At 71.4% G+C, this 56,611-nt stretch carries 50 protein-coding genes and 2 pseudogenes (1 of these 52 running past the window's edge); 25 read left to right on the top strand and 27 right to left on the bottom strand.

The window, feature by feature from the left end; all coding sequences use genetic code 11:
• Nucleotides 1–147: sigma-70 family RNA polymerase sigma factor (locus AB0J66_RS31350; RefSeq protein ID WP_364668276.1), on the top strand; the 147-nt coding region annotated here is incomplete at its 5' end.
• Between the two features lie 63 nt (nt 148–210).
• Here AB0J66_RS31350 and AB0J66_RS31345 read toward each other — a convergent pair.
• Nucleotides 211–1,794 carry a glycoside hydrolase domain-containing protein gene (locus AB0J66_RS31345; RefSeq protein ID WP_364668244.1) on the bottom strand — a complete coding sequence of 528 codons (1,584 nt, stop codon included), beginning with the start codon at nt 1,792–1,794 and terminating at the stop codon, nt 211–213.
• Between the two features lie 146 nt (nt 1,795–1,940).
• Between AB0J66_RS31345 and AB0J66_RS31340 the strand changes: the two genes are divergently transcribed.
• From AB0J66_RS31340 to AB0J66_RS31330, 3 genes are all read left to right on the top strand, one after another.
• Nucleotides 1,941–2,600, top strand: a complete 660-nt coding sequence (locus AB0J66_RS31340) for a DedA family protein (protein WP_364668241.1) — start codon at nt 1,941–1,943, stop codon at nt 2,598–2,600.
• Nucleotides 2,601–2,699: 99 nt separating this feature from the next.
• Complete coding sequence (locus tag AB0J66_RS31335) at nt 2,700–3,494, top strand: hypothetical protein (protein WP_364668238.1); 795 nt, start codon at nt 2,700–2,702, stop codon at nt 3,492–3,494.
• A gap of 332 nt (nt 3,495–3,826) precedes the next feature.
• Complete coding sequence (locus tag AB0J66_RS31330; protein ID WP_364668235.1) at nt 3,827–4,603, top strand: LamG-like jellyroll fold domain-containing protein; 777 nt, start codon at nt 3,827–3,829, stop codon at nt 4,601–4,603.
• Here the strand turns inward: AB0J66_RS31330 and AB0J66_RS31325 are convergent.
• Nucleotides 4,604–5,719 (bottom strand): annotated as a pseudogene (locus AB0J66_RS31325) (glycoside hydrolase family 18 protein); the annotation flags it as partial.
• Between the two features lie 205 nt (nt 5,720–5,924).
• Between AB0J66_RS31325 and AB0J66_RS31320 the strand changes: the two are divergent.
• Nucleotides 5,925–8,039: an alkaline phosphatase family protein gene (locus AB0J66_RS31320; protein ID WP_364668232.1), complete on the top strand. Its 2,115-nt coding sequence runs from the start codon at nt 5,925–5,927 to the stop codon at nt 8,037–8,039.
• 7 nt (nt 8,040–8,046) lie between these two features.
• The gene (locus AB0J66_RS31315; RefSeq protein ID WP_364668229.1) at nt 8,047–9,141 is read left to right on the top strand and encodes a hypothetical protein; all 1,095 of its coding nucleotides are present in this window, start codon (nt 8,047–8,049) and stop codon (nt 9,139–9,141) included.
• On the opposite strand, the gene AB0J66_RS31310 is transcribed toward AB0J66_RS31315, so the two are convergent.
• Nucleotides 9,138–9,980: an SDR family NAD(P)-dependent oxidoreductase gene (locus tag AB0J66_RS31310; protein ID WP_364668226.1), complete on the bottom strand. Its 843-nt coding sequence runs from the start codon at nt 9,978–9,980 to the stop codon at nt 9,138–9,140. The two genes, AB0J66_RS31315 and AB0J66_RS31310, sit on opposite strands and share 4 nt — an antisense overlap.
• 39 nt (nt 9,981–10,019) lie before the next feature.
• Here AB0J66_RS31310 and AB0J66_RS31305 point away from each other — a divergent pair, with 39 nt between their 5' ends.
• Nucleotides 10,020–10,985 (top strand): Dyp-type peroxidase, encoded by a 966-nt coding sequence (locus AB0J66_RS31305; protein WP_364668223.1) that lies wholly within the window; start codon nt 10,020–10,022, stop codon nt 10,983–10,985.
• Here the strand turns inward: AB0J66_RS31305 and AB0J66_RS31300 are convergent.
• Nucleotides 10,968–11,594: an HAD-IA family hydrolase gene (locus AB0J66_RS31300; RefSeq protein ID WP_364668220.1), complete on the bottom strand. Its 627-nt coding sequence runs from the start codon at nt 11,592–11,594 to the stop codon at nt 10,968–10,970. The two genes, AB0J66_RS31305 and AB0J66_RS31300, sit on opposite strands and share 18 nt — an antisense overlap.
• Before the next feature lie 82 nt (nt 11,595–11,676).
• Between AB0J66_RS31300 and AB0J66_RS31295 the strand changes: the two genes are divergently transcribed.
• Complete coding sequence (locus tag AB0J66_RS31295) at nt 11,677–12,408, top strand: hypothetical protein (protein ID WP_364668217.1); 732 nt, start codon at nt 11,677–11,679, stop codon at nt 12,406–12,408.
• Here the strand turns inward: AB0J66_RS31295 and AB0J66_RS31290 are convergent.
• Nucleotides 12,401–12,931, bottom strand: coding sequence for a hypothetical protein (locus AB0J66_RS31290; RefSeq protein WP_364668214.1), 531 nt, complete (start codon nt 12,929–12,931; stop codon nt 12,401–12,403). The two genes, AB0J66_RS31295 and AB0J66_RS31290, sit on opposite strands and share 8 nt — an antisense overlap.
• A gap of 149 nt (nt 12,932–13,080) precedes the next feature.
• On the opposite strand from AB0J66_RS31290, the gene AB0J66_RS31285 reads away from it, so the two are divergent.
• Entirely contained in the window at nt 13,081–14,904 is a 1,824-nt protein-coding gene (locus AB0J66_RS31285) for an MFS transporter (RefSeq protein ID WP_364668211.1), read from the top strand.
• A 46-nt stretch (nt 14,905–14,950) separates the two neighbouring features.
• Here AB0J66_RS31285 and AB0J66_RS31280 read toward each other — a convergent pair whose 3' ends face one another.
• On the bottom strand, nt 14,951–15,535 hold the full coding sequence (locus AB0J66_RS31280; protein WP_364668209.1) for a TetR/AcrR family transcriptional regulator: 585 nt from the start codon (nt 15,533–15,535) through the stop codon (nt 14,951–14,953).
• 84 nt (nt 15,536–15,619) lie between these two features.
• Between AB0J66_RS31280 and AB0J66_RS31275 the strand changes: the two genes are divergently transcribed.
• The 6 genes from AB0J66_RS31275 (at nt 15,620) to AB0J66_RS31250 (ending at nt 22,205) form a co-directional block, all read left to right on the top strand.
• Complete coding sequence (locus AB0J66_RS31275; protein ID WP_364668206.1) at nt 15,620–16,849, top strand: MFS transporter; 1,230 nt, start codon at nt 15,620–15,622, stop codon at nt 16,847–16,849.
• Nucleotides 16,850–16,939: 90 nt separating this feature from the next.
• Nucleotides 16,940–18,535 carry an alpha/beta hydrolase gene (locus AB0J66_RS31270; RefSeq protein WP_364668203.1) on the top strand — a complete coding sequence of 532 codons (1,596 nt, stop codon included), beginning with the start codon at nt 16,940–16,942 and terminating at the stop codon, nt 18,533–18,535.
• A 228-nt stretch (nt 18,536–18,763) separates the two neighbouring features.
• On the top strand, nt 18,764–19,351 hold the full coding sequence (locus AB0J66_RS31265) for a TMEM165/GDT1 family protein (RefSeq protein WP_364668200.1): 588 nt from the start codon (nt 18,764–18,766) through the stop codon (nt 19,349–19,351).
• Between the two features lie 10 nt (nt 19,352–19,361).
• Entirely contained in the window at nt 19,362–20,306 is a 945-nt protein-coding gene (locus tag AB0J66_RS31260) for a cyclase family protein (protein ID WP_364668197.1), read from the top strand.
• The gene (locus AB0J66_RS31255) at nt 20,303–21,541 is read left to right on the top strand and encodes a tetratricopeptide repeat protein (RefSeq protein WP_364668194.1); all 1,239 of its coding nucleotides are present in this window, start codon (nt 20,303–20,305) and stop codon (nt 21,539–21,541) included. Before AB0J66_RS31260 ends, AB0J66_RS31255 begins: the two co-directional genes overlap by 4 nt.
• Nucleotides 21,542–21,560: 19 nt before the next feature.
• Entirely contained in the window at nt 21,561–22,205 is a 645-nt protein-coding gene (locus AB0J66_RS31250) for a tetratricopeptide repeat protein (RefSeq protein ID WP_364668192.1), read from the top strand.
• Here the strand turns inward: AB0J66_RS31250 and AB0J66_RS31245 are convergent.
• Both AB0J66_RS31245 and AB0J66_RS31240 read right to left on the bottom strand, forming a co-directional pair.
• Entirely contained in the window at nt 22,202–23,386 is a 1,185-nt protein-coding gene (locus AB0J66_RS31245) for a hypothetical protein (protein WP_364668189.1), read from the bottom strand. The two genes, AB0J66_RS31250 and AB0J66_RS31245, sit on opposite strands and share 4 nt — an antisense overlap.
• A complete protein-coding gene (locus tag AB0J66_RS31240) occupies nt 23,383–23,904 on the bottom strand; it encodes a SigE family RNA polymerase sigma factor (RefSeq protein ID WP_364668186.1) in 522 nt (173 codons plus the stop codon). The genes AB0J66_RS31245 and AB0J66_RS31240 overlap by 4 nt, the downstream gene beginning before the upstream one ends.
• Before the next feature lie 313 nt (nt 23,905–24,217).
• On the opposite strand from AB0J66_RS31240, the gene AB0J66_RS31235 reads away from it, so the two are divergent.
• Nucleotides 24,218–25,498: an NAD(P)/FAD-dependent oxidoreductase gene (locus AB0J66_RS31235; RefSeq protein WP_364668183.1), complete on the top strand. Its 1,281-nt coding sequence runs from the start codon at nt 24,218–24,220 to the stop codon at nt 25,496–25,498.
• Between the two features lie 106 nt (nt 25,499–25,604).
• Nucleotides 25,605–25,847 (top strand): winged helix-turn-helix domain-containing protein, encoded by a 243-nt coding sequence (locus AB0J66_RS31230; protein ID WP_364668181.1) that lies wholly within the window; start codon nt 25,605–25,607, stop codon nt 25,845–25,847.
• Between the two features lie 24 nt (nt 25,848–25,871).
• Here AB0J66_RS31230 and AB0J66_RS31225 read toward each other — a convergent pair whose 3' ends face one another.
• The 9 genes and pseudogenes from AB0J66_RS31225 to AB0J66_RS31185 all read right to left on the bottom strand — a co-directional run bounded on the left by AB0J66_RS31225 (nt 25,872) and on the right by AB0J66_RS31185 (nt 35,136).
• A complete protein-coding gene (locus AB0J66_RS31225) occupies nt 25,872–27,797 on the bottom strand; it encodes a hypothetical protein (RefSeq protein ID WP_364668178.1) in 1,926 nt (641 codons plus the stop codon).
• Nucleotides 27,798–27,898: 101 nt separating this feature from the next.
• A complete protein-coding gene (locus tag AB0J66_RS31220; protein WP_364668175.1) occupies nt 27,899–28,204 on the bottom strand; it encodes a hypothetical protein in 306 nt (101 codons plus the stop codon).
• Between the two features lie 56 nt (nt 28,205–28,260).
• Nucleotides 28,261–28,542, bottom strand: a pseudogene (locus tag AB0J66_RS31215) (WXG100 family type VII secretion target); the annotation flags it as partial.
• A gap of 50 nt (nt 28,543–28,592) precedes the next feature.
• A complete protein-coding gene (locus AB0J66_RS31210) occupies nt 28,593–30,179 on the bottom strand; it encodes an APC family permease (protein WP_364668172.1) in 1,587 nt (528 codons plus the stop codon).
• 93 nt (nt 30,180–30,272) lie between these two features.
• Nucleotides 30,273–31,262 (bottom strand): zinc-dependent alcohol dehydrogenase family protein, encoded by a 990-nt coding sequence (locus AB0J66_RS31205; RefSeq protein ID WP_364668169.1) that lies wholly within the window; start codon nt 31,260–31,262, stop codon nt 30,273–30,275.
• On the bottom strand, nt 31,259–32,059 hold the full coding sequence (locus AB0J66_RS31200) for a carbohydrate ABC transporter permease (protein ID WP_364668166.1): 801 nt from the start codon (nt 32,057–32,059) through the stop codon (nt 31,259–31,261). The genes AB0J66_RS31205 and AB0J66_RS31200 overlap by 4 nt, the downstream gene beginning before the upstream one ends.
• The gene (locus AB0J66_RS31195) at nt 32,056–32,976 is read right to left on the bottom strand and encodes a sugar ABC transporter permease (RefSeq protein ID WP_364668273.1); all 921 of its coding nucleotides are present in this window, start codon (nt 32,974–32,976) and stop codon (nt 32,056–32,058) included. Before AB0J66_RS31195 ends, AB0J66_RS31200 begins: the two co-directional genes overlap by 4 nt.
• An 8-nt stretch (nt 32,977–32,984) precedes the next feature.
• Nucleotides 32,985–34,334, bottom strand: coding sequence for a sugar ABC transporter substrate-binding protein (locus AB0J66_RS31190; RefSeq protein ID WP_364668163.1), 1,350 nt, complete (start codon nt 34,332–34,334; stop codon nt 32,985–32,987).
• A gap of 40 nt (nt 34,335–34,374) precedes the next feature.
• The gene (locus AB0J66_RS31185; RefSeq protein ID WP_364668160.1) at nt 34,375–35,136 is read right to left on the bottom strand and encodes a DeoR/GlpR family DNA-binding transcription regulator; all 762 of its coding nucleotides are present in this window, start codon (nt 35,134–35,136) and stop codon (nt 34,375–34,377) included.
• A gap of 231 nt (nt 35,137–35,367) precedes the next feature.
• Here AB0J66_RS31185 and AB0J66_RS31180 point away from each other — a divergent pair, with 231 nt between their 5' ends.
• Together AB0J66_RS31180 and AB0J66_RS31175 are read left to right on the top strand one after the other, a co-directional pair.
• Complete coding sequence (locus tag AB0J66_RS31180; RefSeq protein ID WP_364668157.1) at nt 35,368–37,623, top strand: EAL domain-containing protein; 2,256 nt, start codon at nt 35,368–35,370, stop codon at nt 37,621–37,623.
• Between the two features lie 15 nt (nt 37,624–37,638).
• Nucleotides 37,639–38,547, top strand: coding sequence for an aminoglycoside phosphotransferase family protein (locus tag AB0J66_RS31175; RefSeq protein ID WP_364668155.1), 909 nt, complete (start codon nt 37,639–37,641; stop codon nt 38,545–38,547).
• A 129-nt stretch (nt 38,548–38,676) separates the two neighbouring features.
• On the opposite strand, the gene AB0J66_RS31170 is transcribed toward AB0J66_RS31175, so the two are convergent.
• Both AB0J66_RS31170 and AB0J66_RS31165 read right to left on the bottom strand, forming a co-directional pair.
• Complete coding sequence (locus tag AB0J66_RS31170) at nt 38,677–38,850, bottom strand: CsbD family protein (protein WP_364668152.1); 174 nt, start codon at nt 38,848–38,850, stop codon at nt 38,677–38,679.
• Nucleotides 38,851–38,877: 27 nt separating this feature from the next.
• Nucleotides 38,878–41,148, bottom strand: a complete 2,271-nt coding sequence (locus AB0J66_RS31165) for an EAL domain-containing protein (protein WP_364668149.1) — start codon at nt 41,146–41,148, stop codon at nt 38,878–38,880.
• Nucleotides 41,149–41,245: 97 nt separating this feature from the next.
• Here AB0J66_RS31165 and AB0J66_RS31160 point away from each other — a divergent pair, with 97 nt between their 5' ends.
• The gene (locus tag AB0J66_RS31160; RefSeq protein ID WP_364668147.1) at nt 41,246–41,698 is read left to right on the top strand and encodes a GNAT family N-acetyltransferase; all 453 of its coding nucleotides are present in this window, start codon (nt 41,246–41,248) and stop codon (nt 41,696–41,698) included.
• Nucleotides 41,698–42,726 (top strand): pseudaminic acid synthase, encoded by a 1,029-nt coding sequence (gene pseI / locus AB0J66_RS31155; protein ID WP_364668144.1) that lies wholly within the window; start codon nt 41,698–41,700, stop codon nt 42,724–42,726. Before AB0J66_RS31160 ends, pseI begins: the two co-directional genes overlap by 1 nt.
• Nucleotides 42,727–42,762: 36 nt before the next feature.
• Here the strand turns inward: pseI and AB0J66_RS31150 are convergent, their stop codons facing one another.
• Nucleotides 42,763–44,601 (bottom strand): hypothetical protein, encoded by a 1,839-nt coding sequence (locus AB0J66_RS31150; RefSeq protein ID WP_364668142.1) that lies wholly within the window; start codon nt 44,599–44,601, stop codon nt 42,763–42,765.
• 656 nt (nt 44,602–45,257) lie between these two features.
• On the opposite strand from AB0J66_RS31150, the gene AB0J66_RS31145 reads away from it, so the two are divergent.
• The 4 genes from AB0J66_RS31145 to AB0J66_RS31130 are packed head-to-tail and all read left to right on the top strand — an operon-like array spanning nt 45,258 to nt 46,833.
• On the top strand, nt 45,258–45,620 hold the full coding sequence (locus AB0J66_RS31145; RefSeq protein WP_364668140.1) for a CrcB family protein: 363 nt from the start codon (nt 45,258–45,260) through the stop codon (nt 45,618–45,620).
• A complete protein-coding gene (locus AB0J66_RS31140; protein ID WP_364668137.1) occupies nt 45,617–45,814 on the top strand; it encodes a hypothetical protein in 198 nt (65 codons plus the stop codon). The genes AB0J66_RS31145 and AB0J66_RS31140 overlap by 4 nt, the downstream gene beginning before the upstream one ends.
• Entirely contained in the window at nt 45,814–46,164 is a 351-nt protein-coding gene (crcB, locus tag AB0J66_RS31135; protein WP_364668271.1) for a fluoride efflux transporter CrcB, read from the top strand. The genes AB0J66_RS31140 and crcB overlap by 1 nt, the downstream gene beginning before the upstream one ends.
• A 33-nt stretch (nt 46,165–46,197) precedes the next feature.
• The gene (locus tag AB0J66_RS31130; RefSeq protein WP_364668135.1) at nt 46,198–46,833 is read left to right on the top strand and encodes a GNAT family N-acetyltransferase; all 636 of its coding nucleotides are present in this window, start codon (nt 46,198–46,200) and stop codon (nt 46,831–46,833) included.
• Nucleotides 46,834–46,889: 56 nt separating this feature from the next.
• Here the strand turns inward: AB0J66_RS31130 and AB0J66_RS31125 are convergent, their stop codons facing one another.
• The 7 genes from AB0J66_RS31125 to AB0J66_RS31095 form a co-directional block, all read right to left on the bottom strand.
• Nucleotides 46,890–49,034 carry an MMPL family transporter gene (locus AB0J66_RS31125; RefSeq protein WP_364668132.1) on the bottom strand — a complete coding sequence of 715 codons (2,145 nt, stop codon included), beginning with the start codon at nt 49,032–49,034 and terminating at the stop codon, nt 46,890–46,892.
• Nucleotides 49,035–49,105: 71 nt separating this feature from the next.
• On the bottom strand, nt 49,106–49,750 hold the full coding sequence (locus AB0J66_RS31120; protein ID WP_364668130.1) for a response regulator transcription factor: 645 nt from the start codon (nt 49,748–49,750) through the stop codon (nt 49,106–49,108).
• A gap of 28 nt (nt 49,751–49,778) precedes the next feature.
• On the bottom strand, nt 49,779–51,080 hold the full coding sequence (locus AB0J66_RS31115; protein WP_364668127.1) for a sensor histidine kinase: 1,302 nt from the start codon (nt 51,078–51,080) through the stop codon (nt 49,779–49,781).
• Nucleotides 51,081–51,157: 77 nt separating this feature from the next.
• Entirely contained in the window at nt 51,158–53,467 is a 2,310-nt protein-coding gene (locus AB0J66_RS31110) for a hypothetical protein (RefSeq protein ID WP_364668124.1), read from the bottom strand.
• A gap of 40 nt (nt 53,468–53,507) precedes the next feature.
• A complete protein-coding gene (locus tag AB0J66_RS31105; RefSeq protein WP_364668121.1) occupies nt 53,508–54,701 on the bottom strand; it encodes an acyl-CoA reductase in 1,194 nt (397 codons plus the stop codon).
• The gene (locus AB0J66_RS31100) at nt 54,698–55,732 is read right to left on the bottom strand and encodes an acyl-protein synthetase (RefSeq protein WP_364668119.1); all 1,035 of its coding nucleotides are present in this window, start codon (nt 55,730–55,732) and stop codon (nt 54,698–54,700) included. Before AB0J66_RS31100 ends, AB0J66_RS31105 begins: the two co-directional genes overlap by 4 nt.
• Nucleotides 55,729–56,611, bottom strand: the 3' portion of a protein-coding gene (locus tag AB0J66_RS31095; protein WP_364668116.1) for an AMP-binding protein. The gene runs 347 nt beyond the window's last position; 883 of the gene's 1,230 nt are visible here — the last part of the coding sequence; the start codon falls outside the window, past its right edge; its stop codon occupies nt 55,729–55,731. Before AB0J66_RS31095 ends, AB0J66_RS31100 begins: the two co-directional genes overlap by 4 nt.

The following is a 56,611-nucleotide window of genomic DNA, read 5'->3' as shown; positions in this document are numbered from 1 at the left end:
CAGAAGATCCTGACGCTGCGCTTCTACGGCAACCTGACCCAGTCGCAGATCGCCGACCAGGTCGGCATCTCCCAGATGCACGTCTCCCGGCTGCTCACCAAGGCCCTGACCAAGCTGCGCGCGCAGCTGTCGGCCGACAGCCTCTGATTCACAGGACTTTCGTGGCCGGCCCGGTTCGGGCCGGCCACGACTGTGTCCGGGGTCGAGGGTTTAGGCCAGGGGCGCGAGGGAGCCGAAGCCGGTGCCGATCCGGATCGCCGGGCGCAGCTTGGTGCCGTTGCCGGGCAGCAGCATCAGGGCGCCGTCGGCCTTGCGGACAGCAGCCAGGTCGGGGTAGCCGTCCCGGTCGAAGTCGCCCGCGCTGATCAGGTCGCGCAGGCCGTTCGCGGTGGCTCCGAGCGCGAGCCGGGTGCCGGTGAGGCCACCCTTGCGGCCGGTCCAGAGGTAGAGGTTGCCGTCGCCGGCCACCCGGGCCGCCAGGTCGGGGAAGCCGTCGCGGTTGAAGTCGCCCGCGCCGGCCAGCTCGGTCTTGTCGGCCCAGCCACCGCCCACGAGCTTGGCCCCGCCGAGCTTGGCGCCCGCCTGCCCGGCGTACAGGTAGAGGTTGTTGCTCTTGGAGACGGCCAGCACGTCCGGGTAGCCGTCGCCGGTGAGATCGCCGATCGCGGTGATGTCCCGCAGCACCTGCCAGCCACTGCTGATCTTCTTGCGGGCGCCCAGGCCCGAGCCGGTGCCCGGGTAGAACCAGAGGTCGCCGTTGCTCTGCCGGGCGAGCACGTCCTCCCGGCCGTCGCGGTTCAGGTCGATCCGGACGAGCGCGTTCATCGCGGCCAAGCCGCTGCCGATCGTGCGCCGGTACGCGAAGTCGACGCCGCCGCCGTTACCCGGGAACATCGTGACGGCGCCGGACGACGACCGGGCGATGACGTCCGGCCAGCCGCTGACGTTGAAGTCGGCGCCGCGCGTGCGGGCCATCGGGGCGTAATCGACGTAGTTGCTGTCGACGTTGATCGTGACGCCGCCCCACGTCTCCTTGTGACCACCGCGATACTGCTTCATCCGGCGGTGGCCGGGCCACGCGCCGGACGGGATGACCGGGTCGCCGATCGTGACCACCTGGTCCCAGCGGGCGAAGTCGACGAAGTCGGGCCGGGCGTAACCGGCGGCCGAGTACGCCGCCACCTGGTCGGCCACACCCGAGCCGGCGCTGCTGTAGAAGCCACTGAAGTAGCCGCCGTCGTGCAGCCGCGACGTCCAGCCGTGCATGAAGGCAAGCACGCCGGCCCGGCAGGCGGCGTCGTTCGTGCGGTACGCCTCCATGTCGTAGATCAGCACGGAGTCCCGGGCCAGACCCAGCGCGCCGGCCTTCAGCAGCGCGTCCGCGGCGGCCGACCGGCCCTGGGCGCCCGCCTGCGCGTTGTTGATCAGGTTGCGGCCGCTGCCGACCGTGGTGCAGGAGGCCTGCGGGCCGACGTAGATCGGGAGCAGCTTCCAGCCCGCCTGCACCTGCGTCTTGACCCAGGCCGCGGTGAGCTGCGGCTGGGCGCACCCACGGTTGACGCCGCCGATGTAGATGCCGATCGCCTTGTACGGCGACGCCCGCCAGGCCTTCATCGCCGCACTGGTGGGAGCGGTGCACGCGTCGAACGCGTACCCCTTGAAGGTTCCAGGCTGGACGGTGGCGAACGCCGCGGCGTCGGCCCGGGTCAGCGCGAACGCCGACAACCCGACCACCACGGCGGCCATGACGCCGCCGGCGAGCAACTTGCGGCGCGCACGCAACAGAACCTTCACGGCGCAACAGCCAAGCAACTCGGCCCTTCTTTCGCCAGGTCCGAACGGGTCGTCTATTCAGGCCGGTCATTCACAGATGGGTCACAGGGGCACGAACCCCACTCTGTGCGCTGCGCCACCCGAACCCCGGCTACCGTAGATAAGCGATGCCTCCTTCAGCCGACCTCCCAGGATTCCTGCACGGCGTCGCTCCCTACCTCGACCGGTGGGGCTACCTCGCCGTCGCCGGTTCCATCGGAGTGGAAAGCTTCGGGATCCCCGCACCCGGCCAGACCATCATGGTGGCCGCGGCGATCTACGCCGGCGCCGGCCGGCTCAACATCTTCGGGGTGGCCGCGATCGCGTTCATCGCGGCCGTGATCGGCGACAACATCGGCTACTGGATCGGCGTCAAGGGCGGTCGCAAGGCCGCCCTCCGCTGGGGGAAGTACGTCTTCCTGACCCCCGAGCGGCTGGCCCGGGCCGAGGACTTCTTCGCCCGCCGGGGCGGCCGGATCGTCGTGGTGGCCCGCTTCATCGACGGGTTGCGCCAGTTCAACGGGGTCATCGCCGGGATGACGGCGATGCCGTGGAAGGCGTTCCTGCTCTACAACGCGATCGGCGCGGCCCTGTGGGTCGGGTTCTGGACGACCGTCGCGTTCGTCTTCGGCACCCATCTCGTCGAGATCATCGAGCACGCGATGAAGTACAAATGGTGGGCCATCAGCATCGGCGCCGTCGCGCTTGTGTCCTACATAACCCTGCACGTGCGTCACATTCGCCGCCGCCGGGCTCGCGCGGCCGAGGTGATCGAGCAATCCTCGTAACTCCGCAGACACCTTGATGTCGCTCTACGCCTATGCCGTGGCGCGAGATTGCCGCGCCGGAGCCGGGGTACGGCCAAAGGTGAGACGAAAGGAGACAGCGTGAGCAACAACCAGCTCGACCGCCGCCGCGACGCGTCCGGAGCCGCCCACGAGGCCGCGGAGCGCGCCCGGACGACCGTCACCGAGCTCGAGAACCGCCTTCGTACCAACGCCGACCTCTCCCAGCGCCAGAAGCAGGCGCTGCGCAACGCCGAGGCCGAGGCCCGCCGTCTCAAGCGCTCCCTGAAGACGCAGGAGCGCGACAAGGCCCGGCTCACCAAGGCCCACAAGAAGGCCGTCGCCAAGTCGGAGAAGGCCGCTTCCCGGGCCGCCGCGCTCGAGGAGAAGTACAGCAAGGCCGTGCTGGCCGACCTGGTCGCCCGCGAGAAGGCCCGCGACCGCGCCGCCGCCACCACGTCCCAGCCGTCGGCCGACACCGCCCCGTCGCGGCCCGCGGCCACGACCGCCCCGTCGCGGCCCGCGGCCACGACCGCCCCGTCACAGCCGACGGCCGACACCGCGCCTCAGACGGCGCCCGCCGCGGCCGCTCCGGTGGCCGAGGTCGCCGAGATCCCCGCCGCCCCAACTTCCACCCCGGCTCCGGCCGCGGCCTCCACCCCGGCCGACGAGGGCGCCGCCGAGGAGGTCGCCGCCGACGAGGGCGCTTCGACCGCCCGCGCGACGGCCGCCCGCACCACCGCCCGCAAGGCCGCGACCGCCGCGTCCACCCGGACCCCGGCCGCCTCCCGCCGGGCCGCCACGCCACGGAAGGCCGCCACCCCGGCGCCCGAGGTGCCGGTGACAGCGACAGCCCGCAAGACCGCCGCGCGCAAGACCGCCGCCCGCTCGGCCTGACCGCCCACCCGTCCAGCCCGGGCTCGCTCATCCAGCCCGGGCCGGCTCGGCCTGACCGCCCACCCGTCCAGCCCGGGCTCGCTCATCCAGCCCGGGCCGGCTCGGCCTGACCACCCGCCCGGCCCGCGGCTCGCTCGGCCCGACCATCGGTCCGGCCGGCCGGGGCCGCTCAGGCTGATCGCGAAGCCGCCCGGCCCCGGCCCCCGGTCCGCCCGGGGCCGGGCGGGCTTGTGCACCTTTCAGGTGGACTTAATCCGTTCGGCGGCTGGTTTCGCCCGGGTCGACGGGCCGAACGCGGCTGGACGAAAGCCTAGACAAGCGATAATTCGGGCATGCGATCTTGTTGGTTCGGCGCTGCCCTCGTCGCCGTGTCGACGGCGGCCGTCGCCCTCGCCGCCAATCCGCTGCCCGCGCACGCCCCGCTCGCCGCTCCCCGCCCGGCCCTCGCGGCCGAGCCCACGCCCGGCGCGGGCGGGGTGCTGGTCGCCCGGTATGCCTTCAACGGCCGGGCCGGCTCGATCATCGACGAGTCGGGGCGGGGGCACACCCTGACCGTCATCTCCGGTCACGGGGGCGCGGTCCGGCGGGTCGCCCACGGGCCGGGCTCGGCCCTCGCCTTCCCGCCGCGCTGCACCGCGCGGGTCTGCCCGCACGTCGCGCTGCAGACCGGTAGTTCGTCGGCCGACCTCAACCCGGGCACCCGCAACATCGCGTTCGGGGCCCAGGTGAAGTTGACGCCCGGGCAGACCAGCAAGGGCCAGAACGTCGTGCAGAAGGGCTACTCGACCACCAGCAGCCAGTGGAAGCTGCAGATCGACGGCGCCGCCGGCCGGCCGAGCTGCGTGCTCGTGGACGTCAAGCGGCCGCCGATCCGGATGGCCACCAGCTCGGTCAGCGTGGCCGACGGCCAGTGGCACTCGGTGGAGTGCCGCCGCGTCGCGACCACCCTGTTCGTGCTGGTCAACGGCGTGTTGCGGGGCCGCACGACCGTCCCGGCCCAGCTGTCGATCACCAACAACCGGCCGATGAGCATCGGCGGCAAGGGCGCCTACGCCGACAACGACCAGTTCAACGGCGCCCTCGATAACGTGTGGGTGCAGATCGGCTGATCAGGGGGCGGCTAGGCCCGCGCTGACGGCCGCGAGCAGGTCGCTCTTGGCGGTGTCGCCCGACAGCTCCCACGCGAAGGCCCCGCCCAGCCCTTTGCTGCGGGCGTACTCGGCCTTGGCCTTGATGGTCTCCGGGGTGTCGTAGGACCACCACTGGGAACCGCAGAGCGCGTAGGCGGTGCCGGCGATCGTGCCGGTCGGCGGGCAGCGCTGGGCCAGGACCTTGTAGTCCTCGAGGCCCTTCTCGTATTTGCCGGGCGCGGGACCGGTGGCCTCGCCGCCCGGTTCGCCGTCGGTGACCCCGGCCCAGCCGCGGCCGTAGAACCCGACGCCGAGCAGCAGCTTCGACGGCGGGACGCCGAGGTTGAGCAGCTCGTCCACGGTCGCCGTGGTGGTGGACGACTCGCGCGGTATGCCGGGGTAGGCGGTCAGCGGCGAATGGGGCGCGGTTTTCGGAACCTTCTGGGCGTCGTCCCCGCCCGCGCCGAAGTAGTCGTACGTCATGGCGCCGAGCCAGTCGGCCGAGGCCGAGGCCGTCTTGTAGTCGGTCGCCCGCAGCTTCGAGATGTCGGCCGGCACGGCCGCGGTGATCAGGGCGTCCGGGCCGAACGCGGTGCGCAGCGCCGAGAGCATCTTCGGCAGCGCGTCCGGACCGCTCTCGTCACACTGTTCCCCGCACGCGTTCGGGTACTCCCAGTCGATGTCGATGCCGTCGAAGACCCCGGACCAGCGCTGATCAGTGATCAACTTATGGCAGGACTCGGCGAACGCGGCCGGGTCGCGGGCCGCCTCGGTGAAGCCGGCCGAGCCGGTCCAGCCGCCGAACGACCAGAGCACGCGCAGGCCGGGGTGGGCCTGCTTGAGCTTGCGGAGCTGGCCGAACGTTCCCCGCAGGGGGTCGCCGGGGTCATCGGCGGCACCGTCCACGCTGTCGGCGGCGGCGATCGGCTTCTGGTAGTCGGCCCACGCGTCCGAGGCGGCGCAACGGCCCTGGTCGACCTGGCCGAAGGCGTAGTTGAGATGGGTCAGGCGGCCGGCCGCGCCGCTGGTGTCCAGGTCCTTGACCTGGAAGTCGCGGCCGTAGACGGCCCACCCGGCGAAGTAGCCGACGACCTTGGCCGGCGCCCGCTCTTCCGGGGCCGGGTCGTCGCTGCAGGCCGTCAGGCCGGCCAGGATAAGGATGATCAAGACTAATCGGGCGCGCACCGCTCCGAAGCTATCCGTAAGGGTCAAATAAACTCCACGTGATCACACGAACGGGGAGCCGGTGATTCCGGGCACGCCCGGGGCTTCGCCCAGCAAGCTGTGACATCGTTTTCCGGTGGCCATCAGCCTGCACGAGCCCCCGCCGACCCCGGCCGCCCGCGACTGGCGCGCCGATCTCCGCGCGCTGCTGAGCTGGCGCCGGGTCCTCAACCGGCTGCGCGCCGTGCTCCGCAGCGCCCTGGTCACCTTCGTCGTGCTGACCGTCACGCTCTGGCTGATGCCCGGTGTGAACAGCAACGACATCGTCGACACGCTGGGCCTGGTGCTGGTGGTGGCCGGTGTCGGCGCCGTGCTGCGCCCGCTGCTGCTGGTCGGCATCGTGGCCCTCGGCGGCTGGGGCGCCATGCTGCTCGGCATCCTGGCCCAGATCGTCGTCATCGTGATCGCCCTAGAGATCGACCCGGCCAACCGGATCAGCGGCCTGCCCTCGCTGGTGCTCACCGCGATCCTGGCCATAGTCTTCGCCGCCATCGTCGACTGGATGCTCGACAGCGGCTCCGACGACACCTTCGTGCGCGAGTCCAAGCGGCTCATGCGCGGGGTGCGCCGCCGCCAGGCCCGGCTCGCCGGCGGCCCGTTCTTCACGCTGCGCCGTCCCCGACCCGGCACCGACCCGGGCCTGCTGATGATCCAGTTCGACGGCCTCTCCGAGCCGGTGCTGCGCTGGGCCGTACGGGCCGGCAATCTGCCGACTCTCGGGCACTGGCTGCGCTCGGGCAGCCACAAGATGCGCGGCTGGCACACCGGTCTGCCCTCGACCACGCCCGCCTCGCAGGCCGGCATCCTGCACGGCGCGACCCGGCAGGTGCCGGCGTTCCGCTGGTTCGAGAAGGACACCGGCAAGCTGATGGTCACCAACCGCCCGCGCGACGCGGCCGTGATCGAGCCGCGGCTCAGCGACGGCCGCGGGCTGCTGCGAGACGGCGGGGTCAGCATCGGCAACGCGTTCAGCGGCGACGCCGCGGTCAGCCTGCTCACGGTCAGCCACGCGGCCCTGCCCGGGCGCTCGGCCCGCGGCTGGGCGGCGTTCATGGCCTCGCCGTACGGCTTCACCCGGGCCCTCGTGCTCGGCGTGGGCGAGGTCATCACCGAGCTGCACCAGGCCCGCCTGCAACGCCGCCGCAACCTGCAGCCCCGGGTCAGCCGCTCCGGCTCGTTCCTGGCCCTGCGACCGGCCTCGATGCTGCTGCGCGACGTGAACGTGTCGCTGATCGCCGAGCAGATGGCCCGGGGCGCCCCGGCCGTCTACTGCGACCTGGTCGACTACGACGAGGTGGCGCACCACGCGGGCCCGGCCCGGCCCGAGTCGATGCGCCAGCTGGAGAGCCTGGACCGGATGCTCGGCGTCCTCGAGCGGCTCGCTCCCGAGGCGGCCCGCCGTTACCACCTGGTCGTGCTCTCCGATCACGGGCAGAGCCAGGGCGCCACGTTCAAGCAGCGCTACGGCGAGACGCTGGACGAGGTGGTCGAGCGGTTCTCCGGCCCCGACCCGGCCGACGCGCCGCAGACCCCGGCCGAGGAGGAGGCGACCCGGGAGCCCGACTTCCCGGAGCCGCCGGTCGCCCCGCTGCTGGTCGTCTCGTCGGGCAACCTGGCCCTGGTCTACCTGACCCGGTTCCCCGAGCGGCTCGACCGGGCCGAGATCGACCGCGCCTACCCGCGGCTGGTCAACGGGCTGGTCGCCCACCCCGGGGTGGGTCTGGTCATCGTCCGCGACGCCGACGGGCCGGTCGCGATCGGCACGTCGGGCCGGCACCGGCTCGCCGACGGCGAGGTCGAGGGCATCGACCCCCTGCTGCCGTACGGACCGAAGGCCCGCCACGACCTCCTCCGCCACCAGGAGTCCGTGCACGTGGGCGACCTGGTGCTGATCAGCTCGGTCGACCCGGTGACCGAGGAGGTGGCGGCGTTCGAGGAGCTGGTCGGCTCGCACGGCGGGCTGGGCGGCTGGCAGACCGACGCCATGCTGGTCCACCCGGCCCGCTGGCCGATCACCCAGCCCGAGCTGGACGGCCCGGACGCGATCCACCGCCAGCTGGTCGAGTGGCTGGCCATGCTGGGCCTGCGCACCCAGACCCAGGCCGCCGACGACGAGCAGCAGCGGGAGCTGGAGCGTCACGAGCTCCAACCGGAGGAGACGGCGAGACTTTCCCGGACGCACGACGGTTAGGCACTGCGTGCCTCTGCTGCCCTTCCTCACCGCCATGCTCGTCGCGGTCCTCCCCGCGCCCACCACCCCGCGCTCGGCGCCGACCTTCAACGGGGGCGTCTACGCGATCGCCCACCGCGGCGACACGGTCTACGTCGGTGGCACTTTCACCAGCGCGACGTCCGGCGGGAAGACCCACCAGCGGATGCGGCTGGCCGCCTTCGACAGGCGCACCGGGGACCTGCTCGACTGGGCGCCGGCCGCGGACGGCACGGTCCGCGCGCTCGCCGCCACCGCCGACAGCGTCTACGCGGCCGGCGACTTCCACAAGGTCGACGGCAAGGTCCGCGACTCGCTGGCCCGGATGGACCTGTCCTCGGGCTCGGTCCGCTCGTTCGCGCACGAGATCACCGGAACGGCGTACACGCTCGGCACCGCGGGCAACCGTCTCTACCTGGGCGGCAGCTTCACCGCGGTCGACGACGAGCGGCGCGGCAACCTGGCCGCGTTCGAGCTCGACACCGGCCGGCTCGACAGCCGCTGGCGCCCGCTGGCCGACGACACCGTGCACGCGCTGACGGTGGCCGGGCCCAAGGTCTACCTGGGCGGCGGTTTCCACATCGTCAACGGGGTCAAGGGCACGCTGCGGCTGGCCGCGGTCAGCGCCTCGAGCGGCGCCGTCGACCCGGTCTTCCGCCCGAAGGTGCCGGCCGAGGTGCGGGCCATCGCCGCCGACGCCACCGGGGTCCAGGTCGCCACGGCCGGGGTGGGCGGTCGGGCCCTGTCGTACGCGTCCACGGGCGCCCTGCGCTGGCAGCGGGTCTTCGACGGCGACGCGGCCGCGATCGCCACCGACGGCGGGATCACCTACGTCGGCGGCCACTTCGACGCCATCTGTCTCACCGAGCGCAACGGCGCCAAGGGCGGCTGCGTCGACGGTTCCCAGCCTCGCTTCAAACTGGCCGCCCTCGCCAGCACGACCGGCGCGCTGACGAGCTGGGCGCCCAGGGCCAACGGCGTCATCGGCGTCCGCGTCCTGACCGCGCGCAAGGGCCGGGTCGAAGCCGGTGGCGACTTCACCATGATCGACGGTCGCGACCGCCGGCGCTTCGCCGCGTTCTAGGTCAGCCGCTTTCCGGCCCGCTGGGCGATCTTCCAGTAGCGGGTCGGGGTGATCCGGGCCAGCACGTCCGCGGCCCGGGCCACCCCGCCGATCACCAGGCGGGGCCGGCGGCGCTGGATGGCGGTCAGGATCTGCTTGGCCGCCTCCTCGGCCGGCATGGTCAGGGCCCGCTCCTCGAACTTCGCGGCCTGCGCGGCCTGCTCCCCGGCCGGGTCGCCGCCGCTGAGCCGGGCCCGGGCCGCGATGTTGGTCTTGATGCCGCCGGGGTGCACCACGGTCACCCCGACGCCCCGCGGCTCCAGCTCGTTGCGCAGCGCGTCGGTGAACCCGCGCACGGCGAACTTGCTGGTCACGTACGCGACCTGGCCGGCCGGGGCGATCAGCCCGAACAGGCTGGACACGTTGACCACGTGCGATCCGGGCCGGGCCAGCAGGTGGGGCAGGAACGCCTTCGTCATCCGTACGACCGCATGGAGGTTGATCTCCAGCAGCCAGTCGAAGTCAGCCATGCTGTTCTGCTCAAAGGAGCCCATCAGGGTCACCCCGGCGTTGTTGATCAGCAGGTCGACCCCGCCGTGGCGGGCCACGACCTCGGCCGCCAGATCCAGCCGGTCGCCGCCGTCGCTCAGGTCGATGTCGTACGCCGACACGTCCGGCGCCCCCAGCTCCCGGGCCGAGCCGGCCACCCGGGCCATCCCCACCGCGTCCCGGTCCACGAGCACCAGCACCGCCCGGCGCCGCGCGAGCTCATGCGCCAGCGCCGCCCCGATCCCGCTGGCCGCCCCGGTCACCACGCACACCCGCCCGGCGAAGGCGAACACGTCACGCCGATCACTCATCGAGTCATTATCGGCCCCGGAAATCGTAGGCTGCTGACCATGACAGCGCCCCGCTCCGTCGCCCCCACGGTCGAATCGCAGGCCGTGCTCGCGCCGCTCACCGACGCGGCGATCTTCCTCGTGATGACCGTCCGGCCCGGCGGCGAGCAGGCCGTCCGCGACCTGCTGGAGGACGTGAGCGCGCTGCAGCGCACGGTCGGTTTCCGGCTGCCCGCGGCCGGGCTGTCCTGCGTCACCGGCATCGGCTCGGAGCTGTGGGACCGGCTCTTCCCGGGCGGCCCGCGCCCGGCCGAGCTGCACCGGTTCCGGTCCTGGAAGGGCGCGAAGCACCTCGCTCCCTCCACCCCCGGCGACCTGCTGTTCCACCTGCGGGCGGGGCAGATGGACGTGTGCTTCGAGATGGCCTCGAAGATCGCCCAGCGGCTGGCCGGGGTGGCCGACGTGGTCGACGAGACGCACGGCTTCAAGTACTTCGACGAGCGGGACCTGCTCGGCTTCGTCGACGGCACGGAGAACCCGACCGGCGCCAAGGCCGCGCAGGCCGTGCTGGTCGGCGACGAGGACCCCGAGTTCGCCGGCGGCAGCTACGTCATGGTGCAGAAATACGTGCACGACCTGACGGCCTGGAACGCGCTGAAGGTCGAGGAGCAGGAGGCGGCGATCGGCCGCACCAAGCTCGACAACGTCGAGATCGAGGAGAAGGCGGCGAACTCGCACGTCGCGCTCAACACGGTCGACGACCCGGACGGCAACGAGCTCAAGATCCTGCGCGACAACATGCCGTTCGGCTCGATCAAGGAGGGCGAGTTCGGCACCTACTACATCGCGTACGCGTCCACACCGGACGTTCCCGAGCTGATGCTGCGCCGGATGTTCCTGGGCGAGCCGTACGGGAACTACGACCGGATCCTCGACTTCTCGACCGCGATGACCGGTTCGCTGTTCTACGTGCCGACCGCCGACTTCCTCGACGACCTGCCTTCGGCTTCAGCTTCGGCGGAGTAACGCCGCCAGATCGGCGAGCGTGTCCAGGCGTACGTCGCCGTCGAGCCCGCGCAGCGCCGCCGTGTGCGCGCCCGCGGCCCGGGCCGCCTGCAGGCCGACCTCGGCGTCCTCGACGACGATGCACTCGGCCGGGTCGACGCCGAGCAGCTCGGCCGCGCGCCGGTAACCCTCCGGGTCGGGCTTGCCGGCCGCGATGTCGTCGGTGGTGACCAGCACCGGCGCCACGATGCCGGCCGCGCCCAGCCGGGCCTTGGCCAGCCGCGTGTCGGCGCTGGTGACCACGGCCCAGGGCAGGCGCCGCTCCTCGATCACGGCGAGCGCCTCGAACGCCCCCGGCGTCGCCGTGACGTCGCCCAGGTCGTCGTACTGCAGCTCGAGCTGACGGGCCGAGGCGGCGAGGAGCGCCGCCTCCTCCAGATGCGGCAGCAGCTTACGGACGGTGGTCTCGCTGGGCGCGCCGTGCGCCATCTCGTACGCCTCGTGGCCGTTCACGCCGTACTCGGCCGCCCAGGCCAGCCACGAGCGCTCGACCGCGCCGTCCGAGGCGACCAGGGTGCCGTCCATGTCGAACAGGACCGCGCGGATCTCGTCCGGGTTGATACCGGGCACCTAAAACCTCCACAGGCCGTACATAGTCACGCTGTTCAAAGTCCTTGGTAGCGCACGAGCGAACCGAGGGAGAACCGAGACGATGACCGTTCACGACCATTCCACCCGTTCGCCCGCCGAGCCCCCGCGGGCCTGGCCGCCGGTTGCCAACTCCCCCGATGATCACACGGCGTTCGCCGGGCCCACAGCGACCTATCCCACGACGCCGGCCACCGACGCGGAAGGCACCTGGACGCCGCCCGAGAACAACGGCAACGGCGGCGGCCGGAAGAACGCCAAGCTGGCGGTCGCGGGCGCGCTGGTCGCGGTCGCTGTGGCCAGCGCCGGCATCACGGCCGGGGTGATGGCCGCGACCGGCGGCGACAGCTCGTCGTCGGCCCAGGGCGGCCCCGGCGGCGGCCAGTTCCCCGGCCGCGGCGCAATGTCCGGCGGGGGCGGTGCCGGCCCTTCAGCCGCCCTGCACGGCGAATACGTCGTCTCCGACGGCAACGGCGGCTACACCACGCAGCTCACCCAGACCGGCACGGTCTCGGCCGTCAGCAGCAGCTCGATCACCGTCAAGAGCACCGACGGCTACAGCCAGACGTACGTGATCAGCAGCTCGACGACCGTCGACAACGGCGCCGACCAGATCTCCTCGGTCGCCACCGGCCACACCGTCCAGGTCATCGCGACCAGCGCCGACGCCAAGGCCACCGCCACGTCGATCACCGACACCGACCTGGCCGCGACCGGCACCCAGCAGGGCGGCGCCGGCCAAGCCCCGGGCGGTGCCCCCGGCGTCGGCCAGATGCCAGGCCAGGCGCCTAACTGAAGAACTCCTGGATCTGGGCCAGGGTCAGATGTTCGGGGTCGTCGCCGGCGGTCTCGGGCATGGTCCTGGTGGTCACCGGGACGTCGGGGACGTCGGAGGGCAGGCTGGGCACCGGTGGGGTCGGCGGTAGCGCGGGCATGGTCAGGGCCTGCCGGATCACCTCGAACATGGCCCGGATCTCTCCCGCGGCGGTCCGGGTGGCCATCTCGGAGCCATCCTCGACGGCCGGGGCGCGGGCCGGCAGGGCGCAGGTGAAGTTGGCCTGCAGGCGGTCGTCCAGGCGCCGGATGTCGGCGCTGGGCCGCGGGTGGTCGAGCGGGCCCTCGGCGACGATGCCCAGCTCGCAGGCGGACAGGCCGGACTGCCGCCACCAGGAGCGCCAGCGCGGGTCGGCGTCGAGCGTCAGCGCCACGTGCCGCAGGGCGACCACGTACTCGCGTGGCGCCGGGCCACCGGTCGTGGTGGCGCCCAGGTGGGGATGCAGCCAAGAGTCTCGAGCCGTGCAGAGTGTCTGCTCACCCATACCTGCATGGTGACATTCCGGGCGCGCCGGGACCCGTTGGACGACCGGGCACGTACGGGCGAATTGCGAATTTGTGACCTCCGGGTTAGGGGGCTGTGGGCCCGCTCACTCCATCGGTTATTTCCATAAGGTGGTGATATAAACGGGGAGTGCTGACCGTGGATCACCCCCGCTACAAGTGGGTTGCGCTCTCGAACACCACCCTCGGAACCCTGCTGGCCACGATCAACTCGTCGATCGTGCTGATCTCGCTGCCGGCCATCTTCAAGGGCATCGACATCAACCCGCTGGAGCCGAACAACGTCAGCTACCTGCTGTGGATGCTGATCGGCTACATGCTGGTCACCGCGGTCCTGGTGGTCACGCTGGGCCGGCTCGGCGACATGTACGGCCGGGTCCGGATCTACAACGCCGGCTTCGCCATCTTCACGGTCACCTCGATCATCCTGTCCCTCGACCCGTTCGACGGCGGGGGCGGCGCGCTCTGGCTGATCGGCTGGCGCGTGGTGCAGGCGATCGGCGGCGCCATGCTGATGGCCAACTCGGCCGCCATCATCACCGACGCCTTCCCGGCCCGGCAGCGCGGCATGGCCCTCGGCGTCAACATCGTCTCGGCCCTGGCCGGCTCCTTCATCGGCCTGGTGGCCGGTGGTGTGCTGGCCGAGTGGGACTGGCGCTCGGTGTTCTGGGTCAACATCCCGCTGGGCCTGCTCGGCACGGTCTGGGCCTACCGCTCGCTGCACGACACCGGCGTGCGGCGCAAGGCGAAGATCGACTGGTGGGGCAACGCCACCTTCGCGGTCGGCCTCACGGCCGTTCTGGCCGCGATCACGTACGGGATCCAGCCGTACGGCGGACACACGATGGGCTGGACCAACCCCTGGGTGCTGACCGGCCTGATCGGCGGCGCGCTCGTGCTGGTGGTCTTCGGCCTGATCGAGACCCGGGTGGCCGAGCCGATGTTCCCGCTCGGCCTGTTCAAGAACCTGTCGTTCCTCAGCGGCAACCTGGCCAACCTGCTGGCCAGCATCGCCCGCGGCGGCCTGCAGTTCATGCTGATCATCTGGTTGCAGGGCATCTGGCTGCCCCAGCACGGGTACGACTACGAGTCGACCCCGCTCTGGGCCGGCATCTACCTCGTGCCGCTGACGATCGGCTTCCTCGCCGCGGGGCCGCTCGCCGGCACCCTGTCCGACAAGTTCGGGCCCCGGCCCTTCGCGACCGGCGGCCTGCTGGTGATGGCGGTGTCCTTCGGCGGCCTGTTGCTGTTGCCGAGCGACTTCAACTACTGGGTCTTCGCCGTGCTCATCTTCGTGAACGGGCTCGGCGGTGGTCTCTTCGCGGCGCCGAACACCTCACTGGTCATGTCGAGCGTCCCGGCCAACATGCGCGGCGCCGCCTCCGGCATGCGGGCGACCTTCCAGAACGCGGGGCAGGTGCTCTCCATCGGCGTCTTCTTCTCGCTGATGGTGGCCGGCCTGGCGTCGTCGCTGCCGAGCACGCTGAGCAGCGGCCTCACCGCTCAAGGGGTCTCGGCCGACACGGCGGCCCAGGTGGCGGCGACCCCACCGGTGGGCACGCTGTTCGCGGCGTTCCTCGGCTACAACCCGATCGGCGAGCTGCTGGGTCAGCCGACGCTGAGCTCGCTGCCTCAGGAGAACGCCGACCGGCTGACCGGCCTGGACTTCTTCCCGCAGCTCATCTCCGGCCCGTTCCACGACGGCCTGGTCATCGTCTTCTGGCTGGCCATCGCCATGTCGGTGGTCGGCGCCCTGGCCTCGTTGCTCCGCAGCAAGCCCGTCGCGCCGGTGACGGAATCGTTCGTCGCCCACGAGGCCGAGGTGCAGGCGGAGTTCGCCGACGCCCAGCCCCTCGCCCCGGCCACCGCCGTCGCGGAGCCGCTCACTCCCACGGCCGACCTCACTGAGCCGGTGGACGCTCCCGGCCCCACGCCCACCAACCGCGCCGGATAGGCCGGCCTGGCCGGGGTCGCTGGTTCGGCGGCCCCGGCGCTTCTGCTCAGGCGAGGGCGGCGTCGAGGAGGGTCTCGGCCATGGCTCGGGCGACCTTCGGGGCCATGGCCGGGCGGTCCATCCGGGCGCCGACCGAGGCGCCGTCGTAGAGGACGACCATCTGGGCGGCGAAGGCGGCCGGGTCCTTGGCGCCGGCCTCGCGGGCCAGCTCGACGAAGAGCCCCCGGGTCCAGGCGCGCGAGGAGTCGGAGACCTCCTGGACCGGCCCGCCGGGGACGCCCTCGGCACTGGCGTTGTAGAAGGGGCATCCGCGGAAGTCGGGTGACCCGGCCAGCTCGTCGAGCACGTCGAAGACGCCGAGCACCCGCTCCCGCGGATCCTCGAACCGCTCCAGGCCCTTGAGCAGCCGGCCCCGCCTAAGGCCGTGCCGCCCCTCCAGGTAGGCCCGGACGAGCTCGTCCTTGCTCCCGAAGGTGCTGTAGAGCGAGGCCTTGGCGACGCCGGCCCGCTCGATGATGCGGTCGATGCCGACCGTATGGATGCCTTCGGCGTAGAAGAGCTCGTCGGCAGCCGTGAGAAGTCGCTCCCGCGCCGAAGGCTTACGGGCGGTGGAGGGTGACGCAGCGGACATGCGGTTGACGATACCAGACAGATCTGTCTAGTCTCTAGCGGTCAGACAGACCTGTCTGTTCACAGTCTGGTAAGGGATCCGCGCATGACCGCCGTAGCCGAAGCCCCGCCCGCCACCACGCGCCGTCGCCACTTCTCGCGACCGCTGGCCTTCGCGGCGATCGCCGCGATCTTCCTGACCTTCACCTCCGCCTCCGCCGCGCCCTCACCCCTCTACGTGGTCTACCAGCACCTCTGGAATTTCTCGGCGACCACGCTCACGGTCGTCTTCGCGATCTACGTGGTCGGCCTGGTCGGCGCCCTGCTCACCCTGGGCGCCCTCTCCGACCACCTGGGCCGCCGACCGGTGCTGGCCGCCGCCATCGCCCTCGAGGTCGTCTCCCTCATCCTGTTCCTGACCGCCGGTGACGTCGGCGTGCTCGCCGCGGCCCGCTTCCTGCAGGGCATCGCCACCGGCGCCGCCATGACCACGCTCGGCGCGGCCCTGGTCGACCTCAACCCGCCGCACGCCCCCGGCCGGGCCGGCCTGGTCAACGGCATCGTCCCCAGCGCGGGTCTCGCGCTCGGCGCGCTCGGCGCCGGCGCCCTGGTGCAGTACGCGCCCGCGCCCACCCACTTCGTCTGGGCCCTGCTGCTCGGCGCGATGGTGATCGCCGGCCTGGTCGTGCTGCGCATCCCCGAGACCTCGGCCCGCCGCCCCGGCGCCGCTGCCTCGATGACCCCCAAGCTGGGCATCCCGGCCCGCATGCGCGCCGACGTGCTCGCCCTGGTCCCGATCATCGTGGCCAGCTGGGCCATCGGCGGCCTCTACCTGTCGCTCGGCCCGTCCGTGGCGGCCGGCGTCTTCCACCTCGGCAGCCACCTGATCGGCGGCCTGGTGGTCACCCTGCTCTGCGGCACCGGCGCCGTGACCTCGTACTTCATGCGCCGCCAGCCCACCCCGCGGGTCCTGGCGATCGCCGCCACCCTGCTGACCGTGGGCGCGGTCGTCGCCGTCGCCGGCGTCGAGGCCGACCAGGTCGTCGTGGCCGCCGTCGGCACCGTGATCTCGGGCATCGGCTTCGGCGCCTCGGCCCTGGCCTCGTTCGGCACCCTGGCCGTCCTGGCCGACCCGCACGAGCGCGGCAAGCTGCTCTCGGTCGCCCTGGTCATCGCCTACATCGCCTTCAGCGTCCCGGCCGTGATCGCCGGCTTCGCCGCCACCTCGGCCGGCCTGCAGACCACCGCCGTCGCCTACGGCATCGTGGTCGCCGTCCTGGGCGCCCTGGCCCTGCTCGCCCAGCGCCTCCGCACCCGTCGCGTGGCCGTCGTCTGAGCGCTTCTTTCGTGGTTCCCCGGCGTGGGCGGTCCCTTTGGGGCCGTCCACGCCGCAGCATATGGGGCGAACCGGACACGAGAGGCAGGCATGAGAAAACTTCTGGCGGCGGCCGGCACCATCGCCCTGGCGGCGACCGGGCTGATGGCGAGTGGGGCGCGGGCGGCTGAACGTGACCTGCCGGGCGGCTACGAGCGGGCGGCTCAGTCGATCAAGTGGACGGCCTGTACCGATGCCACGCTGTCGGCGCGGAAGGCCGAGTGCGGCTTCCTCACCGTGCCGATGGACTACAAGCGGCCGCAGGGCCGGACCGTTCAGATCGCCGTCTCGCGGGTCAAGCACACGGTGCCGGAGAGCAGGTACCAGGGCGTCGTGCTGGTCAACCCGGGCGGGCCGGGCGGCAAGGGCCGGGGGCTGTCGATTCTGGGCTCCCTCGTGCCGAAGAAGGCCGGCGAAGCGTACGACTGGATCGGTTTTGACCCTCGGGGTGTGGGTGAAAGCAAGCCGGCGCTGAGCTGCGACAGCGACTACGCGGGCTACAACCGGCCGCCGTACGTGCCGACCGGCGCCGAGATCGAGAAGCGGTGGCTGCAGCGGGCCGAGGGTTACGCCAAGGACTGCGCCAAGGCCGGCGGCCGGCTGCTCGACCACCTCAAGACGCTCGACACCGTCCAGGACATGGACCGGCTGCGGGAGGCGCTGGGCGCCCGCCAGATCAACTACTACGGCTTCTCGTACGGGACGTATCTGGGCCAGGTCTACGCGACCCGCTACCCGGAGCGGGTGCGCCGGATGGTGCTGGACGGCAACGTGAACCCGGCCCGGGTCTGGTACGACTCGAACCTCGACCAGGATCTGGCCTTCGACAAGAACATCAAGACCTACTTCGCCTGGCTGGCCAAGAACGACAAGGTCTACCGGCTGGGCCGGACAACGCGTGAGGTGCAGCGGACCTTCGACGCCGAGCAGCGCAAGCTGACCGCGAAGCCGGCCGGTGGGGTGATCGGGCCGTCCGAGCTGACCGACGTCTTCCTGCAGGCGGGTTACTACGTCTTCGGCTGGGCCGAGATCGCCCGCTCGTTCAGCCTGTGGGTGCACAAGCGCGACGCCTCGGGTCTGCGGAAGCTCTACGACGACAACAACCCGCAGACCAAGGGCGGGGACAACGGGTACGCCATCTACCTGGCCACCCAGTGCACCGACGTCGCGTGGCCGAAGAGCTGGACCAAGTGGACCGCCGACAACTGGGAGGTGCACCGCAAGGCGCCGTTCGAGACGTGGGGCAACGCCTGGTACAACGCGCCCTGCCGGTCGTGGCCGGCCCGGGCCGGGATCCCGGTCACGGTCTCCGGCGCTCAGGTGCCACCGATCCTGCTGATCAGCGAGACCTTCGACGCGGCGACGCCGTTCAGCGGCAGCCTCGAGGTGCGCAAGCGGTTCCCCCGGTCGGTGCTGGTCGAGGGCGTCGGCGGCACCACGCATTCCGGTTCGCTGTTCGGCAACAAGTGCGTCGACGACACGGTCGCCGACTATCTGGCCACGGGCGAGCTGCCCGACCGGGTACGGGGTGAGCGGTCGGACAAGCGCTGCAAGCCGATCCAGCCGCCGACACCGGGTGCGGACGCACCCTCGGCCAAGCGCGCGCCCGCGTACGCCCCGAGGCTGGAACTGACCCGCGAGCGATGAGATGCGCCACGGCCCCCGCGGGAAAGCGGGGGCCGTGGCCTATGCTCGTAATCGCGAAGGGGAGTAGCTCCCAATGTCGCGGTCGACATACTGATCTTGTCATCAAGATCCGGCCGCGCGGCCTCGAAAAGAGGCGAGCGAGACCTTCGACCATGGCTGTTCGACACGGCCGGGTCGAGGTCGCCCTGAGCCGCCTCCGCCCGGTCCGACATACCGGGAGCACTTTCTGTGGATGGTTTCCTCGCCGCGACGGCGCTCAGCTTCGCGGTCATCTTCGTGGCCGAGCTGGGTGACAAATCCCAGCTCATGGCGCTGACCTTCGCCACCCGCTTCAAGCCGGCGCCGGTGCTGATCGGCATCACGGTGGCCACGGCCGTGGTGCACGCCGTGTCGGTCGGCATCGGTTACGGTCTCGGCGCGACGCTGCCCACCGGCTGGATCTCGCTGGTCGCCGGCATCGCGTTCCTCGCCTTCGGCGCCTGGACCCTGCGCGGGGACAAGCTGACCGAGGAGGAGAAGAGCAAGGCCGAGCGCACCACCAAGTCGGCCATCATCGCCGTCGGGGGCGCGTTCTTCCTGGCCGAGCTGGGCGACAAGACGATGCTGGCCACCATCACCCTGGCCACCCAGCACGGCTGGTTCGGCACCTGGCTGGGCTCGACGATCGGCATGGTGGCGGCCGACGCGCTGGCCATCCTGGTCGGCCGGATGCTCGGCCGGCATCTGCCCGAGAAGACCATCAAGTGGGGCGCGGCCGCACTCTTCGCTATCTTCGGCATCTGGTTGATCGTGGAAGCGATCATCGAGCTGCGATAGGGGACTCGCCATGCTCCAGTACCGGGCGGAAGTGACCGCCGCCGTGACCTTGACGACCGGCGGCGGCCTGCGGGCCGAGGGGCTGCGGGTGGACGTGCCGCATCCCGACGTGACCTCGGCCGAGATCGAGGCGCTCCTGGTCTCCTCGCTCGGGCTGCGGGACGTGGAGCGGGTCGAGCTCACCGGGGTACGCGTCTTCGGCGAGTCGGCGCCGGTGGCCGGCGAGCCCGGCCCGGGACGGATGCGGTTCGTCGAGCTCGGCCACGTCATCGAGGCCGGCATGACGACCTACCCGGGCCTGCCCGGCCCGGTCGTGTCCCCGCACCTGACCTGGGCCGGCTCGCGCTCCCAGTACGCCGAGGGCACCGAGTTCAGCATGGAGCGGATCGAGATGCTCGGCCAGACCGGCACGTATCTCGACACGCCCCGGCACCGCTACGAGGGCGGGACCGATCTGGCCGGGATGCCGCTGGAGCGCCTGGCCGACCTGCCGGTGGTGGTGGTCCGTACGGCCGGCAGTGGTCGCCGGGCGGTGACCAGCGACGACCTGGAGCCGCTGACCGTGGCCGGGCACGCCGTGCTGCTGCACACCGGCGGCGACCGGGGCTGGGGCACCCCGGATTACGGAACCGACGCGCCCTACCTGACCGGCGAGGCGGCCGCGCTGCTGGTCGAGCGGGGGGCGACGCTGGTCGGCATCGACTCGGTCAACCTGGACGACAACACCGAGGCGGCGGCCGGGGAGCGGCCGGCCCACACCGTGCTGCTGGCCGCGAACATCCCGATCGTCGAGCACCTGACCGGCCTGGAGAACCTCCCGCCGCACGGCGCCCGCTTCACCGCCGCCCCGCCCCGGATCATCGGGATGGGCACGTTCCCGGTCCGGGCCTACGCCCAGGTGCCCTTCTACGAGGCGCACGACCACCGGCGTTCCGCGGGCTGGCAGCCTTCATGATCGACACCGCCGGCTCGATAGCCCGCGCCGCCGCGCAGTTCCAGCGGGGCGACGCGGCGGGCGCGGCCGAGCTGCTGGCCCCCGTGCTCGCGGCCGAACCGGACAACGTGCGTGCGCTCGTGCTGATGACGCACGCCCAGCTGGCCCTCAAGAAGCCCGAGCTGGCCCACGAGGTGGCCCACCGGGCCGTGCGGACCGCGCCGGAGTCGGCCGAGGCGCTCAGCGCGCTGAGCCGGGCCCTGACCGGGCTCGAGCGGCACGGCGAGGCGGTCGCGGTGGCCCAGGCGGCGGCCGGGATCGAGCCGCACAACGCGTACCGGCACAACCGGGTGGCGTGGGCACTGCTGGGCGCCGGCCACCGGGCCGTCGAGGCCGAGCACGCGGCCCGCCGGGCGGTCGAGCTGGACCCGCACGAGGCCGACTTCCGGATCACCTACGCGATGGTGATGAAGCAGCTCAACCGCACCGACCGGGCCCGGCAGGCGCTGCGCGACGCGCTCGCGCTGGAGCCGCAGAACGCGGTCGCCCAGCACGAGCTGGCCACCCTCGACGTGGTGCACCGCAACCCGTTCGCGCTGGGCCGGCTGGCCCGCGGGGCGAGCGGCCTGGCCGGGGCGCTGCGGGCCGACCCGGGTCAGCAGGCGAGCAAGTTCATGCTCGACGTGGCCCTGCAGCGGTTCCTGGTCTACACGGCGATCGTGCTGGCCCTGCTCGCGTACATCGGGTGGCGGGTGCTGGACTTCTCGGTGCCGGGGGCCCGGCTGCTCGCGGCGGCGGCCGCGCTGGCTCCGATCGGGGTCGCGGCGTACTTCGTCCTTCGGCTGGATCGCCCCTTGCGGGCGTACCTCCTGACGGTCTTGACCTTCGGCCGGCAGCGCGTGGCGGCCGTGCTGGCCGCGGTGAGCATCGGGCTGCTGCTGATCGCGACCGCCGCGCCCCGCCCGTGGATGGGGTGGCTGCTCGGGCTGGCCGCGGCCGGTGGGTTCGCGGCCCGGCTGCTGACCGTGTCGGCCTCGAACGCGCACGTGCGGGCGGCCGGCATCCCGGTGCCGCGCGGGCTCAGCTCGCCGACCTTGTGGATCATCACGGTGGGCTGCGCCGTGATCGGCACGATGTGCCTGGCCGGGGGTGACGACCTGCTGCTGCTCGCCATCGGGCTCGGACTGTACGCCGGCGCGGCGGTGGCCCTGACGACAATCGTCCGGCGGAAGCGAAAAGTCTCATCGGCGAGCTGAATCTGCCGAATATCACCATGTGACCCCCGACCTCCAGCGTGCTTTCGGCGGGCCCACCGAGGTAGGGGTGGCGCGCGCCGCCACCCTCTTCGAGCAGCTCGACCTCGAGCAGGCCGTGAGCGTCCTGAAACCGGTGCTGACCGCCGACCCGGCCGCCATCGAGGGCTGGATCCTGATGGCCCGGCTGCGGCTGGCCCTGGACGACGCCGCGGAGGCGCTCGACGCGGCCGACCACGGGATCAGCCTCAACCCCGGCGAGCCGCGGTCGCTGGCCCTGGCCAGCCGCGCCCTGACCATGCTGGGCCGGCACGAGGAAGCGGTCACCATGGCCTACCGGGCGGTCATCGCCGACCCGCGCAACCCGCTCTGGCACGACCGGGTCGCCTGGGCCCTGCTCTCGGCCGACCGGCACGTGGCCGACGCCGAGCAGGCCGCCCGCACGGCGATCGGGTTCGACCCGAACGAGGCGCACTACTACTACACGCACGGCGTGGCCCTGGAGACCATGGGCCACGTCGACCAGGCCCGGCAGGCACTGCTGACCTCGCTGCGCCTGGAGCCGGAGAACCCGGTCGCCCAGCACCGGCTGGCCGTGCTCAACGGCGAGGCCGAGCGCGAGACCACGGTGAAGAAGAAGGGCTGGCGGCTGTTCAGCCGCCGTTAGCGGGTGTAGGCGATCAGGTCGAACCCCCGGACCGACGCGGGCTCGGTGGCCTGGACCTTCAGGGTGTTGTCCGGCCCGAACAGCGACAGCTTGGTGACGTCGTCGTCATCGCGCGTGCGGACCAGCAGGTTGCCGTCGGCGTCGAAGACCGCGCCGACCACCGAGCCCGGGACCGGCAGCCGCACCAGGTCGCCGGTGGCGGTGTCGACCACGGCGTCGGCCGTGTCGGTGCCGACCGCGTCCTCGCCGGTGGTCTGCAGCGGCACGGTGACCCGCTCGCCGGTGGCGTCCACGCTGGTCGCCTTGCAGGCGGCCAGCCCGTCCGGGTTGTCGGCCACCTGCGTGTCACCGAGCACCGGCACCGCCGTGCCCGACTGGTCCTCGCTGCCGGCCACGCCCAGGCCGCAGCCCGAGGTGGCGTAGACGAGCTTGTTGCCGTCGCCCGACCAGCGGAAGTGCTGCCCCGCGGTGAGACCCTCGGGCAGCGGGGTGATCTCACGCGAGGCCAGGTCGAGCACGCCCGGCCCGGCCAGCGTGACCAGCAGCCGGTCGCCGGTCGGCGACCACGCCGGCGCCTGGTCGGAGGCGGTCACGCCGGTGGCGACGGGCTGGGCCGGCCGGCCGGGGGCGGCCGGGCCGACCATCAGGGCGCCGTCGGCCACGTACGCGAGGTGGTCGCCGTCGGGCGAGATGCCGACGGCCGAGGTCGTGCCGGTCAGCACCGTCCGGGTCCGGCCGTCGGCCGGGGACAGCTTCACCACCGTGCCGCCGGCCCGGTAGAAGGCGTGCCCCGGAAGGTCGGTGATGATCCGGGAGAGGGGCGTGGCCGTCGTGGCGCTGGGCTGCGGCCGGTTGCCGCGATGCGGCGGGCGGGTCTTCCCGGTGGTCCGGCTCGGGGCCGCCATCGACGGCAGTGGATGCTGCTGAACGCTCGCGGCCCAGGACGGCTCGGCCGTGGCGGACGGCGAGGGCGCCGCCGCGGGGGACGAAGCGCCGGAGCCGTGCGGCAGGCGCCAGAGGCCGCTGCCCAGCGCGGCCAGCACGACGACAGCGGCGGCGGTGCCGACGGCAGCCTCGCGGCGTGCTATCCGGCGGGAGCGGCGCACCGCCCCGTCGTACAGGTCGGCCGGCTCGACCTGATCGGCGAGATCGCGCAGGGAGTCGCGCAGCGCGTCGCTCATCGGCCACCCGCCTCCCGCAACATCCGCGCCTCGGGCAGCACCGTCCGGAGCCGGTCGAGGGCGCGCGCCGTCTGGGTCTTCACCGTGCTGACCGAGACGCCGAGCAGCTGGGCCGCCTCGACCTCGGTGCGATCCTCGAAGAAACGCAACACGATCACGGCCCGCTGTTTGGCGCTCAGCGTGAGCAGCGCCCGGCGCAGCAGCAGCCGCTCCACCGCGGCCTCGGCCGGGTCGTCGGCGCCGCGCCGCTCGTCCGGCGCGAACTCGGCCGGCAGCACCTCGGCGACCTTCGGCCGCCGCCAGAAGGAGACCTGCGCGTGATACATGACCTTCCGGCAGTACGCCTCGGCGTGCTCCGGCCGCTCCAGGCGCCCCCAGGCGCGGTGGGTCCGGGCGAGCGCTTCCTGCACCAGATCCTCGGCCAGATGCTGATCCCCGGTCAGAAGGTAGGCCGAGCGCAGCAACGCGGGCGAGCGGGTGCGGACGAAGTGCGCATAGTCCGCCTCACGGGCGTCCATCCGGGAGAGTCCGTTCGCCGGAGACGAGGGAGACGTGAGCGTACCGAGGCGGATCAACACCGTGGCCCCGGTCGTCACGTCTTCCCCTCTTCCCCTTCACCGCTCGGTGCCTCCCCGTGTGGGCACCGTTCGGCGCTTAGAAGGACGCGATCGCGCGGTGATCCGGATGACGGCTGTTCGGGCCAAATCGCGATCAGCCGAACGGGCATCGAGGTGTCACGCCACTCACACGCCTGATCAGGCGTGTTTTCGGTAGCGTCGAGGGGGCATGGTCTGCTCGCGGGCGCGCCGCGCCCATGACGGAAGGACCCGCATGGCACGCCCTCGCATCGTGATCGTCGGGGCCGGGTTCGCCGGCTTCACGGCCGCCCGGACGCTGAGCAAACTCGCCCGCGGCGGCGCCGAGATCATCGTGATCAATCCGACCGACTACTTCCTCTACCTGCCGCTGCTGCCCGAGGTCGCGGCCGGCATCCTCGAGCCGCGCCGGGTGACCGTCTCGCTGGCCGCCGCCCTGCCCGACGTCAAGGTCGTGCTGGGCGAGGTCGAGGGCTTCGACTTCGACGGCCGCAAGGTCACCTACCGCGACCCCGACGGCGGCGCCGGCACCATCGGCTACCACCGGCTGGTCATCGCGGCCGGCAGCGTCAACAAGCTGCTGCCGGTGCCCGGCGTGAACGAGTACGCGCACGGCTTCCGCGGCATCTCCGAAGCCCTCTACCTGCGCGACCACATCATCCGGCAGATCGAGATGGCGGCCAACGCGTCCGACCCGGCCGAGCGGGACGCGCGCTGCACGTTCGTCGTGGTCGGGGCCGGCTACACCGGCACCGAGGTGGCGGCGCAGGGCGTGCTCTACACCGACGCGCTGGTCAAGGGCCGGCCCGAGCTGCAGGGCCGGGTGCGCTGGCTGCTGCTCGACACGGCCGACCGGGTGCTGCCCTCATTGGACGGCCGACTGGCCGACGCCTCCGACGCCGTGTTGCGCTCGCGGGGGGTCGAGCTTCTCCTGCGTACGAGCGTGAAGCAGGCCACAGAGGACGGCGTGCACCTCTCCACCGGCGAGTACGTGCCGACCAAGTCGCTGATCTGGTGTGTCGGCGTGCGCCCGGACCCGCTGGTGGCCGACATCGGGCTGCCGATCAAACAGGGCCGGCTGGTGGTCGACGAGTTCCTCACCGTCCCCGGCCATCCGGACGTCTACGCGATCGGCGACGCCGCCGCCGTGCCCGACCTGACCCGCCCCGGCGAGATCACCGGCATGACCGCCCAGCACGCGACGCGGCAGGGCACCGCCGCCGCCAAGAACATCGCCGCCTCGTACGGCACGGGCCGCCGCCGCCCGTACCGCCACCACGACCTGGGTTTCGTCGTCGACCTGGGCGGCCTCGACGCCGCGGCCAACCCGATCGGCCTCCCCTTGTCCGGCCTCCCGGCCAAGGTCGTCACCCGCGGGTACCACCTGATCTCGATGCCCGGCAACCGCATCCGCGTCGCCGCCGACTGGCTCCTCGACGCGGCCCTGCCTCGTCAAGGCGTCCAGCTCGGACTGGTCCGCGGCGCGGCAGTCCCGCTCGACAGCTCGGCCGCCTGACAGCGGTCACGGCGTCTGTCCAGAAACCTACGAGCCCCGTGCCCGACTTGCAGGCACGGGGCCACGCCGCCAATGGCAACCGCAGGTCGCCTGTAGGTTGGCGATCGTGAGCCGGCGACCGGTACGCACCGACGGACCCGTGCCGGTCTACGTCCAGATCGCCGACTACATCGAAGACGACATCAAGACCGGCCGGCTCCAGCCACACGACCGCATCCCCACCGAGAGCGACATGCACGCCGAGTGGGGCGTGGCCAGAACGACAGCCCGCCGAGCAGTCAACCTGCTCCGCGTTCGAGGCCTGGTCCACACCGTCCCGCAGCGAGGCACCTTCGTTAACCCGAAGTAGCCACTCGCTCGGACCAGATACAGCTCAGTTGGTGAAGGTGTAGTAGCGGTAGGCGCCGTAGGTCGTGTAGTTGACGTTGTCGCCGGAGGTGCCGGTCAGGTAGGCGGCCCGGACCCGGTAGCGCAGGCCGACCGAATGCGCGCCGGTCAGCGTGTAGGACGCCTTTCCGGCGCTGGTCAGGGGTACGTCGACCGTGCGCGAGGCCGTCCACTTGCCCTTCCACAGCACCTCGAACTGCAGGCGCTGTTTGCGGCCCGGGTACGGGGTCATCGTTGTGGTGAAGACCGGGTGCACCGTCTTGCGGTAGAACGACGTCGACACCCCGCCCAGCGGCGCGGTCTTGTACTGCCGTGAGTTGGCGAGCGAGACGGCGACCCGGGTGTAGAGCATCTGGACCGGGCTCGACACCGCCGCCGTCCGGGTGTCGCCGGCGAACTTGGCCACCACGCCGGTGGTGCGGGTCAGCTTGACCGAGGCGGTGAGGTTGCCGCTGGCGTCGACCTTGGCGCTGCGCAGCACCCGCGCCGGGTCGGGGCCGGCCGGGTCGGCCCAGATCGCGACCGTACGGTTGCTGAAGGTCGTGCCCAGCCGGGCGGTGACGGTGGCCGTCCCGCCGTAGTTGACGACCGTGCCGCCCTTGAGGGTGAGCACCGGCATGAGCTTGCCGACCGTGACCGAGATCTTGGCGGTGGCCGGCGCGGCGAGCTCGTTGCCGGCGTACCGCACCGTGTAGGTCACCGTGCCGCCGGCCGCGGGGTAGTCGGAGAACTCGAACGAGTAGTAGTTCGGGTCGTACGGAGTCACCTGCGGCAGCGCCTTGCCGGCCGGCGACTCGGCGTCGGTGCGGGTCACCGACAGGCCCGGCAGGGCCACGCCCAGCGGACCCGAGACGGCGAGCCGACCGGAGATCTGGACCACGCCGTTGCGGGCGATCGAGGTCGAGGCCGCCTTCAGGGTGATCGCCGTGGTGACCGGCTCGAAGAACGTGTGCAGGTAGTACGAGCTGGAGAAGTGGGTGACGGCGAACAGCCGCGTTCCCCCGGGCTGCCAGGCGAGCCGGTCCACGGTGTATTGGTGCATGGGAATCGAACCGTTGAGAGCGTCCGCCGCCGCCGTGACGAAGGTGATCTGGTTGCCGTGGCCGACGGCGACCCGGCCGTTACCGGGGCTGATCGCGACGGCCCGGCCGTCGCAGAGTTCGCCGGTGATCGTGGTGCGCTGGGCGGGATTCGACGTCGGCGCCACGAAGGTCGAGCAGGCGCCGCCGACTCCGATCATCTTGGCGCCGTCCCGGGTGAGGGCGGCTTCGGCGACGGGCCCGGGAGCAGCGGTCGTGGACGCGGTCATCACCGGCGTGTCGCCGGAGACGTCGTAGACCCAGGCGTTGCCGCCGGTGGTGGTGTCACTGGACGCGTCGAGGACGACCAGCCGGCCCGGAGCGGTGAGCAGACGCGGCGCCCCGTGGGTCTTGCCACCGGGAGTCGTGAAGAGATTCGACTGGATGGCGCCGGTGCCCAGGTCGAGTGAACCGAAGACGCCGAGCGGGGTAACGGCGGGATCCTTGTCCCACCCGAAGAAGAGCGTGGTGCCGACCCGGGCCAGCGTCCGGGGGTAGGCGGTGGCGCCGACCGGGTAGCGGGTCGTCTCGGAGAGGGTGGTGGCGTCCAGGGCCAGGATCGCGTGCTCGCCGGGCACCGCGGCGTAGACGGTCCGGCCGTCGGCCGAGAGCTCGAGGTCGCCGATGCCCTCGAGGCCGGCCCGGGTCTTCACGACCTCGGAGCCGTAGTTCGTGGCGACCAGGCGACCGGTCTTCGCGTCGCTGACCAGGACGCGCTGGTGGCCCGGATCGACCAGCACGTCACTCACACCCTCGATCGGGAGGGACCCGACGGGTTCGGCCGAAGCGGTGCCGAGCGAGGTGCCGACCGCGACCAGAGCGGTCGCCCCCACAACGGCAGAAATAAGGACAGCACGCAGTTTTGGCATGAAATTCGGACTCCCCGTGAGCGCAGCCGGCACATCGTAAGCGATAGATCATCGCGAGGGGAGTCCTAATAGGTGAGCGCGACCAGATCCCGCAGTTGGGCTAAAGCATCCCGTTTGGCCGGCGTGTCCGGTAGCTCCTGCTGGGCCGCGGCGACCAGGCCCGAGCGCAGCAGGGCGTAGATCTCCCGTTGGCCCTCCTCGGGGAGGTCGGGGATCCAGAGACTGCCGAGATTCTCCGTGACCACCATACGGAGCCAGTCAGCCGTCTTCGGGTCGCCGATCCTCGGAATGAGGAATTCCAGCGTCCATTCGAACAGGCCGCCCGTCGACTGCCAGTCCATGCCCGGCCGGACCATGATGAGAGCCGCCATTGCCGCCGCCCCAGGATGAAGACACGCGGAGCCAATCGGCGCTCCGCGACGAATCGTTCCACTCGGGCCACCTGTTCCGGGGTGAAGCGTGAGACGTCCACCGGAACGAGGTCGGCCTTTTTCAGGTGCAGCACGATCTGCAGGGAGAATCGCGCCCATTGCTGGTCGAACCGATGGGCCGCGAACGGTCCCACCGCGTCGTAGGAGAGGCCGTTCTGGTCGAACCAGTCGGCCCGGCAGCCGGGCTCGGCCCGGGTCAGCCGCACGCCGAGCTCGGTCTCGATGCGCAGGGCGGTCTCCGATTCGTTGGGGCGGTACCGGCCGGTGGCCGGGTCCATTCCCAGCGCACGGATCCGTCGCAGCTCTCGCAGCGGACCCGGCGCGCTCATCAGCGGTTCACCCGCTCCGGCCGGTGCGCACCCGGTTCCCGCGGGCTGTGATCCTCGGGACCCGGCTCGGAGTGCTCCGTGGCCTGGGCTTCGGGGCGTTCCGGGGCGGGCCGGGGGCGGGGCAACGCGGGCGGCGTCACCACCACCGGCACGCCGCCCTGACCGATGCCCGCGTAGACGACCGGATGGATCCGTCGCAGGATCAGGGCGTGCAGGACGCCGAGGACGGCGACGCCCGCGATCCCGGCCGGCACGATCCACCGCACCGGGGACGAGCCGGGGACCGCGAGCAGCGTTCCCACGTCACGCAGCGCCAGGTAGCCGAGCACACCGAGGGCCACGATCGACAGGACGGGTGCGGCGAAGCGGGTCCACAGGCCCTCCCCGTTCGGCACCTGGTTGAGATGCAGCAGCGCGGCCAGCGACGTGGCCAGCAGCAGAACGAGCACCCCCAGACCGCCCACGACGATCAGCCGGCGGCCCAGGGCCACGACGTCGGAGACCCCGAGTACGAACGCCGTCAGCAGCGCCACACCCGCGACGAGCGACTGCACGAGGGACGCGTTGCGGGGGGCCCAGGTGCGCGGCGAGGTGCGGCCCAGCCCGGCCGGCAGTACGCGTTCACGGCCGAGCGCGAACAGGTAGCGCGCGATGGTGTGGTGCAGCGCCAGCATGGCCGCGAGGAGCCCGGTGAGCAGCATGAGCCGCCCAAGCGTGACCGCCCACGGCGCGAGCCGCGCGGCGGCGAGGTCGAACAGCAGCCCGTCGCCCCGCTCCCGGGCCAGGGCCGCGATCCGGCTCGGCCCGGCGGCGGTGGCCAGCGACCAGGACCCGCCGGCCAGCAGCAGCGACACCGCGATCACGACACCGTAGGCGGCCCGCCCGGCATCGCGACGGGGCAGGATCGCCTCCTCGGCGTAGGCCCCGGACGTCTCGAATCCGATGAAGCCCAGAATGCCGGCCGACAGCAGCAGGCCCAGCGCCGACATGTCCACGTCGGGCGGGAGGATGGTCGCCGGCGCGATCGCCCCGTCCGACGGGTCGATCGCGTTGGCGGCGGCGAACCCGGTCACCACCGCGATCTCCACGAGCACCAGCAGCGCGACGATGCCGCTGCCGATCTCGACGCGGATGGTGCCGGCGAGCGCCACGATCAGCCAGCAGGCGGCCGCGACCATCCACCACTCGGCCGTCACATCGAACCAGGCGCGCAGCAACGGCGCCGCCGCCGCGCCGGTCAGGCCGTACAGACCGAGCTGGATGACCTGGTAGGACACCGGCGCGAGCCAGGCTGCGGCGACCCCGCCCGGCCGGCCCAGGCCCTTCGCGACGTAGGTGTACATCGCACCGGCGAACGGCGCGCGGTGGGCCATGGCCGCGTAACCGGCCGAGAAGAGGATCAGGACGATCCCGGCGGCGAGGAAGCTCAGCGGGACGAGCGGCCCACCGCCGGCGGCGTAGGCGGTGGGCACGACGTGGACGAGGACGACGATCGGCGCGGTCGCGGCGAGCGCGAAGAAGGCTACGGCGGCCGCGCCGACGCGGCCGGGGGCGAGGGTGTGCTGCGAGTCCTCGGGCGTACCCACGGACCTATTTGATCCTGAAGCCCGCCGATTGACAACTGGCCGTAGCGGTTCACTCACCAACCGTGGAAGAGGTTGGCACGAACCGCTTCTGACCTAGGGTTCTATGAGAATCTTGCGGCCCACACCCGCCCGAAACTGGTCCAAAGCGGCGGCGTACGAGCCGAGCGGGAACCGGTGACTCACGAAGATCGACGGGTCGAGGACGCCCGCGGCGAGCATCTCCCCGGCCCGGTCGAAGCTGTGCAGCACGGCCATCGACCCGGTGATGGTGATCTCCCGGCGATAGATCTCGTACGGCTCGATCGCCACCCGCGCGTCATAGTTCGCCACGCCGAACTGGAGGAAGGTGCCGCCGCGGCCGACCCGGCCCAGGCCGTCGCGGATGGCCGCCTCCACCCCGGTGCAGTCGATCACCACATCGAAACCCCGCGGCGCGTCGATCTCGTCGGCCGAGGTGACGGCGGCCGAGCAGCCGAGCAGCCGGGCCGTCTCCAACCGGGCCGGGTTCAGGTCCACCACGGAAACCGACTCGGCTCCCGCCCGCAGCGCGAGGGAAAGCATCATCAGCCCCATGGTTCCCGAGCCGTAGATGAGGTAGGAGCTGGCCATCGTCCGTGGCAGCACGTCGAAACCGCGGACCGCGCACGAGAGGGGCTCGATCAGGGCGGCGTCGCGCGCGGCCAGGTGCGGGGGAAGCTTGAAAAGGTTGGCCATCGGGGCGGCCACGTACTCGGCGGCGCCGCCGCTGACCGTCACCCCGATCGCAGCCCAGTTCTCGCACTGGTTGCCCCGTGCCCGTTTGCAGTAGTAGCAGTATCCGCAGTACAGCGACGGGTCGACGGCCACCTGATCACCGACGGCGTAGCCGGTGACCGCGGCGCCGACCGCGACGATCTCACCGGCGAACTCGTGACCGGGGACGATCGGGAAGGCGGGGGCGAACTCTCCGTCCATGATGTGCAGGTCGGTGCCGCAGATGCCGACCGCGGCCGGCTTCACCACCACCTCGGTGGGTCCCGGGGTCGGATCCGGGACCTCTTCCACCGAGATCGTCCCGGGCGTGAGGACGACGGCTGCTTTCACTTGACGGCTCCCATCGACAGGCCACGGACCAACTTGTTCTGCGCCACCCAGCCGGCGATCAGCACCGGCAGCGAGACCAGCGTCGCCGCAGCGCAGAGCCGGGCCAGGAACAGCCCCTCGGAGGAGATGAACCCGACCAGGAAGATCGGCGCGGTGCCGGCGTTGGTCGCGGTCAGGTTCACCGCCAGGAAGAACTCGTTCCAGGCGAAGATGAAGCAGATCAGCGCCGTCGCCGCCAGGCCGGGCGAGACGATCGGCAGAATGATCTTGCGGATGGAGGTGAGCAGCCCGGCGCCGTCCACCTCGCCGGCCTCGAGCACCTCGCGCGGCACCTCCAGCAGGAAGGACCGCATCATCCAGACCGCGAGCGGCAGGTTCATCGAGGTGTAGAGGACGACCATGGTCCAGATGTTGTCCAACATGCCGAGGTGCTTGACCAGCAAGTAGAGCGGCAGCAGCGCGGCCACGGCGGGCATCATCTTGGTGCTGATGAAGAAGAACAGCGTATCCGTCCACTTTGCCACCGGGCGCAGCGACAGGGCATAGGCGGCCGGGGTGGCGAGCGCGATCACGAACAGCGTCGAGAAGAGGCTCGCCATCAGCGAGTTGAGCAGGAACGGCGTGATGTTGCGGTCGAAGACCTGCTCGTACTGGGCCAGGGTGGGGGTGAAGACCCAGCTCGGCGGATTGCTGGCGGCGTCCTGCTCCTGCTTGAAGCTGGTCAGCACCATCCAGATGACCGGGAAGACGAAGACGATCCCGGCGATCCAGGCGACCACGCCCCATAGCCGTTTCATCGACTCTCCTCCATCTTGAAGAGGCTGGAGATGACCCGCAGGGCGAAGGTGGCGACGATGATCGTCAGGATCACCACGATGACGCCGGCCGCCGACGCCTCGCCGTACTCGAACTTGCGGAAGGTCGTCAGATAGATCTCGTACGGCAGGTTGGTCGTGGCCGTTCCGGGACCACCCTGGGTGATGCTGAAGATCGCGTCGAAGGTGTTGACCAGGTAGATCGAGCCCAGCAGCGCGCCCAGCTCCAGGTACTGCCGCAGGTGGGGCAGGGTCATCCGGCGGAAGATCTGCCACGCGTTGGCCCCGTCGACCCGGGCCGCCTCGATCACCTCGGTCGACTGCGACTGCAGGCCGGCCAGCAGGATCAGCATCATGAACGGCGTCCACTGCCAGACCAGCGTGGCGATGACCGCGCCCTTGGGGTACGACGAGATCCAGTCGGTCGAGCCGCCGAAGATGCCGTTGATCAGGCCGTAGGCCGGGTTGAAGATCGCGTGCTTCCAGAGCAGGGCGGCGGCGATCGGCATCACCAGGAACGGCGTGATCAGCAATGTCCGTACGACCGACCGTCCCAGGAACTTGCGATCCAGGAGCAGGGCCAGCAGCAGGCCCAGGATCATCGAGAAGATCACCGCCCCCGCGGTGAGCAGCACCGTGTTGACCAGCGCCGACCGCAGCCGGGTGTCGGTCAGCACGGTGGCGTAGTTGTCCAGCCCGACGAACGGCTTGTCCCCCGGCCGCAACGCATTCCAGCTCAGCGTGGAGAGGTAGAGCGTATAGAGGAACGGGATCTGGGTGATCACGATCGCGAAGATCAGCGCGGGCAGCAGCGGGGCCCGGCGCACCCAGCGGTCCTTGGCTCCGCCCTTGGTGGGCCGGACGGGCGGCTGGGTCCGCGCGTCCGGCCGGGCAACCATGGTGGTCACTACTTGTACTTCTTCGCCACGTCTTCGGCCTGCTTCTGACCGTCGGCCAGGGCCTTGTCGACCGTGCTGCTGCCGGCGATGGCCGCGCTCACCTCCTGCGACACCTTCGTGCCGAGGTCGGCGAACTCGGGGATGCCGACGAACTGCACGCCCAGCGCGGGCCGCGGCTGCACACCCGGGTTGGTCGGGTCGGCGTGCTCGATCGAGCCCAGCGTGATGTCGGCGAACGCCTTCGCGGACTCCTTGTACTCCGGGATCGAGTAGGTCGAGGTGCGCTTGCCGGACGGGACGCGGGACCAGCCGAGCTGCTTGCCGACCAGCTGCTCGTAGTCCTTGCTGGTCGCCCACGAGATGAACTTCCAGGCGGCGTCGGCCTTCTTGGTGGTCTTGGGCATGGCCCAGGCCCACGTCCAGAGCCAGCCCGAGTACTCGGTCTTGTTGACCGGGGCGTAGACGTAGCCGACCTTGCCCGCGACCTTGCTGGCGTTCTTGTCCTCCAGCGTGCCCGCGGCCGAGGTGGCGTCGTACCACATCGCCGCCTTGCCCTGGCCGAACGTGTTGAGGCACTCGGTGAAGCCGGACTGCGGAGCGCCGGACTGGCCGTGCTTCTTCAGCAGGTCGACGTAGAACTGGGTGGCCTGGGTGAACTCGGGCGAATTGACCTTCGCCGTCCAGTCCTTGTCGAACCAGGTGCCGCCGTACGTGTTGACGACCGTGGTCAGCGGCGCGAACAGCTCACCCCAGCCGGGCAGGCCGCGCAGGCAGATGCCGGCCACGCCCTTGCCCTTGTCGTCGAGCTTGGCCGCGAAGTCGGCGACCTGGGCCCACGTCGGGTGCTCGGGCATGGTCAGGCCCTTGGCCTGGAAGAGCTCCTTGTTGTACATCAGGAACGACGACTCGCCGTAGAATGGGGCGGCGTACATCTTGCCGTCCTCGCCGGTCAGCGACTCCACCATCGGCTTGAGGAGATCGGCCGAGTCGTACGCGGAGTCGGCCTGGGCCTGCGTCGACAGCTCGTGCAGCCAGCCGTTCTTGGCCCAGATCGGCACCTCGTAGGCGCCGACGGTGGCCACGTCGTACTGCCCGCCCTGGTTGGCGACGTCCTGGGTGACTTTGTCGCGCAGCTCGTTCTCCGGGAGGATCGTGAACTTCACGGTGATCCCGGTCTGCTTGGTGAAGTTGTCGGCGGTCAGCTTCTGGATGTCCTCCATCTGCGGGTTGCCGACCATGAGGGCGGTGATGGTGTTGTCGGCGGAATCGCCGCCGCTGCCACCGGTCGAGCCGGCGCCCGAACAGCCGGCGGTGGCCAGCAGCAGGCACGCTGCGGCCAGGGCGAGTTTTTTGGGCATGGTGGAACCTCCGTTTTATTGCGAAAACGGCTGCGGTTTTTTAGACCCGGATGACTTGCGGTCCCATTCGGGAATAGCGGTTCGCCTCGGACGCCGGGAGCCCGGTGTCCGTGACCAGTGACTCGAAATCGGATATCTCGGCGAATCGGCAGAACGTGCGGACGCCGAATTTGGTGTGGATGCCGACGAAGACCCGGCGGCGGGCCGCGCGCACGGCCCGCGCCTTGACGTCGGCCACGGCCGGGTCGGGCGTGGTCAGCCCGACCTCCCGGGAGATGCCGTTGGCCCCGATGAAGGCCAGGTCGAGCACGAAGCCGGAGAGCATGCCGGCCGCCCAGTGGTCGACCGTGGCCAGCGTGCGGCCGCGCACCCGGCCGCCGAGCAGCAGAACCGTGGCCGGGGTGGAGCCGGCCAGCCAGGCCGCGGTGTTGAGCGAGGCCGTGACCACGGTCAGCGGCCGGTCGGTGGGCAGCGCCTCGGCGATCAGCTGCGGAGTGAAGCCCTCGTCGATGAAGATCGTCTCGGCGTCGCCGATCAGGCCGGCCGCGGCGGCCGCGATCCGCCTTTTCTCGGGGACGCCGCGAACGGTGCGCATCGCGAGGTCGGTCTCGAATTTGGCGGTCTCCACCGGATAGGCGCCGCCGTGCGTACGGCGGATGAGACCGTGTTTCTCCAGCAGCCGCAGATCGCGGCGAATGGTCTCGGCGCTGACGGAAAGCTCGGCCGCCAGTTTCGCCACCTCGACCTCGCCGTGCCGGCGGGCCAGGGCGACGATCTGGTGCTGCCGCTCATCAGCGTTCATGGCGATATTTGTAACACCGGGGAAACTTGTGGTCGTCATCACAAAGTCATCGACTTCGTTGTTTGTTTGCCCGCTTGGATTTCGCTCCCGGTCGCCTCAAGATCCTCTTTTCTATGGCGAACCGGGCAAATCATCTGACCGTTTCCGCGGAAAACGTGACCGCCTCCTGCCCGGCCGTGTGAGCTCGGGCGTTCTTCTCATGTCCGGGCCGGGCCGGACGACAAGGATGCCGTGCTAGCGACGGAGCAACTGACAGAATTCCTGTCCGCGGTGGCGGACCGGCCCGCCGGTCCGGCCGCGCAATACGCTGCCGTCGAGTGCGCCGCCCGCGCCCTCGACGCCGACGTCGCGGTGCTGATGATCGACGACGGGGTGGTCGCCACCATCGGGCTCACCCCGGACGAGGTGCCCGCCTACGCCCTGGCCGAGGTGTCCGCCGGCCGCCGGCACACGCTCGAGCTGGGCGGCGGCCGCTACGCGGTCACGCACGCCCCGATCGGCGGGCCCGCCCCGGGCGTCCTGGTCCTCGGCCGAACCGGCGCCCCGTTCACCGCCGAGGAGATCACCCTGCTGCGCGGCATGGCCCGCGTCCTCGAGCTCTGCCTGCACTCGCTCTACGTCGTCGAGTCCGAGCGCCGGTACGCCGAGGAGAACGGCCGCCTGCTCGGCTACCTGGACCAGGGCCGCCGGGTCTTCTCCGAGCTGGCCCGGGTGCAGCAGGCCATCGGCCGCCGCCGGCCCCTGGCCGAGGTCTACGACCTCGTCACCGTGGCACTGCGCGACCTGCTCAATGTCGAGATGGTCTCGATCAGCCTGGTCGAGCGCGACGACCCTCAACTGGGCAGCACGGTCGCCGCCGTCGGCGTCAGCCCCAAAGTGCCGGCCCCGGGCCGGCGGGTGCCGGTGGCCGCGGCCGGCGTCACCGGTCTGGCCATCCTCGGCGACGAACTGGTCGCCGTGGAGGACTACGCCACCTCCCCCATCGCGATGCCCGCGCTGGCCGCGGCGAACCTGCGATCGGTCATGGCCGTGCCCGTGCACGAGGGCGACAAGTCGGTCGGCGCGGTCACCGTGGGCACCTACAACGCCCGCCGCGACTGGGACAAGGCGACCTGCGACATCGTCACCGCCTTCGCCGAGCACGTCAGCCTGGCGCTGACCGACGCCCGCACCCAGGAGCAGATGAGCCGGGCCTACCTCGACTCGCTGACCGGCCTGGCCACCCGGGCCCTGTTCCAGACGCGGATGGAGGAGGCGCTCGGCCCCAAGGGCCTCGGCGGCGCCGTGCTCTTCGTCGACCTCGACCGCTTCAAGGTGGTCAACGACTCGCTGGGCCACGCGGCGGGCGACACGCTGCTCACCGGCGTGGCCGAGCGCATCCAGGCCTGCCTGCGCGACGGCGACACGGCGGCCCGCCTCGGCGGCGACGAGTTCGCCGTGCTGCTGCCCGGTCTGACCGGCACCGGCGAGGCGATCCCGGTCGCCGAGCGGATCCTGGACGCGCTGCGGCAGCCGTTCGACCTGGGCGCGGAGACGTTCGTCAGCTCCAGCATCGGCATCGCCTTCGGCCGGCCGGGCGACCATGACGCGGCCGAGCTCATGGTCCATGCCGACCTGGCGATGTACCAGGCCAAGAAGCACGGCAAGGACCGGTACGAGGTCTTCGAGCCGGCCATGCGCGAGGCGTTCCAGGCCAACATCGCGATGGAGGCGGACCTGCGCCGGGCCGTTCTGCGGCACGAGTTCCAGCTGCGCTACCAGCCGATCGTCCACCTGCACACCGGCGAGATCACCGGGGTCGAGGCTTTGATCCGGTGGCAGCACCCGGACCGCGGCGTGATCCCGCCGATGGAGTTCATCCCGCTGGCCGAGGAGACGGGCATGATCGTCCCGATCGGCGAGTGGGTGCTGCGTGAGGCCACGACCCGGGTCGCCGAATGGAACCGGCGCCGGCTCGGGCCGCCCCTGTCGGTCAGCGTGAACATCTCGGCGGTCCAGCTCGACCAGACGTCGCTGCCCGACGTGGTGCGGGACGCCCTGGCCACGGCCGGGATGCCGGCCGACCGCCTGATCCTCGAGCTGACCGAGTCGCTGCTGGTCGAGCACCGGCCGGCCACGCTGGAGCGGCTCAACGACATCAAGAGCATCGGCGTCCGCCTGGCCATCGACGACTTCGGCACGGGCTACTCGTCGCTGGCCTACCTGCGGCGCTTCCCGGTCGACATCATCAAGATCGACAAGTCCTTCGTGGACGACGTCGTCGACGAGCCCACGGCGGCCGCCCTGACCCACGGCATCATCCAGCTCGGCCGGGCCCTGCAGCTCTCGACCATCGCCGAGGGCATCGAGCACGCCAGCCAGCTGACCTCGCTGGCCGGCGGCGACTGCGAGCTGGGCCAGGGCTACTACTTCGCCGAGCCGCTGACCCACGGCGACCTCGACGACCTGCTCTTCCCGGCCGACGTCCCGCCGATCGAGTGCGAATAGGCCACACTGCTCCCCATGCGGGAGCGTCCATGCGACCTGAGCGACGAGGAACTGGCCTCGGCGCTGGCTGACGGCTGGGGCATCGAAGCGTCCCGCCTCGCCCACCGGCCGGTCGGCGCGGGCGGCCACCACTGGTCGGCCGGCCCCTTCTTCGTCACGGTGGCCGAGCGTTCGGCCGGGCTCGAACAAGCTCTCGAGACGGCGTTCACGCTGCACACCGTCCTGAATTCGGTCGTCGCGCCGATCCGGGCCCGCGACGGCCGCCTCGTGCGCCCTCTGAAGGACCGCTACGCCCTGTCGCTTTTTCCGCGGCTACAGGGCCGGGGCGGGGAGTTCGGGCCGCACCGGCCCGCGGACCGGACGGCCGTGCTCGATCTCCTGCGCGACCTGCACCGAGCCACCCCGGCGGTCGCCGCCACCGCGCCGCGCGCCGATCTCCGGCTGCCCGGCCGCGCCGATCTGACGGCCGCCCTGGCCGGACTCGACAACCCGTGGACGGCCGGGCCGTACGCCGAGGCGGCCCGCCGCCTCCTGATCCGGCACGCCCGCCGTGTGGTCGAACGGCTGGCCCGCCTGGACGCGCTGACGGCTCTCCTACCGCCCGTTTCCGACTGGGTCATCACCCACGGGGAGCCGCACCCCGGCAACATCATGTGGACCGCCGAGGGACCCCGTCTGATCGACTGGGACACCGTCCAGCTGGCCCCGGCCGAGCGCGACCTCTGGATGCTCACCGGCGCCATGATCGACGCGCCGGAGCCGGCCGGGGCGGAGCTGCCACCCGGCGTCGAGTTCTACCGGCACTGGTGGATCCTGGCCGACATCGCGAACTACACCGGCGATCTGCGCCGCTCACACACCGAGGGGGCGGACAACGCGGCCGCGCTCAGTTATCTGGCGGCCAACCTGCGCGGCCCCTGGTAAGGGTTCTCAGCCCCGCGCCCCACGCGAAAGAGGCGCAACGGCCGCAAGCACAACGGTGGCCGCCCGCCCAGAGGCGCGTGCTGAAAACGACGCGTACCTCTGGCGGACGACCACCGATCAAGCGTGACGTCAGGACTTGAAGGCGTCCTTGATGTTCTCGCCGGCCTGCTTGAGCTTGGAGCCGGTCTGGTCGGCCTTGCCCTCGGCCTCGAGACGCTCGTCGTCCGTGGCCTTGCCGACACCCTCCTTGACCTTGCCGCCGAGCTCCTCGGCCTTGTTGTCGATCTTGTCGTCGGCGCCCATGGCTACCTCCGGTGAGGGGACTTGTGCCTACGCCATCTGATGTACCCCGGTGCGGCGTGGCCAATCACCGGGTTCGCCGAGCCGGCGGCCGAAGTCCTCGGCCGGCATCGGGCGGGCGAACAGGAAGCCCTGCGCGGCCTGGTAACCGAGGTCCCGGAGCCGTTCGGCCTGTTCAGTGGTCTCGACGCCCTCGGCCACCACATCGAGGCCGAGCGCACCCGCCACCTGCATCACCGCGGCCGCGACCGGCGCCCGCTCCCCCGGCACGGCCTGGGTGAAGCTGCGGTCGAGCTTGACCTCGTCCACCGCGACGTCGTGCAGCATGGTCAGCGTCGAGGCGCCGGTGCCGAAGTCGTCGAGCGAGACACGCACCCCCAGGGCCCGCAGGGCGGTCAGGTTGTCGGCGGCGGCGACCGGGTCGAGCGGCATCGACTCGGTGACCTCCAGGGCGATCCGGGACCCCTCGATGCCGTACGCGTCGAGCAGGGCCCCGACGTAGAAGGCGAACCCGGGCTCGCGCAGGTCACGGGCCGACACGTTGATGTTCAGAACGGTGCCGGGACCCCAGCCGGCCAGGTCGCGCACGGCCCGGCGGAGCACCCAGCGGTCCATCGGGACGATCAGGCCGGTCCGCTCGGCGACCGGGATGAAGGCGTCCGGGGCGAGCGGGCCGTGCACCGGGTGCGACCAGCGGACCAGCGCCTCGGCGCCCAGCACGTGGCCGTCGGCCAGCGAGACGATCGGCTGGTAGAGCAGGAACAGCTGGTCGTCGCGGATGGCCTCGCGCAGCTCGGCCCCGAGGTACGACTGGTCGGTCGCGGCCATGCCCGGGTCGTAGTGCAGGAACGCGGTGCCGGGCAGGGCCTTCGCGGCGTACATGGCGATGTCGGCCCGGCGCAGCAGCAGGCTCGGGTCGTCGCCGCTGCGGCCGTCGGCGATCCCGATGCTGGCCCGGATGGGCAGCTCGTGGCCGTCGGCCAGGACCGGCTCGCGCAGGGCCGCCATCATGCGGCGGGCCGCGAGGTCGGCCGCGGCCGGGTCGGCGCCGTCGAGGACCAGCACGAACTCGTCGCCACCGAGGCGGGCCACCGTGTCCTCGGCCCGGATGCAGCCGTTCAGGCGCTGGGCGACCGCGATCAGCAGCAGGTCGCCCACCTCGTGACCGAGCGTGTCGTTGACCTCCTTGAAGTCGTCCAGGTCGATCAGCGCGACCGCCACCGGACGGTCGCCCGGGCTGGTCAGGGCCTTGTTCAGCCGCTCGTGGAAGAGCACCCGGTTGGGCAGCTGGGTCAGCGCGTCGTGGGTCGCGCCGTGATCGAGGCGGCGCAGCAGGCGCCCGTTGTCGCGGAAGGCGGTGATCTGGCGGACCACCACGAGCGCGGTGAGCAGCACGGCGCTGGCCACCACGATCCGGCGGTCGTCACCGTCGGCCGGCCAGGCGACCACCAGCAGCAGGCCGTCCACCGCGGCCACGGCCAGGTAGGGCAGGAAGCTGAAGCTGCGGCGGCGGTCGGGGGTGGCGCCCCGGCGCGGGCCGTACGAGGCCCGGCGCTGCCGCTCGGCGGCCAGCACCCCGAAAAAGTAGACCGCCGGCATGTCGAAGAAGTCGGCGTAGAGATGCGGGTCGAGGGCCGAGAGCAGCGGTTGCAGGACCGGGCCGACCGCGCCGACGAGCACCGCCAGCGCGATCATCCGCAGTGCCCCGCGGTCGAAGAGCGACTGGCTGGCCAGCATGAACTTCGCGACCGCGAACACCGCGAGCAGGGCCAGGGTGCTCAGCGTGAGGGAGACGTAGACCATGCCGGTGTCGGTCTGGTGCAGCGAGTAGCGGGTGGCGAAGTGCCAGACGAAGACGGCACAGGCCAGCATGACCGTGCCCGCGTCGAGCACCAGGCGGAACGTCTCGCCCCGGGTCTGCGAGCCGAACGGCAGCCGGATCAGGGCCCACATGATGATCACGATGGCCAGGCCGTCGAAGACCATCTGCCCGGCACCCATCGGCATCCCGGGCCGGTTGCCCGCGCCGACCACCTGGGCCGCCTGCGCGGTCGCACCCAGCCCGACGAGCAGGCAAACCACCCAGATCTGCCGCCAGAAGCGGCGGATGGGCCCGGGCAGATGCTCGGCCCGGGCGGTGCGCGAGCAGCTCACGGCGAGCACACCGGCGCCGGCGATCGTGGGTAGCCACAGCACGGCCCAGGGCAGGACCGGGCTGATCGCGTTCACGCCGATGGCGACGACGCTGACGAGCAGCAACAGGGCGTTCACCCTGAGCAAACGGTCGGACAGAACAGTCACGCCGGTCGCATCGGCCGCAGCGGACCCGGGGTGAGAATTCGCGCTGTGACCTAGGTCCCCGGCCGGAAGTTTGGCGGGGCGGCCATACTTTGACACTGTGCTGCGACCCGCGACCTACGCCGAACGCGACCTGATCCTGCCCTGGCGGAACCATCCGTCGGTGCGGGCGGTCAGCCTGACCACCCACGAGATCAAGCCCGAGGAGCACGCCGCCTGGTGGGAGAAGCGCTGGCAGAACGTGCTGATCTACGAGGACGATCGCGGCGTGCCGGCCGGGGTCGTCATCTTCGACGGCAACACCTGGTCCTTCTACCTGGACAGCGAGGGCCTGGGCGACCGGCAGCTCGCGGCCTGGATGCGGCTGGAGAAGGAAGCCGTCGAGTACGCCTTCGGCCCGCTGGGCCTGGAGACGCTCGGCGGCGAGACCCTGGAGGAGAACAAGCAGGTGCTGGCATTGCACCGGCGGTTCGGCTTCAAGGAGACGCGGCGCTACGAACGACTGGTCGACGGGGTTCCGAAGACGGTCGTCTGGACTGAGAGAGGGAAGTAATGACTAAGTTCGGGCCCGACAAGCGGCCGTACATCGTCGCGGAGATGTCGGGTAACCACAACGGCTCTCTCGACCGCGCGCTGGCGCTGGTCGACACGGCGGCCGACAACGGCGCGGACGCGATCAAGATCCAGACGTACACGGCCGACACCATGACCGTGGACGTGAAGCACCCCCGATTCCAGATCTCCAAGGGTCACGAGCTGTGGTCCGAGGCCTACCTCTACGACCTGTACGAGCGCGCGCACACCCCGTGGGACTGGCACCAGCCGATCTTCGAGCGGGCCCGCGAGCGCGGCCTCACGCCGTTCTCCAGCCCGTTCGACCGCACCGCGATCGAGCTGCTCGAGAAGCTCGACGCGCCGATGTACAAGATCGCTTCCTCGGAGATCACCGACCTGCCGCTGATCCGGATGGCCGCGAGCACCGGCAAGCCGATCATCATCTCCACCGGCATGGCGTCGGTGAAGGAGATCGCGGCCGCGGTCGAGGCCGCTCAGGGCGCCGGCGCGACCGACGTGACCGTGCTCAGCTGCACCGCGTCGTACCCGGCCCCGCCGCAGTACACCAACCTGCGCCGCATCCCGGTGCTGGCCCAGATGCTCGAGGTGCCGATCGGGCTCAGCGACCACACGCTGGGCATCGGCGTGCCGATCGCGGCCGTCTCGTTCGGCGCCTGCCTGATCGAGAAGCACATCACCCTCGACCGCGAGGACGGCGGCGTCGACTCGGCCTTCTCGCTCGAGCCGGCCGAGCTCAAGGCCCTGCGCATCGAGTCCGAGCGGGCCTGGGAGGCGCTGGGCACCACGCACATCGGCCCGACCGAGGCCGAGAAGGAGGGCCTGCGGTTCCGCCGGTCGCTCTACGTGGTGACCGACGTGAAGGCCGGCGACCCGGTGACCGAGGAGAACGTCCGCTCGATCCGCCCGACCGGCGGGCTGGAGCCCGACGCCATCCGCACGGTGATCGGCCGGACCTTCAACCAGGACGCGGCCAAGGGCACGCCGCTGACCTGGGACTTGATCTGATCTGAAAAAGGGGGCCCCGACCGGGGCCCCCTTTTTTCACTGTCCTCTGCGCCTCAGCTTGCCGAGGGCCTTGCGGCCGTCACGGCCGACGATCTTGTAACCGGCGCGGGCGACCATCAGGGCGCGGCCGGCCCACGACTTCTTGTAGAACTGGACTTCCCAGTCCATCTTGCTGACGGCCAGGTCACGCGACCTGATCATCTGCTCGGTCCACTCCATCATCGCCAGCAGGTGACTCGCCTCGTACCGCTGGCGCCAGAGCGCCTCGGTCAGCTCGCGGAAACCCTGCACGTCGACCGAGGCCGAACCCGGCGACACCGACAGCAGCTGGAGCCGGCGGTCGTGCTGCTCGGCCAGGCTCAGCCCGAACTCGGCCGTCTCCAGCCGCACCTGCAGGTCGACCGCGCGGCGGATCTCCTCGGCGTCGACGCCCTGGCCGATCATGCCGAGCAGGACGGCGGTCAGGTCGACCGCGTGCGAGGTGATCGGCCACGGGTGCGGCTGACCCGACGTGATCAGCTGGACCGCGAACGCCCACAGCGCCCGCACCTCGGCCGTCTCCAGCGAGACGGGCTCGAGCGGCGCCCAGCGGGTCGGCAGCAGCACCGGACCGTCCGGGGTGACGAAGACGTCGGCGAAACCGGCCAGCGCGATCGGGCCGGTCAGGACCCCGTCGCGGGCCTGGGCGCGCAGCCACGCGTCGAACTGCGCGAGCTCGACCCGGATCTGCCGCAGGTTGTCGGTGGCGGCCAGGTGCAGCAGGCGCTCCTCGAGCACGTACCCCAGGTCGGCCCCGGGGGCCGCCGGCTCGCCGACCCGGCGCAGACCGGCCCGCTCGACCGGGGTCTCCAGCGGCTGCAGGACGGTCGTGCGAACCTCACCCGCGGCCGCGGTCACCTCGTAGGCGAAGGGGCCACGCGGGTCGCCGACGAGCAGCTCGTGACCCGGGCCGGCGGGCGCGGCACCGGCCGCGCGGGCCACGACCAGCCAGGCCGCGGCCACTGTGCTCTCGGCTCCGGCCCGCACGGCCCGGCTGATCAGGCGGCGCGGGTCGCTCAGGACCGGGCGGTTACGGAAGGCGGAGGCGTACGCCTGCGAGAGCGCCGTGCCCAGCCGGGGGCGCAGCGGCGACGAGACCTCACCGAGCAGCCCCTCGCCGACCAGCACCGTCGGGGCGGCGGGCTCGGGGAAGGCCGCGTAGGAATCGGAGACGGCCAGGCCGGCGTCGGTCAGCCGGGCCACCAGCTGCTCACGCGAGGCCGGGCGGTGGGCGTCGTGCTCATCCACCGGGTACCAGGCCGAATCCTGGCGCTCGCGGGCGCCCGGCTCCAGCCGCAGCGTGTGGTGCAGGGCGAAGTTGTTGTCGTGGAGCAGGATCAGCGCGCCCTCGGCCCGGACGGCCGTGGCCAGCCGGTCGATCAGCTCACCGGCCGAAAGCTGCTCACCCTCGGCCGAATTGAGCCGGCCCACGCCGTCGACCGCGACCACCACGTCGAACGTGGCCGCCGGGTCCAGCTTGATGACCGAGCCACCGAGCACCGTGACCTGCGGGTGAAGGCGGGCGGCCTGCTCGGCGTCACCGAGCGAACGCAGCAACCAGGTGACCGCGGCGCCACTGTCGGCCAGGGCGGCGACGATCTCACCCGAGTGCGGTCCGGCGATCAGCACGCTGCGGCCCGGGCCGGCGTGCTGGCGGAGCAGGTGCAGCAGGACGGCGCCGCGGGGCAGGCCGGGCCCGCCGCTCTGCTCGTCGAGGTCGCTCCAGTTGAACATCTCGCCGCCGATGCGGCGCAGATTGTTCACCGGCGGCGCGGTCAGTGCGGCCGTGAAGTCCGTGCCATCGGTGGGGAGCAGAGCAGAGGCGCGCTCCGACATCACTCAGACCTCTCTGTTGCAGCGGGCCGGCCCGGCGCCCGGCTCGTAAGTGCCCAGCTCGCCGGGGGTCATCTCGGCCCGTCACTTCGACGCCTCGGCCCGTCGGTTCGACGCCGAAAGGTACCATTCAAGGTTAGTAACCGCCCGGATCGCGGGGGCGGCAATTGCCCGCCGTGCCCCTTTGGCGGCACGACAGCAATGGGCGATTTGTCCGCAAAGCCCCAGCCCGCGCCGGTAGTCTCCGGTCGGCAGAGCTTATCACCTGTGTCACACATCACCGTTTGCGCCGCGCTCCCCGCTCACGCGGCACCCCGCAAGATCATCGCCTACAGTGGACACCAGAGAGACCGGCCGGGGCCGGCGCCGCCACGCCGCCCCGGCCACCTAGCCTTCCTCCAGGCCACCTCGACTCTCACCCGCGGCCGCCTCCGCCTTCCCCCCGGGCCACCTCGACTCTCGCCCGCGGCCGCCTCGCCTTCCCCCGGGCCACCTCGACTCTCACCCGCGGCCGCCTCGCCCTCTCCCCGGGCCGCCTCGGCCCTCACCCCGCCCTCCCCGGCCACTTTGGCCCTCACCCGCCCTCACCCACCCTCCCTCGGCCCTCACCCCGCCCTCCCCGGCCACCTTGGCGCGATCTTGGCGTTACCGTGGTCGGCGTGGTGCTCGCGGTGGTCTCCTTGGGCGGCGTGCTCGGCGCGTTGACCCGCTACGGCCTGACCATGGCCTGGCCGCACCACGCGGACGGCTTCCCGTGGGCGGTCTGGACGATCAACGTCTCCGGCTGCTTCCTGATCGGCTTTCTCTACGTCTGGCTCGGACGTTTCCGCCCCCAGCAGCGCCTGCTCCGCCCGTTCCTGGGCACCGGCTTCCTAGGCGGCTACACCACGTTCTCGACGGCGATGACCGACGCCCTGACCGCCCCGACCCCGATCGGCGTCACCTACTTGCTGACCACCCTGACGGGTGCGCTGCTCGCCGTCTGGACCGCCACCCTGCTGGCCTCCTGGCTACCCCGATGACCGCCACCCTCCTGCCGACGCCGCGGCGCAACCTGATGACCTCGGCCTTCCTGCCGACGCCGCGGCCCAACCCGATGACCTCGGCCTTCCTGCCGACGCCGCGGCCCAACCCGATGACCTCGGCCTTCCTGCCGACGCCGCGGCCCAACCCGATGACCTCGACCTTCCTGCTGAGATCGCGGCCACCCCGATGATCACCGTCCTCCTGATCGCCGCCGGCGCCGCGGTGGGCGCGCCGCTGCGCTATCTCGCCGACCAGGCATTTCGATCACCATCGGACTTCCCCCGCGGCACCCTGATCGTCAACGTCGCCGGCTCCCTGCTGCTCGGCTTCCTCATCGGCCTGCCCACCTCCCCCACCCTGACCGCCCTGCTCGGCACGGGTTTCTGTGGAGCCTTGACCACATATTCGACCTTCAGCTGGGGAACCCTCACCCTGGCCCGCTCGGACCGCCCCCACCGGGCTCTCGTCTACGCCCTGACCAGCATCATCCTGGGCCTGACAGCCGCCGCGCTGGGCCGCTACCTGGGCCACCTGGCCTGACCGGCCCGGCCGGCCCGGGCGGGCGTCCACAATATGGGGATGGAGCTCGCGAAGATCCTAGAAGCCGCGGCCGAGGGCTACTTCCCGCCCCCGAACGGCGGCGTCACCGTCGTCCCCCAGCCGAGCAAGCGCGACGCGGGCGTGCTCGCCTTCACCGCCCACACCGTGATCTTCCTCGATGAGGACCCCGACTGGATCACCGCCACGCTGGCCACGATCGACGCCGACCCGCTGGCCCGGACCATGCATCCCGCCTTCCTGACCGCGGTGATGGCCCGGACCGGCCGCTCCACCGACACGATCGACCTGCTGACCGTGGCCCCCGCCCGGCCCGGCCCCTCGCCGCTTCCCCTGACCCGTCAGGATGAGGATCATTCCCGCGTGCGCAGCGCTCAGGCCCGGCGCGACGACGTCCAGGCCTGGCGGACCCCCGGCGGCGTGGTCACCCTGGGTCGCGGCGTGGCCGGCCGCTGGGAGACCTCGATCGAGGTCGACGAGACCGCCCGCCACCACGGCCTGGGCCGCGCTCTGGCCACCGCCGCCCGCCACCTGATCCCACCCGGCTCCTGGCTGTGGTCCCAGCAGTCCCCCGGCAACGCCCGCAGCGTCCGCACCTTCCAGGCCGCCGGCTTCCGCCCCGTCGGCTCCGAGCTCCTCCTGCACCCGTAGGCGCACCGAAGCGGCGCCGCTCGGGAGGAGCGGCGCCGCTGTCGTCCGGGTGTGCGTCAGGCGTTGATCAGCTCGCGCTCCGGGCGGCGGGTGCCGGGCGTGGCCGGCGGCTCGTGGGCGATCTGGGGCAGCCAGCCCAGCCAGCGCGGCAGCCACCAGTTCTTCTCGCCGAGCAGGGCCATGACGGCCGGAAGCAGGACCGCGCGGATGATCGTGGCGTCGAGCAGGACCGCCGCGGCCAGGCCGATGCCGAGTTGCTTGGTCGAGGCCAGCGGAAGGGTCGCGAAGAGCGCGAACACCGCCACCATGACCACGGCCGCGCTGGTGATGACGCCGGCGGTGCGGCCGATGCCCTCGCGGACCGCCTGCCGGGTGGACAGGCCGCGGTCGTGGCCCTCACGGATGCGGCTGAGGACGAAGACGTGGTAGTCCATCGACAATCCGAACAGGATGATGAACAGGAACAGCGGCATCCAGTTGATGATCCCGTCGGCCGCGTGGAAGTCGAGCTGCTTCTCGAAGTGACCGTACTGGAAGACGAAGACCAGCATGCCGTACGCGGCGGCGACCGACATCAGGTTGAGGACCACCCCGGTGATGGCCACGACGACCGACCGGAACGACACGAGCAGCAGCAGGAAGGCCAGGCCGAGCACGAAGCCGAACACCCACGGCAGGGAGGACTGGAGCCGCGCGTTGAAGTCGGCCTCGCCGGCCGCTTCGCCGGTGACCAGGGCGGCCGGGCCGAAGGCGGCCGGCGCCACGTCGTTGCGGAGCAGGTCGAGGTCGCTCTTGTCGGCCAGGCCGACCGAGACCACCGCGACCGTGCCGGCCGGGTTGACGTCCACGTCGACCGGCCCGACCAGGCGGCCGTCGGAGGAGGAGACCAGCTTCTTGAATTGCGCCACGCCGGTCTCGAACGGCGCCCGGACGACGACCTGCGCCGGGGAGACCTCGCTCGGGAACGCCTCGTCGATCGCCTTGTAGGCCTGCACGATGGCCGCGTCCGGCGGGAGGTCCTCGATGCCCTCACCCTTGGTCTTGAGGTCGAGGGCGGGCCAGGCCAGCGCGCCCAGCGCCGCCACCGCGAGCACGGCCGAGACCAGCGGCTTGGCCAGCACCACGCCGAGGAACGCGTTCCACACCCGGCCGTCGCTGCGCTTGCGGTAGAGCCCGGGGATCTTGATCGCGTCGACCTTGTCACCCAGGGCGGAGAGCAGGGCCGGCAGGACGGTCAGCGAGCCGAGCACGGCTGTCGCGACGACCAGGATGGTGCCGACGGCGAAGCTGGTGAACGTGGCGTCGTAGGTGAGGAACATGCCGGCCATGGCCACGATGACGGTGAGGCCGGAGACCCAGATCGAGCGGCCCGACGTCTGGGCGGCGATGACCAGGGCGCGGTGCGGGTCGGCGCCGTTGCGCCGCTCGTCGCGTTCGCGGCGGATGTAGAAGAGGCAGTAGTCGACGCCGACGGCGAGGCCGACCAGCAGCATGACGTGCATCGTGGTGTCGACCGTCGGGGCGAAGTGGCTGGCGAAGGCCAGCAGCCCGATCGCCGCGACCACCGCCATCACGGCCAGCAGGACCGGCAGGAACGCGGCCACCACGGCGCCGAAGGCGATCAGCAGGATGCCGAGGGTCACCGGGATCGACAGCAGCGACAGCGTGTGCAGGCCCTGGTCGAGGTCTTCCCCGATCAGCTTGTCACCGCTGGCGTCGCCTCCCTCGGCGATGTAGAGGTCGGGATGCGCCTTCTGGACCTCAGCGACGGTGTCGAGGGCCGGCCCGACCCGGTCCGAGGCGGTCTCGGAGTCTCCGCTGATGCCGAAGGAGACCAGCGATGACCGGCCGTCGGGCGACTGGATCGCCGGCTGCACGTCGACGACGTTCGCGGTCTTCTTCAGCGCGGCCGTCACGGCGGCGACTGCGGCGGCACGATCGGTCGACGCCCGGTTCTGGACGATGACCATCTCGCCCGCCGGCTGCTCCGGGAACCCGGCCGCCTCGACGATCTTGTCGGCCCGGCGCGAGTCACCGTGCCCCTGATCGGCCCCGGTCGCCTCGACCGTCTTGATCTGTCCGGCGAGGACGGTCACGCCCACCACGAAAACGATCCACCCCAGGATCGCGAGCGTCCGATGCCGGGCGCTCCACAACGCGGCCCGGGCCGCGATTCCCTTCACGTTCCCCCTGTGATTCATGAGGAGAACGCTATGAAGAACGGGGCCACCGAAGAATCCCGATGACCCCCGAGTTGAAGGTGGGGTTTTCCCTACCCTTGGAGGTAGGCCAGCACTGCCATGACGCGGCGGTGCTGTTCGTCGTCCTGGTGGAGGCGGAGCTTGGTGAAGATGTTGCGGACGTGCTTCTCGACCGCGCCGTCGGTGACGACCATTTTGCGGGCGATCGCCGTGTTGGACATCCCCTCGGCCATCAGGCCCAGCACCTCGCGCTCGCGCGGCGTCAGCGTGCGCAGCGGGTCGTCGCGGCGGCGGCGCACGAGCAGCTGGCTGACCACCTCGGGGTCGAGCACGGTGCCCCCGCCGGCCACCCGCTGCAGGGCGTCGAGGAATTCGCCGACCTGGGACACCCGGTCCTTGAGCAGGTAGCCGACCGCGCCCATGCGGTCGGCCAGCAGGTCGTCGGCGTACGAGACCTCGACGTATTGGGAGAGCACCAGGATCGGCGTGCCGGAGACCAGGGCGCGGGCCTCGACCGCGGCCCGCAGGCCCTCGTCGGTGTGTGAGGGCGGCATCCGGACGTCCACGATGGACACGTCCGGCTTGTGCTCGGCGATCGCGGAGACGAGGGAAGGCCCGTCGCCGACGGCCGCCACCACTGTGTGACCGTTCTCCTCGACGAGCCTCACGAGACCCTCGCGCAACAGCACCGCATCGTCGGCAATCACCACCCGCATGCAGCCATGCTGTCAGATGCGGCCGCTCCTAGAGGGGAAGGGCCGCGGTGAGCTGCGTTCCTCCCGTGCTAGGGCTGCTGACGTCGAGCACTCCACCGGCCGCCTGGACCCGGTCGGCCAGGCCGGCCAGGCCGTGCCCCTTGGCCAGGCTGGCCCCGCCGACGCCGTCGTCGAAGACCTCGACGAGCAGCCCGCCCTGGATGCGCTTGACGTTGACCTGGACCTCGCTGGCGTGGCTGTGCTTGGCGACGTTGGTCAGCGCCTCGGCCACCACGAAGTACGCGGTGGACTCGACCAGCGGGTCGAGCCGCTCGGTGACCGGCGCGTCGAGGTCGACGGGGACGGTGCAGCGGCCGGCGAGCGCGGTGAGCGCCGCCTGCAGGCCGCGGTCGACCAGGATCGGCGGGGCGATGCCGCGGGAGAGAGCGCGCAGCTCGTCGAGGGTTTCGCGGGTCTGGGCGAGGGCCTCGGCCACGGTGGCCCGGGCCGCTTCGGGGTTGGTGGCGAACTGCTGCTCGGCCCGGCCGAGGTCCATGGCGAGGCGGACCAGGCGCTGCTGGGGCCCGTCGTGGATGTCGCGCTCGAGCCGGCGCAGCGCGGTCGCCTCGGCCGAGACGGCGGCCGCTTTCTGCTGCTGGGCCACGTCGCGGGCGGCGTTGGCCTGGGTGACCTGCTCGCGCAGCTCGTTGACGCCGGCCAGCAGGCCGCGGGCGAACCAGGCCTCCATCAGGGCGGCGCCGCGGACCACCGGGTAGAGCGTGCCGGCGAAGAAGACACCGATCGCGAAGTAGAGGATCAGGCGGGTGCTGGTGGCGTCGCCCATGCCGAGCAGCTCGGGCAGATCGTGGCTGTCGGCGCCGCGCGGGATGGCCCAGTCCCAGAGCGGGACGGTGAGGCCGGTGAGCGCCGTGATCCACCAGGTGGTGACGAAGCTGAAACCGATGGTGTTGGGGATGAAGCGGAAGATCCCGTGCAGCAGGTCGAGCCACGACTGGCCGTCGGTGAGCGGCGTCAGGGTGCGGCGCACCAGGTCGGCGTGCGGGTTCTTCTTGTACATCGGGTGCGGGATCTTGCGGCCGAAGACCGGCCCGATCCGGGCGCGTTCGATGGTGGCGAAGCCGCGGGAGACCATGAGCGTGGCGACCAGCAGCGGCAGCCCGACCCAGATGATGGCGAGCCCGACGCCGGTGAAGAAGCCGGTCATGCAGACGACCACGGTGACCAGGCCGAGCGGGAAGCCGAGCAGGACATATTGCGTGTCGATGCCGATCCGGCGCAGAAGCCGGAGGGCGGGGGCCGGCGCGTGCTCGGGCGTGGCGTACGTCGTCATGTCCGTAACGTTAGGCATCGGCGTCCCCTGTTCCGATCCCGCTGACCGCCGTCTGTTTGGTAGGGCTGGCCCTACCGTCACCGTAGTTCATAGATGCTGACGGGCCCGGAGCGGTAACGCAGCGTCGCCACCTGGGCCAGTTGGGCGGAAACGCCTCCGGGTGCTCGCGAATCACCGAAAAGCCACCGCACTTTGTAACGTCGCTGGAGTTCGGCGACATCGGAGGACAGCCCCGAAGCGAAAACCCGCTGGTTGAGCTGGAAGGCGGCCTGATCGGGCGCCGGCTGGTACATGTAGCGCTTGCCGCCGACGCCCTCGGCCGCCACCGCCGCGTCGGTGTAACCCCAGCTCTCGACCAACGTTCGGCGCCCGCCGAGCCCGCTGACCCAGAACGCCCGGGCGTCGCACTCGGGTGTGCCGGCGATGGGCCGGCAGTGCACGTTGGTGGCGACCAGGTCGTAGCGACCGGCGTGCTCGTCGAGCCAGGCCGCGGCCGCCATCTCCTGGGGCTGGATCACCTTTTCCCGGTCCTGGGCCGGCCGGGCGGAGTCCTGCCAGCGGACCGCGCTGACCGCCTGCCGGGCCTGCTGCTCGGCGCTGCCGGCCAGGCCGGCCACGAGCACCGCCGCGATGAGCCCGGGGAAGATCGACCGCCAGGCCAGCCGGCCGGTCCGCAGCCGCCACAGGTGCAGCGCGAGGAGGGCCACCACCAGGGCGACGGCGGCCGTGATCAGGATCGGCTCGGCCAGCGCACGGGCCCACCCGGCCATCGAGGGAGGCCGGGGCGCGGAAGAGGACGGGGCGACCACCGCCCACACCCCGCCCGCGATCGCGCCGGCGATGACCGGGCGCAGGCTGCGGGCCTGGTCGGCCAGGAGCCACGCGGTCAGCACGGTGCCGAACGGCAGTGCGCACAGGTAGAAGTAGTTCTGGCTGGCCGAGGGGTGCCAGAACATGTAGGCGGCGCCCGCGCCGGCGACGACCGTGCCGGCGAGCAGCCATGAGGCGGGCTCGCGGCGGGTGCGGCCCAGGCCGAGCGCGGCCACCCCGAGCATCCGCGGCGCCTGCATCACGACCCACCACGCGAGCAGCCCGATCAGGAAGACCCAGCCGGTCAGCCCGGCGTGCTCGACCCCGGTGGCCTGGGAGATCGTGTCCTCCCGGCCGAGGGTCTGCCGGTACGGCGCCACCCAGAACAGCACCGCGAGCGGCTGGAGCTTGAGGGTGCCGGCGCCGCCGCCCGCGAACAGCTGGAAGCCCACCACCACAGCCGCGAGCACCAGCCCGAACAGCGCGAGGACGGGCCGCAGCCGGCCCCGCTCGCGGATCAGCACGATCAGCAGGGCCGCGGCCAGCCCGGCCAGCAACGGCGGCAGGGCGCTCGATTTCGACCCCGCCACGGCCAGGGCCAGCGGGAAGATCAAGAGCCAGCCCCAGCGCAGCGGCCGCCCCCGCAGCACGTCGACGGCGAGCAGGATCAAAAGCCCGAGCAGGCCCAGGACGTACGTCTGTGAAGGGCTGATGAAACTGATCGGGATCACGCCGATCGGAGTGACCGGGCTCCCGAGCAGCAGCGGGAACGCCAGAATGGCGGCCACCCCGCCGCCCGCCCCGGCCCACCACTTGCCGCCGAGCTCGCGGACGAGCGCGGCGCAGACGAAGATCGCGACACCGGCCACCGGCACGAACCACAGGCGCAGCAGCACCACGGCCGGGTCGATCCCGGTGATCATGCTGCCGGCGGCGATGTCGGCGTCGGAGAGGTAGTGGTAGCGCAGCGTCTCCCCGGCCACCTGCGGCACCTGGAACGGCATGGCCCGGGTCATCTCGTGCACGAGCCCGAGGTGGTAGAGCAGGTCCTGGTAGGGCGCGCCCCCGGCCGGCGGCAGCGGGCTGCGGATCCAGTTCGGGTAGGCGACGACGACCAGCATCAGCAGGCCGCCGGCGACGATCCAGGACCAGAGCGCGGGCAGCGGCTTCGGCTCGCTCACCCGCCAGTGCCGGCGCAGGCGCGGCACGGCCAGGAACGGCAGCACGATCAGGACCGGCCAGCCGGGCAGCAGCGGGAAAGCGTCGACGGCGGCGGCGAGCGCCCACCCGGCCAGCAGGAGCAGCATGCCGGTGGCGGCGCCGAGACCGAGATCCTCCGGCAGGTTGCCGCGGCTGCCCCGCACGGCACGCAGCACCAGCGTGCCCGGCACCACCACACCCAGGGCGAAGTACGCCGCGTAGAGCGCGATGTCCCGGCCGGAGACGCCGGTGTCGAGCAGGCCGAGCGCGAGCGCCGCCGCCGGGAACAGCCACGGCAGCAGGCGTACGGCGGTGGCCAAGGGCTTGGAATGCGTCGAGACCGCCGGGGATCCGGCGGTCTCGAGAACAGCTGTCACGGGGAGAGAGTAGTCAGCCCGGGGAAATCCCGGAGGCCCGTCACACGGAAAGCGTCGTCAACCGGGTGAACTCGCGCGGCAGGTCGTAGCCGTCCCAGAGGGAGCCGAACGTCAGCGCCTGGCCGAACGGCACGATCCGGTCGACACCCCGGCCGCCCAGCGCGAGACCGAACTCGCGCAGCTGCTCGGCCGAGAAGCCGAAGTGGCTGAACGTCTGGTCCTGCCGGTTCATCGCCGGCACCAGGTCGAGCAGCGAGCCCACCTCGGCGAACGGGAACGCCCCGGCGCCGATCCAGTGCCGCGGCGCGTCCGGCACGGTGATCAGCGACATCGCGGTGACCGAGTTGGCCGGGAACTCCATCGAGGAGATCGCCCCGGTGGCGGCCAGCCCGTACGCGTTGACCCGCTTCTCGACCGCCATCGCGGCGTCGATCTCCCAGCCGCGCTGGCCGGAGACCTCGATCAGCAGCTCGATGAACTCCTCGCGCACGTCGCTGGTGTCCGTGCCGACGAGGAAGACGGTCCGCGGCGACGAGCAGGCGGCCTGGTCGAACCAGTACGCGTCGTTGGTGAACCCGAGAACCGCGGCGCGCTTCTGGGCCGGGTCGGCGGCCCGCCAGCCGTCGGCTGAGAGCGCGGCCCACGACGTCCGGTCGGGGAAGGTCAGGTCACGTGCGGACGGGCGCAGCGGGTGCTTGCGGATCGCCTCGACGGTGTTGTCGCCGCCCCAGATGACCCGGACGTCGGCCCACTTGCTCAGGGCGCCGGTGATGGCGTCGTCCCGGCCGTAGGTGACCATCCGCTGGGTGCGGCCGATGATCGGGTCGGACTCGGCCAGCACCTCGTTGAGCGCGCCCAGGATGGTGTCGGCCGCGGTGGCCGAGCGCTCCGAGATGCGCACCACGTTGTGGTTGCCGGCCAGCGCGGAGAGCGCCCACGAGTAGACGAAGATCGTGTCGACGTTCGCCGGCGGCACGTGGAACACGTTGCCGCGCGGGAAGACCAGCGCGTCCTCGTGCTGCATGTGCTTGACCACGCGGTGCAGCTCGGCCGGGCGCAGGAAGAAGCCGAGCGAGCCCAGCTCGGGGTGCCGGCGGGCGACCGCGGGGACCAGCAGCTTGCGGGCCAGCTTGCCCAGGAAGTCGATGACCCGCGGGTCGCCGACGGTGAGCCGGTCGTCGGAGGGGGCGGTGAGATCGCCCTCGGCCCCGAACCTGTACCTGATCGTGCTCACGCCGCCTCCCGGTATGTGTCGGAGCAGCCGCGGGCCTCGGCCCGCGGGAGCCGGCCGAGCACCGAGAAGCGCTTCCCGGGCCAGTCGCCGTCGTCGATGCCGTGGACCACGCCGAGGTCCTCGGTGAGGATGATGTGCCCCGGGTAGGAGGTGGGCAGCGTGCTGATCACTTCGATCAGGCCGGGTTCGCCGACCGGCTGCTCCGCCCACGTCTGCGGGTTGCGGATCACGATGTCGGCGAAGTCGGGGGCGTAGAGCGAGCCGCCGGACTTCCCTTCCAGGAAGACCGTGCCGATCTGCTCGATCATGCCGTAGTAGTTGTGCACGTTGGTCAGGCCGACGCCGGCCAGCCGGGCCCGGAACTCCTCGGGCGAGACGGCCTGGTCGATGAGCTTCTTCCAGCCGCCCGAGTGGATCAGGATGCCGTTGCTCAGGTCGAGGCCGTTGTCGCGGGCCACCTCGTACAGGTGCAGCCAGACCAGGTAGGTGAAGCCGAAGATGAGGAACGGCTCGTCGCCGTACTTCTCCAGGAACTCCTTGAGGGCCGGCAGGTCGACGTGGCCCTCGTTGTCGAGCGCCCAGACGTGGTTGCGGCCGAAGTTGGACATGCCGAGCACGCCGGCGCCGCGGGCGCTGAACGACTTGCGGTCCTTCAGCATGGCCTTGGTGTCGACCAGGATCATCGGCAGCCGCTTGGGACCGAGCACGCTCTGCACGGTCGCGCCGAGACGGCGGGTCTGCTCGGCGGCCGACTCCTTGTCGAGGTAGATCTTGCTGACCTCGCCGGTGGTGCCGCTCGAGGTCAGCACCTTGTAGATCTCGTCGTCCGGGATGCTCTTGAGCTCGAGGTTCTTGAAGAGCCGGACGGGCAGCCAGGGCAGGCCGGCGATCGAGTCGGCCGGGGTGTAGCCGGAAGCGGCGAGGATCCGCTCGTACGGCTCGCATTTTTCCCGGTGATGCTCGACCAGCGCGGAGAGCTCCTTGAGAAGGACCTCCTCCTTGGCGGCCTGAGGGAGGGTGAAGACACTCACAGCGAAGACTCCAACGCGCGATAGTCGATCTTGCCGTTCGGCAGCAGCGGCAAGGCCTCAACACTACGCACGTTCACGCCGGTGAAGTGTGTTCCGAGCCACTCGGCGATCTTGGTACGGAGACCGCGGGCCTCGTCGTCCGAGACGCCGACGGCGAAGACCTCGAGCTTGTCGTCGCCGGCCACGGCGGTCACCGGGAAGTTCTTCTCGACGTCGTCCAGGTTGATCCGGACGCCGAAGACCTTGGCCATCCGCTTGATCCGGCCGGTGATGAACAGGAAGCCCTCGTCGTCGAGCCGGCCCAGATCGCCGGTGCGCAGCACCCCACCCTGCTCGTCGCCCTTGGCCAGGTCGGCCGCGACGTCGGCGTAGCCCATCATCACGTTCGGCCCGTGGAAGACGACCTCGTCGTCCTCGATCGTGAAGTGCGAGCCCGGCAGCGCGCGGCCGACCGAGCCGAGCTTCTCCTCGAGCCGCTCCGGGGGCAGCGTGGTCATCCGCGGCGCGGCCTCGGTCTGCCCGTACATCACGTAGAGCTTGCCGCCGACGGTCGCCATCCGCTGGGCGAAGTCGGTGACCAGGTCGGTCCGCAGCCGGCCGCCGGCCTGGGTGAGGGTGCGCAGCGTCGGGTATTTCGCCGGGTCGAAGCGCAGCCGGCGAAGCATCTCGTACTGCGACGGGACGAACGCCAGGGATGTGACGCCGTGCTCGTTGACCGCGGCCCAGAAGTCGCGCTGCATGATGCCGGTGCGCTCCAGCACGAGGGTGGCCCCGCGCCGGAGGTACGAGTTCAGGACCGACATGCCGTACGAGTAGAACAGCGGCAGCGTCGTGATCGCGACCGAATCGGCCGTGATGTCGAGAACCTGGGCGATCTGG

Source organism: Actinoplanes sp. NPDC049598, from assembly GCF_040675435.1.
Classification (GTDB): Bacteria; Actinomycetota; Actinomycetes; order Mycobacteriales; family Micromonosporaceae; genus Actinoplanes.
This window is presented reverse-complemented; position numbering and strand designations above follow the sequence as displayed.

Excerpts from the sequence above, each read along its gene's own strand:
- AB0J66_RS31340 (WP_364668241.1), top strand. The coding sequence starts at position 1,941 with ATGCCTCCTTCAGCCGACCTCCCAGGATTCCTGCACGGCGTCGCTCCC.
- AB0J66_RS31330 (WP_364668235.1), top strand. The coding sequence starts at position 3,827 with ATGCGATCTTGTTGGTTCGGCGCTGCCCTCGTCGCCGTGTCGACGGCG.
- AB0J66_RS31310 (WP_364668226.1), bottom strand. The coding sequence starts at position 9,980 with ATGAGTGATCGGCGTGACGTGTTCGCCTTCGCCGGGCGGGTGTGCGTG.
- AB0J66_RS31305 (WP_364668223.1), top strand. The coding sequence starts at position 10,020 with ATGACAGCGCCCCGCTCCGTCGCCCCCACGGTCGAATCGCAGGCCGTG.
- AB0J66_RS31295 (WP_364668217.1), top strand. The coding sequence starts at position 11,677 with ATGACCGTTCACGACCATTCCACCCGTTCGCCCGCCGAGCCCCCGCGG.
- AB0J66_RS31290 (WP_364668214.1), bottom strand. The coding sequence starts at position 12,931 with ATGGGTGAGCAGACACTCTGCACGGCTCGAGACTCTTGGCTGCATCCC.
- AB0J66_RS31280 (WP_364668209.1), bottom strand. The coding sequence starts at position 15,535 with ATGTCCGCTGCGTCACCCTCCACCGCCCGTAAGCCTTCGGCGCGGGAG.
- AB0J66_RS31275 (WP_364668206.1), top strand. The coding sequence starts at position 15,620 with ATGACCGCCGTAGCCGAAGCCCCGCCCGCCACCACGCGCCGTCGCCAC.
- AB0J66_RS31270 (WP_364668203.1), top strand. The coding sequence starts at position 16,940 with ATGAGAAAACTTCTGGCGGCGGCCGGCACCATCGCCCTGGCGGCGACC.
- AB0J66_RS31260 (WP_364668197.1), top strand. The coding sequence starts at position 19,362 with ATGCTCCAGTACCGGGCGGAAGTGACCGCCGCCGTGACCTTGACGACC.
- AB0J66_RS31255 (WP_364668194.1), top strand. The coding sequence starts at position 20,303 with ATGATCGACACCGCCGGCTCGATAGCCCGCGCCGCCGCGCAGTTCCAG.
- AB0J66_RS31245 (WP_364668189.1), bottom strand. The coding sequence starts at position 23,386 with ATGAGCGACGCGCTGCGCGACTCCCTGCGCGATCTCGCCGATCAGGTC.
- AB0J66_RS31240 (WP_364668186.1), bottom strand. The coding sequence starts at position 23,904 with ATGGACGCCCGTGAGGCGGACTATGCGCACTTCGTCCGCACCCGCTCG.
- AB0J66_RS31235 (WP_364668183.1), top strand. The coding sequence starts at position 24,218 with ATGGCACGCCCTCGCATCGTGATCGTCGGGGCCGGGTTCGCCGGCTTC.
- AB0J66_RS31220 (WP_364668175.1), bottom strand. The coding sequence starts at position 28,204 with ATGGCGGCTCTCATCATGGTCCGGCCGGGCATGGACTGGCAGTCGACG.
- AB0J66_RS31200 (WP_364668166.1), bottom strand. The coding sequence starts at position 32,059 with ATGAAACGGCTATGGGGCGTGGTCGCCTGGATCGCCGGGATCGTCTTC.
- AB0J66_RS31195 (WP_364668273.1), bottom strand. The coding sequence starts at position 32,976 with ATGGTTGCCCGGCCGGACGCGCGGACCCAGCCGCCCGTCCGGCCCACC.
- AB0J66_RS31190 (WP_364668163.1), bottom strand. The coding sequence starts at position 34,334 with ATGCCCAAAAAACTCGCCCTGGCCGCAGCGTGCCTGCTGCTGGCCACC.
- AB0J66_RS31185 (WP_364668160.1), bottom strand. The coding sequence starts at position 35,136 with ATGAACGCTGATGAGCGGCAGCACCAGATCGTCGCCCTGGCCCGCCGG.
- AB0J66_RS31175 (WP_364668155.1), top strand. The coding sequence starts at position 37,639 with ATGCGGGAGCGTCCATGCGACCTGAGCGACGAGGAACTGGCCTCGGCG.
- AB0J66_RS31170 (WP_364668152.1), bottom strand. The coding sequence starts at position 38,850 with ATGGGCGCCGACGACAAGATCGACAACAAGGCCGAGGAGCTCGGCGGC.
- pseI (WP_364668144.1), top strand. The coding sequence starts at position 41,698 with ATGACTAAGTTCGGGCCCGACAAGCGGCCGTACATCGTCGCGGAGATG.
- AB0J66_RS31150 (WP_364668142.1), bottom strand. The coding sequence starts at position 44,601 with ATGTCGGAGCGCGCCTCTGCTCTGCTCCCCACCGATGGCACGGACTTC.
- AB0J66_RS31140 (WP_364668137.1), top strand. The coding sequence starts at position 45,617 with ATGACCGCCACCCTCCTGCCGACGCCGCGGCGCAACCTGATGACCTCG.
- AB0J66_RS31130 (WP_364668135.1), top strand. The coding sequence starts at position 46,198 with ATGGGGATGGAGCTCGCGAAGATCCTAGAAGCCGCGGCCGAGGGCTAC.
- AB0J66_RS31125 (WP_364668132.1), bottom strand. The coding sequence starts at position 49,034 with ATGAATCACAGGGGGAACGTGAAGGGAATCGCGGCCCGGGCCGCGTTG.
- AB0J66_RS31120 (WP_364668130.1), bottom strand. The coding sequence starts at position 49,750 with ATGCGGGTGGTGATTGCCGACGATGCGGTGCTGTTGCGCGAGGGTCTC.
- AB0J66_RS31115 (WP_364668127.1), bottom strand. The coding sequence starts at position 51,080 with ATGACGACGTACGCCACGCCCGAGCACGCGCCGGCCCCCGCCCTCCGG.